Annotated in this window: 52 protein-coding genes and 4 tRNA genes (2 of these 56 running past the window's edge); 32 read left to right on the forward strand and 24 right to left on the reverse strand. The window is 59.8% G+C overall.

All coding sequences use genetic code 11. From position 1 onward, the window contains the following. Window positions 1–356: the start of a long-chain fatty acid--CoA ligase gene (locus tag HHJ18_RS08815; RefSeq protein ID WP_296914094.1), read on the reverse strand. Its footprint begins 1456 nt before the window's first position; 356 of the gene's 1812 nt are visible here — the first part of the coding sequence; the start codon lies at window positions 354–356; its stop codon lies beyond the left edge, outside the window. 373 nt (window positions 357–729) lie between these two features. Next, the gene (locus HHJ18_RS08820; protein WP_296914097.1) at window positions 730–1290 is read right to left on the reverse strand and encodes a hypothetical protein; all 561 of its coding nucleotides are present in this window, start codon (window positions 1288–1290) and stop codon (window positions 730–732) included. A gap of 649 nt (window positions 1291–1939) precedes the next feature. Between HHJ18_RS08820 and HHJ18_RS08825 the strand changes: the two genes are divergently transcribed. The 7 genes from HHJ18_RS08825 to HHJ18_RS08855 all read left to right on the forward strand — a co-directional run bounded on the left by HHJ18_RS08825 (window position 1940) and on the right by HHJ18_RS08855 (window position 8498). Beyond that, window positions 1940–3199, forward strand: a complete 1260-nt coding sequence (locus HHJ18_RS08825; protein ID WP_296914099.1) for a tyrosine-type recombinase/integrase — start codon at window positions 1940–1942, stop codon at window positions 3197–3199. A gap of 750 nt (window positions 3200–3949) precedes the next feature. After that, the gene (locus tag HHJ18_RS08830; protein WP_296914103.1) at window positions 3950–4624 is read left to right on the forward strand and encodes a recombinase family protein; all 675 of its coding nucleotides are present in this window, start codon (window positions 3950–3952) and stop codon (window positions 4622–4624) included. Between the two features lie 355 nt (window positions 4625–4979). Further along, window positions 4980–5264 (forward strand): hypothetical protein, encoded by a 285-nt coding sequence (locus HHJ18_RS08835; protein WP_296914105.1) that lies wholly within the window; start codon window positions 4980–4982, stop codon window positions 5262–5264. Between the two features lie 65 nt (window positions 5265–5329). Then, window positions 5330–5719 carry a hypothetical protein gene (locus HHJ18_RS08840; RefSeq protein ID WP_296914108.1) on the forward strand — a complete coding sequence of 130 codons (390 nt, stop codon included), beginning with the start codon at window positions 5330–5332 and terminating at the stop codon, window positions 5717–5719. Between the two features lie 1185 nt (window positions 5720–6904). Next, window positions 6905–7300, forward strand: a complete 396-nt coding sequence (locus tag HHJ18_RS08845) for a hypothetical protein (RefSeq protein ID WP_296914111.1) — start codon at window positions 6905–6907, stop codon at window positions 7298–7300. A gap of 60 nt (window positions 7301–7360) precedes the next feature. Next, on the forward strand, window positions 7361–7579 hold the full coding sequence (locus HHJ18_RS08850) for a hypothetical protein (RefSeq protein WP_296914114.1): 219 nt from the start codon (window positions 7361–7363) through the stop codon (window positions 7577–7579). A gap of 10 nt (window positions 7580–7589) precedes the next feature. Beyond that, window positions 7590–8498 carry a hypothetical protein gene (locus HHJ18_RS08855; protein ID WP_296914117.1) on the forward strand — a complete coding sequence of 303 codons (909 nt, stop codon included), beginning with the start codon at window positions 7590–7592 and terminating at the stop codon, window positions 8496–8498. Between the two features lie 57 nt (window positions 8499–8555). On the opposite strand, the gene HHJ18_RS08860 is transcribed toward HHJ18_RS08855, so the two are convergent. From HHJ18_RS08860 to pip (HHJ18_RS08910), 11 genes are all read right to left on the reverse strand, one after another. Continuing rightward, a complete protein-coding gene (locus HHJ18_RS08860) occupies window positions 8556–8783 on the reverse strand; it encodes a hypothetical protein (RefSeq protein WP_296914118.1) in 228 nt (75 codons plus the stop codon). Between the two features lie 582 nt (window positions 8784–9365). Continuing rightward, window positions 9366–9442 (reverse strand) — tRNA-Asp (locus tag HHJ18_RS08865). Window positions 9443–9541: 99 nt separating this feature from the next. Further along, window positions 9542–9617: transfer RNA gene (locus HHJ18_RS08870), tRNA-Glu, on the reverse strand. A gap of 88 nt (window positions 9618–9705) precedes the next feature. Next, a tRNA-Ala gene (locus HHJ18_RS08875) sits at window positions 9706–9781 on the reverse strand. A 60-nt stretch (window positions 9782–9841) separates the two neighbouring features. Then, window positions 9842–11245 (reverse strand): glutamate--tRNA ligase, encoded by a 1404-nt coding sequence (gltX, locus tag HHJ18_RS08880; RefSeq protein WP_296914122.1) that lies wholly within the window; start codon window positions 11243–11245, stop codon window positions 9842–9844. Next, on the reverse strand, window positions 11242–12468 hold the full coding sequence (locus HHJ18_RS08885) for an O-succinylhomoserine sulfhydrylase (protein ID WP_296914125.1): 1227 nt from the start codon (window positions 12466–12468) through the stop codon (window positions 11242–11244). The genes gltX and HHJ18_RS08885 overlap by 4 nt, the downstream gene beginning before the upstream one ends. Before the next feature lies 1 nt (window position 12469). Next, window positions 12470–13999: an amidophosphoribosyltransferase gene (gene purF, locus HHJ18_RS08890; protein WP_296914128.1), complete on the reverse strand. Its 1530-nt coding sequence runs from the start codon at window positions 13997–13999 to the stop codon at window positions 12470–12472. A gap of 91 nt (window positions 14000–14090) precedes the next feature. Further along, window positions 14091–14576: a CvpA family protein gene (locus HHJ18_RS08895; protein ID WP_296915154.1), complete on the reverse strand. Its 486-nt coding sequence runs from the start codon at window positions 14574–14576 to the stop codon at window positions 14091–14093. Between the two features lie 14 nt (window positions 14577–14590). Beyond that, the gene (locus HHJ18_RS08900) at window positions 14591–15454 is read right to left on the reverse strand and encodes an SPOR domain-containing protein (RefSeq protein WP_296914130.1); all 864 of its coding nucleotides are present in this window, start codon (window positions 15452–15454) and stop codon (window positions 14591–14593) included. 127 nt (window positions 15455–15581) lie between these two features. After that, on the reverse strand, window positions 15582–16892 hold the full coding sequence (gene folC / locus HHJ18_RS08905; protein ID WP_296914133.1) for a bifunctional tetrahydrofolate synthase/dihydrofolate synthase: 1311 nt from the start codon (window positions 16890–16892) through the stop codon (window positions 15582–15584). Between the two features lie 247 nt (window positions 16893–17139). Next, on the reverse strand, window positions 17140–18072 hold the full coding sequence (gene pip, locus HHJ18_RS08910) for a prolyl aminopeptidase (protein ID WP_296915156.1): 933 nt from the start codon (window positions 18070–18072) through the stop codon (window positions 17140–17142). A gap of 251 nt (window positions 18073–18323) precedes the next feature. On the opposite strand from pip (HHJ18_RS08910), the gene HHJ18_RS08915 reads away from it, so the two are divergent. Together HHJ18_RS08915 and HHJ18_RS08920 are read left to right on the forward strand one after the other, a co-directional pair. Then, entirely contained in the window at window positions 18324–18668 is a 345-nt protein-coding gene (locus HHJ18_RS08915) for an arsenate reductase (RefSeq protein WP_296914136.1), read from the forward strand. Between the two features lie 255 nt (window positions 18669–18923). Next, a complete protein-coding gene (locus HHJ18_RS08920; protein WP_296914138.1) occupies window positions 18924–19670 on the forward strand; it encodes a glycine zipper 2TM domain-containing protein in 747 nt (248 codons plus the stop codon). Between the two features lie 94 nt (window positions 19671–19764). Here the strand turns inward: HHJ18_RS08920 and HHJ18_RS08925 are convergent, their stop codons facing one another. Beyond that, window positions 19765–20538, reverse strand: a complete 774-nt coding sequence (locus tag HHJ18_RS08925) for an anti-sigma factor (protein WP_296914141.1) — start codon at window positions 20536–20538, stop codon at window positions 19765–19767. 229 nt (window positions 20539–20767) lie between these two features. After that, window positions 20768–21343 carry a sigma-70 family RNA polymerase sigma factor gene (locus HHJ18_RS08930; protein ID WP_296914144.1) on the reverse strand — a complete coding sequence of 192 codons (576 nt, stop codon included), beginning with the start codon at window positions 21341–21343 and terminating at the stop codon, window positions 20768–20770. 150 nt (window positions 21344–21493) lie between these two features. On the opposite strand from HHJ18_RS08930, the gene HHJ18_RS08935 reads away from it, so the two are divergent. The 3 genes from HHJ18_RS08935 to HHJ18_RS08945 all read left to right on the forward strand — a co-directional run bounded on the left by HHJ18_RS08935 (window position 21494) and on the right by HHJ18_RS08945 (window position 23854). Beyond that, the gene (locus tag HHJ18_RS08935; protein WP_296914147.1) at window positions 21494–21817 is read left to right on the forward strand and encodes a pyrimidine/purine nucleoside phosphorylase; all 324 of its coding nucleotides are present in this window, start codon (window positions 21494–21496) and stop codon (window positions 21815–21817) included. A gap of 37 nt (window positions 21818–21854) precedes the next feature. Further along, window positions 21855–23192: an argininosuccinate synthase gene (gene argG, locus HHJ18_RS08940; protein ID WP_296914151.1), complete on the forward strand. Its 1338-nt coding sequence runs from the start codon at window positions 21855–21857 to the stop codon at window positions 23190–23192. Window positions 23193–23455: 263 nt separating this feature from the next. After that, the gene (locus HHJ18_RS08945) at window positions 23456–23854 is read left to right on the forward strand and encodes a hypothetical protein (RefSeq protein ID WP_296914153.1); all 399 of its coding nucleotides are present in this window, start codon (window positions 23456–23458) and stop codon (window positions 23852–23854) included. Between the two features lie 415 nt (window positions 23855–24269). On the opposite strand, the gene cadR is transcribed toward HHJ18_RS08945, so the two are convergent. Further along, window positions 24270–24701 (reverse strand): Cd(II)/Pb(II)-responsive transcriptional regulator, encoded by a 432-nt coding sequence (gene cadR / locus HHJ18_RS08950; protein ID WP_296914155.1) that lies wholly within the window; start codon window positions 24699–24701, stop codon window positions 24270–24272. A gap of 79 nt (window positions 24702–24780) precedes the next feature. Between cadR and HHJ18_RS08955 the strand changes: the two genes are divergently transcribed. Next, window positions 24781–27051 (forward strand): heavy metal translocating P-type ATPase, encoded by a 2271-nt coding sequence (locus HHJ18_RS08955; protein ID WP_296914156.1) that lies wholly within the window; start codon window positions 24781–24783, stop codon window positions 27049–27051. A 170-nt stretch (window positions 27052–27221) separates the two neighbouring features. After that, entirely contained in the window at window positions 27222–27743 is a 522-nt protein-coding gene (gene lspA / locus HHJ18_RS08960; RefSeq protein WP_296914159.1) for a signal peptidase II, read from the forward strand. Between the two features lie 137 nt (window positions 27744–27880). Here the strand turns inward: lspA and murB are convergent, their stop codons facing one another. After that, entirely contained in the window at window positions 27881–28945 is a 1065-nt protein-coding gene (gene murB, locus HHJ18_RS08965) for a UDP-N-acetylmuramate dehydrogenase (RefSeq protein ID WP_296914162.1), read from the reverse strand. A gap of 52 nt (window positions 28946–28997) precedes the next feature. Between murB and HHJ18_RS08970 the strand changes: the two genes are divergently transcribed. Continuing rightward, window positions 28998–29483 (forward strand): YajQ family cyclic di-GMP-binding protein, encoded by a 486-nt coding sequence (locus tag HHJ18_RS08970; protein ID WP_296914165.1) that lies wholly within the window; start codon window positions 28998–29000, stop codon window positions 29481–29483. 88 nt (window positions 29484–29571) lie between these two features. After that, complete coding sequence (locus HHJ18_RS08975) at window positions 29572–30330, forward strand: TIGR02281 family clan AA aspartic protease (protein WP_296914167.1); 759 nt, start codon at window positions 29572–29574, stop codon at window positions 30328–30330. 14 nt (window positions 30331–30344) lie between these two features. Here HHJ18_RS08975 and plsY read toward each other — a convergent pair whose 3' ends face one another. From plsY to HHJ18_RS08990, 3 genes are all read right to left on the reverse strand, one after another. Next, window positions 30345–31004: a glycerol-3-phosphate 1-O-acyltransferase PlsY gene (gene plsY, locus HHJ18_RS08980; protein WP_296914169.1), complete on the reverse strand. Its 660-nt coding sequence runs from the start codon at window positions 31002–31004 to the stop codon at window positions 30345–30347. Between the two features lie 25 nt (window positions 31005–31029). Next, on the reverse strand, window positions 31030–31533 hold the full coding sequence (locus tag HHJ18_RS08985; protein WP_296914172.1) for an aminoacyl-tRNA deacylase: 504 nt from the start codon (window positions 31531–31533) through the stop codon (window positions 31030–31032). Window positions 31534–31605: 72 nt separating this feature from the next. Next, the gene (locus HHJ18_RS08990) at window positions 31606–32670 is read right to left on the reverse strand and encodes an aldo/keto reductase (RefSeq protein WP_296914175.1); all 1065 of its coding nucleotides are present in this window, start codon (window positions 32668–32670) and stop codon (window positions 31606–31608) included. Between the two features lie 235 nt (window positions 32671–32905). Between HHJ18_RS08990 and HHJ18_RS08995 the strand changes: the two genes are divergently transcribed. After that, window positions 32906–33571, forward strand: a complete 666-nt coding sequence (locus HHJ18_RS08995) for an OmpA family protein (RefSeq protein WP_296914178.1) — start codon at window positions 32906–32908, stop codon at window positions 33569–33571. Between the two features lie 55 nt (window positions 33572–33626). Here the strand turns inward: HHJ18_RS08995 and HHJ18_RS09000 are convergent, their stop codons facing one another. Further along, entirely contained in the window at window positions 33627–35387 is a 1761-nt protein-coding gene (locus HHJ18_RS09000) for an AMP-binding protein (protein ID WP_296914180.1), read from the reverse strand. A gap of 26 nt (window positions 35388–35413) precedes the next feature. Here HHJ18_RS09000 and HHJ18_RS09005 point away from each other — a divergent pair, with 26 nt between their 5' ends. From HHJ18_RS09005 to prfB, 6 genes are all read left to right on the forward strand, one after another. Then, a complete protein-coding gene (locus HHJ18_RS09005; RefSeq protein ID WP_296914182.1) occupies window positions 35414–36427 on the forward strand; it encodes an alpha/beta hydrolase in 1014 nt (337 codons plus the stop codon). Window positions 36428–36504: 77 nt separating this feature from the next. Continuing rightward, on the forward strand, window positions 36505–40008 hold the full coding sequence (locus HHJ18_RS09010; RefSeq protein WP_296914185.1) for a response regulator: 3504 nt from the start codon (window positions 36505–36507) through the stop codon (window positions 40006–40008). Window positions 40009–40064: 56 nt separating this feature from the next. Beyond that, window positions 40065–40907, forward strand: a complete 843-nt coding sequence (locus HHJ18_RS09015; RefSeq protein ID WP_296915158.1) for a CheR family methyltransferase — start codon at window positions 40065–40067, stop codon at window positions 40905–40907. Window positions 40908–40920: 13 nt separating this feature from the next. Continuing rightward, window positions 40921–41520 (forward strand): chemotaxis protein CheB, encoded by a 600-nt coding sequence (locus HHJ18_RS09020; RefSeq protein ID WP_296914187.1) that lies wholly within the window; start codon window positions 40921–40923, stop codon window positions 41518–41520. Beyond that, the gene (locus HHJ18_RS09025; RefSeq protein ID WP_296914190.1) at window positions 41514–42764 is read left to right on the forward strand and encodes a hybrid sensor histidine kinase/response regulator; all 1251 of its coding nucleotides are present in this window, start codon (window positions 41514–41516) and stop codon (window positions 42762–42764) included. The genes HHJ18_RS09020 and HHJ18_RS09025 overlap by 7 nt, the downstream gene beginning before the upstream one ends. Window positions 42765–42803: 39 nt before the next feature. Then, window positions 42804–43908, forward strand: a protein-coding gene (gene prfB / locus HHJ18_RS09030; protein ID WP_296914194.1) for a peptide chain release factor 2 whose coding sequence is annotated in 2 segments (ribosomal slippage) — window positions 42804–42884 and window positions 42886–43908 — 1104 coding nt in all. Because the reading frame shifts where the segments join, the coding sequence is not laid out codon by codon here. Window positions 43909–44212: 304 nt separating this feature from the next. Here prfB and HHJ18_RS09035 read toward each other — a convergent pair. The 3 genes from HHJ18_RS09035 to pip (HHJ18_RS09045) are packed head-to-tail and all read right to left on the reverse strand — an operon-like array spanning window position 44213 to window position 47236. Continuing rightward, window positions 44213–44842 carry a response regulator transcription factor gene (locus HHJ18_RS09035; protein ID WP_296915161.1) on the reverse strand — a complete coding sequence of 210 codons (630 nt, stop codon included), beginning with the start codon at window positions 44840–44842 and terminating at the stop codon, window positions 44213–44215. Then, window positions 44829–46226 carry an ATP-binding protein gene (locus tag HHJ18_RS09040; protein WP_296914196.1) on the reverse strand — a complete coding sequence of 466 codons (1398 nt, stop codon included), beginning with the start codon at window positions 46224–46226 and terminating at the stop codon, window positions 44829–44831. Before HHJ18_RS09040 ends, HHJ18_RS09035 begins: the two co-directional genes overlap by 14 nt. Then, window positions 46223–47236: a prolyl aminopeptidase gene (gene pip, locus HHJ18_RS09045; protein ID WP_296914199.1), complete on the reverse strand. Its 1014-nt coding sequence runs from the start codon at window positions 47234–47236 to the stop codon at window positions 46223–46225. The genes HHJ18_RS09040 and pip (HHJ18_RS09045) overlap by 4 nt, the downstream gene beginning before the upstream one ends. Window positions 47237–47411: 175 nt before the next feature. Here pip (HHJ18_RS09045) and pqqA point away from each other — a divergent pair, with 175 nt between their 5' ends. The 9 genes from pqqA to HHJ18_RS09090 form a co-directional block, all read left to right on the forward strand. Further along, entirely contained in the window at window positions 47412–47486 is a 75-nt protein-coding gene (gene pqqA / locus HHJ18_RS09050) for a pyrroloquinoline quinone precursor peptide PqqA (RefSeq protein WP_293661505.1), read from the forward strand. Between the two features lie 134 nt (window positions 47487–47620). Continuing rightward, window positions 47621–48538, forward strand: a complete 918-nt coding sequence (pqqB, locus tag HHJ18_RS09055) for a pyrroloquinoline quinone biosynthesis protein PqqB (protein WP_296914202.1) — start codon at window positions 47621–47623, stop codon at window positions 48536–48538. Further along, window positions 48535–49287: a pyrroloquinoline-quinone synthase PqqC gene (pqqC, locus tag HHJ18_RS09060; protein WP_296914204.1), complete on the forward strand. Its 753-nt coding sequence runs from the start codon at window positions 48535–48537 to the stop codon at window positions 49285–49287. Before pqqB ends, pqqC begins: the two co-directional genes overlap by 4 nt. Continuing rightward, complete coding sequence (pqqD, locus tag HHJ18_RS09065) at window positions 49280–49564, forward strand: pyrroloquinoline quinone biosynthesis peptide chaperone PqqD (RefSeq protein ID WP_296914207.1); 285 nt, start codon at window positions 49280–49282, stop codon at window positions 49562–49564. The genes pqqC and pqqD overlap by 8 nt, the downstream gene beginning before the upstream one ends. Then, window positions 49561–50754: a pyrroloquinoline quinone biosynthesis protein PqqE gene (gene pqqE, locus HHJ18_RS09070; RefSeq protein ID WP_296914210.1), complete on the forward strand. Its 1194-nt coding sequence runs from the start codon at window positions 49561–49563 to the stop codon at window positions 50752–50754. Before pqqD ends, pqqE begins: the two co-directional genes overlap by 4 nt. A gap of 398 nt (window positions 50755–51152) precedes the next feature. Then, a complete protein-coding gene (gene pepN / locus HHJ18_RS09075; protein ID WP_296914212.1) occupies window positions 51153–53867 on the forward strand; it encodes an aminopeptidase N in 2715 nt (904 codons plus the stop codon). Window positions 53868–53913: 46 nt separating this feature from the next. Continuing rightward, window positions 53914–54921 carry a class 1 fructose-bisphosphatase gene (locus HHJ18_RS09080; RefSeq protein WP_296914214.1) on the forward strand — a complete coding sequence of 336 codons (1008 nt, stop codon included), beginning with the start codon at window positions 53914–53916 and terminating at the stop codon, window positions 54919–54921. Window positions 54922–54946: 25 nt separating this feature from the next. After that, window positions 54947–55022: transfer RNA gene (locus HHJ18_RS09085), tRNA-Thr, on the forward strand. 750 nt (window positions 55023–55772) lie between these two features. Next, a protein-coding gene (locus tag HHJ18_RS09090) for an aldo/keto reductase (RefSeq protein ID WP_296914217.1) crosses the window boundary here: on the forward strand, window positions 55773–56589 show its 5' portion. The gene runs 272 nt beyond the window's last position; 817 of the gene's 1089 nt are visible here — the first part of the coding sequence; the start codon lies at window positions 55773–55775; the stop codon falls past the right edge of the window.

Consider the following 56589-nt stretch of genomic DNA (forward strand, 5'->3'; position numbering starts at 1 on the left):
GAGAAAGCCAGCAGCACCGAAGCATCACTGTCGGCCAGGATGTAGGCGATGCTGGCCGGATTGTCGATGGCATGCAGCGGCACCGGCACACAGGCCAGCGCAAGCGCGGCCTGGTCGATGCAGACCGCATCGAAGCCGTTGGGCAGCATGATCGCGATGCGGGCGCCGCGCGGCAGCGCAAGGCGCTCAAGCGCCACGCCAAAGCGCGCTACCTGCTCGCCAGCGCTGCGCCAGGAAATGCTGATCCAGCGGTTGGTCGTTGCGTCGTACTGCCGGTAGGCGTCGGCCAGCGGCGTTTGCGCAACGCGCAACGAGAACAGTTCGGCCAGCGTACGAGCGTCTGCCAAATGTGGCACGCTGCCGTCGGAGGAAGAATCTAGAGAGGCTTGAATGGTGTGTGATCCCCTGCGTTAACCGTGATCCTTCTCACCGACATTAACGGACAGACGCTCCGCAATCCACCGGCTCCGTCCCAATCTGTCCACGCTTGCCGCCACGCCTGTTTCAAAGGGCAATCTGAGTCGCGTCGCGCCACCGCCCACCTGAGCAGCCCGTGCCGGCGCCTCGTCCTGGGCATAGACTCCGCAGTCCTGCACAGACTGCTCCCTTTCGTATTTTTTGTAGCGTCACACCGCCCCGCTTTTACGTGTTACAGATTGGCATTAACGCCACCTACGTGTATCTTGGCGAGGCTATGCCCGTATCCGGGAGCGACGCTGAAGAATATGGCTAGTTCGTAATCAAAAGATTGACTGTCGCCACCTGTACCGAATCGAAGGTGGATGTTGCGATAAGGGTCACGGGAATCGGTGACCGCAACGCGAAAGCAGCGTCGGTATCCAAAATGACGGAGGACGAATTCAAGGTGGTTGCAGTAATGTTTGCGCCTGCGAAGAACACCCGCGCTCCGCCAGTTACAGCGCTGCCGCCGACTAAGAGAGTCCAAACTGCGGGCTCGCCTGCATCGAGAACAACGGACTGGCCTACACGAATAGCAAGGTCAAGCGAACCGCCTGGAGCAACAGGCGTCTGACTGACAAACTGCCCCCCCACAGTGACACCAATGTTGAAATTTCCAGGTGAGCTGGCGTCTTCGCCTCCACCGCATGCGCTCAATATCAATGCTACGGTAAGCGAAGCGACAGCCATTATGAGTCGATGCTTACCAATTCGAGGGCTAGGCTCGACGGTTTGCTTTTTAGCCGTACTCTCTAGACTTACAAACATAAATGCCTTTCGCTGTTTAAGTGCTTGACCAACGTTCAACCTCATGATTCTGATGACACCCAAGATGTGGAGATGGTCAAAATGTATTGACAAGCACGACAGCGAAGATGACTGCCCTAACCATCATTCGGGGCCTTAAATTTTTGAGCGTGCTTTTCCAACGGTCTGTACGGTAGATAACATATCGCATTCATCGAGCATCTGATGGAAATTGCGGCAGGCTACGCTAGGAATGGCGATCAACTCAGGCCTAAGCAATCCGTTTTTTAAAACGCTTCCGTGCCGTTGGTGGTGGTGCGACTTCACGGCCTGCTTTGTGCCTGGAACGTGCTGCACAAATTGGGAGTTTTATGACTTGACGCACTTGGGCTGCGACATTAGTTTTCGATTGTCGCCCCGTTAAACTCGAGGCGCTTGCGATGAGGGTGCACCATGAACAATTTCTAAAAGCCCTTGCGGAGAAACCTTGTAAATTTCTTCTTAATGCTACACCGTCTGATGCACCGAAAAGGCTTCGAGGTAGCACCGACAAACGCAAAGGGTGTAACAAGAAATGAAAAAGCCGCTATAAATCATGGACTTATAACGGCTTTTCATATGCTTGGCGGAGCGGACGGGACACTCCATTTTTTACACGATCCCCATTGGTACAGGGGAGAATAATTATTTTTAGGTGTGAAATTTAGGTGTGAAACGTGCCACAGTCGGGGGTATGAACTATCTAGTCCTGAAGTCCAAAATCTACTATGCCGCCCTGACCATACCGCCTGAAGTGCGGGACTCCATTGGTAGGGGGGTTAGGTTCTTTCAGTCTACCAAGTCCAAGAGTGAACCAGAAGCCCTCCATAGGGCCACCGTGCTGGTGGCTGGCTGGAAGGCTGAGATAGTCAAGGCCAGAGGTACAGCACCCAACCCTAAGGACACCTTCTGGGAGTCCCTGCGCCGTGACTACCTGTCCACCAATGACGAAGGGACACAGTTAGTCATTGAGGCGTTGGCAGAAAAGATGGCATCCAAGGTGGAAAACCCCAATGAAGCCAGCCACCTATTCAAGTTGGCAACTGATCAAGCGGGAGCCCTCCTAGCCCCCTTGGTGGAAGACTGGAAGGGATCACTGAGGCTCACCCAGAAGACCATAGACCAGCAGCACAGGGATGTAATCCGTATGGCAGATCACTTCTTCAGTGTTGAAGCTATCAAGCCAAAAATGGTGAAGGCATGGACTGATGAATTGATGAAAGCAGGGGCCACCTCTGCCACCTTGGAGAGGATCGGCAATGGTTGTCATTCCTTTTGGCGTTACCTCAAGAGGTCTGGCACCCTTGGAGTGGAAGCAGCAGACCCCTTTGATGGCTCCTTTACTCTTGCCAGAAGCACAGCCAAGAAGGTGACCATTGTCCGTAAGGCATTCACTGCTAAAGAACTGTGCACGGTCTATCAGAAGGCACTGTCCAAGGGTGACGAACCATTGGCACGGGTGATTGCCCTTGGAGCCTTCACAGGGGCACGGATCGAAGAGATTTGCTCCTTGAATGTGAAGCACTGCATTGATGGCGTTTTTAGGATTGTGGATTCCAAGACTGAAGCAGGGATAAGGCAAGTACCCATCCATCCTGCCCTTGTGGCCTTGGTAGACAAGATGATCGAAGGGGCAACAGATGGCTACCTTGTGCCCTCCAATGCTGCTGGACAGTACGGGGTAAGGTCTGACCCCTACTCCAAGAGGTTCGGCAGGATGAAGGAGGCAATGGGCTTCAGTGCTGGGCACGTATTCCATTCAATCCGCAAGACTGTTGCCACGCTGCTGGAGCAGGCCGAAGTGAAGGAAGGCATAGCCGCTGACATCCTGGGCCATGAGAAAAAGACCATGACCTTTGGCCTGTACTCTGATGGCTCCAGCATGGCTCAGAAGCTGGAAGCAATATCGAAGGTGAGTTATCCGGGAGCTTTGGGGACACCGGAGGGCAAGTGAAGATTTGATTTCAAGCGACTCGTTGCCAAAGAAGATACTGAAAGACGATCATCATCAAGCAACTAAATACAAGGACAACCCAGCACAGCGCCTCAGAATCCGATCTTCCAAGCCGACGAGCTATTGTGAAATAAACAGCGAAAAAGGTTATCAACGGCAGCCAGCCTAAATATGCCCATGAGAAGTAGAAAACGGCTAGCCCTGCGGCTAAAAAGTCAATAAACACAAACAGCAAGATGGCCCAACCTAAGAGCCCGGGCCTCCTACTGGCAGCAGTCATTGCCCCTGAATTGGAAAGTCTGCTACTAACTGGCCCACTGAGCGCAACGAAGGCAGCCAAGAGATGACCATAAATAACTGTTGCGGGCATATTTCATTTCAGATAGTTGTAATTTAATGTACGCGTAAAAGTACTTTTAAAAGTCAGCCATATTCGCTAGAAAAAATCCGAGCGGGGTACACGAGTAGTTCCACAGGGTTTTACCCCCTCGGGGGTCCCTCCGGCCCTACAGCGAACCATGCCACCCCCCCTACATGCGCTCAGAGAATCACACGACGACAGGCGGGATGTGAAGATGTCTGCCGGAATCCCTTGGTAGTGCCTAAGGTGATAGCCAGGAGCAGGCCCACATTAATACGGTAGGTCTGCCCCTCAAGCACCCCCCTGAAATAAACCTTCAGTCCTGCCTTGCCTGATGGGTATAATTCGGCCTAACGCTCGTTACTCCGTTTTATACCTCAAGGCCAACCATGAAGAAAATCGTCTGCTACCTTCGCGTTTCCACTGAACGTCAGGGTTCCTCCGGCCTTGGTCTTGAGGCACAGGCCAGCGCATGTACCGCTTATGCAGCAGCAGACAAGGCCACTGTACTGAAGACCTTCACCGAGGTGGAGACAGGCAAGCTGAACACCCGACCACAACTCATACAAGCCCTGCACCTTGCTAAGGTCACAGGCGCAACCCTTGTCATTGCCAAGCTGGACAGGCTGTCCCGTAACGCTGCCTTCTTGATGACCCTTCAGGATGCTGGTGTGAAGTTCGTGGCTGCTGATCTGCCACAAGCCAACAACCTGACCGTGGGCATCATGGCCTTGGTTGCACAGCAGGAAGCAGAAGCCATCAGCAAGCGCACCAAGGAAGCCCTGCAAGCAGCCAAGGCACGGGGCAAGGTGCTTGGTAACCCCAATGGGGCTGCTGCCCTCCTCAGAGCAGACAAGGGCAACACAGCAGCACTGACAGTCATCAAGGCCAAGGCAGACAACCATGCAGCCAACCTCCAGCCGGTGATTGACTCGCTGAAGGCTGAAGGAATCACCTCACTGGGGGGCATTGCCAAGGCCCTGAACGAGCGTGGAATGCTGACTCCCCGTGGTGGTATCTGGCACAAGACCAGCGTCAGTAATTTGATGAAGAGAATGGGCTGAAGGGGGCCAAAAGCAGCTAAGAATCCCCTGTTATGCCTAAAAAAGAGGCAATTAAATGATAGCAGGGTATTGAGACAGGGCGCGGCCTCCAGCAAGGTGACACCTTAGGAAGAAATACCAACCTTTTTCGGCTGATTCTGATTTCCCAAATGTGGCACGAAAAAGGTGGCACAACGTGTCCACTAAATCTGAATTACTGGCCTTAGGAGAACCTACCGACTCCCCCGACCTACACATTCCGCATTGTGAAATCATCAATGTGATCTGAATGTGATGGTCTGCGCTTTCCTTTTCTCCATGACGGTCTACACGGTGCTGTAGGCCTACCCCTTTTCTTTTCTCCATGAGACCCCCTATGAAACCTATCCCGAACAACACGGGCAAGGTCTTGACCCGGTACACCCGTGCCGCTGGATCAACGACCATGTCCCTAAACCTGAACCCCCAAGAGGCTGATGCCCTGAAGGCATTCATTGCCACCCTGCGCCTACGTGGTGACAAGATACCTTCCATGTCCCTGATCACCCGCCGTGCCGTGCTGGCCTATCTGGAACACCTCAAGTTTTCCCCTGAGACCCGAGCATCAGAGGTGGCAGTGCTGGAACGTATGGCAACCCGATTCTCTGACCGCGCCCACTAGCCATGACCACTACACCACCACCACCACCACCCGAACCACTAGAGAGAAATCTGAACATGCCATTTATGAAATTCAACTGGGCCACCCACGACACATGGTGTCACCACATGACCTTTGAAGAACGGGGACTCTTTGATGCTGTCCGTTCTGTACTCTGGACCGTAGTTGGCTGCAAGATGCCACTGGACACCATCAGGTTACGGCTCAATATCAAGGCAGGATCACGGACGGACAAGCTACTTTCCGGCCTGATAACCAAAGGTTCCTTGAGCTTTCTTGATGGAAAAGTCTTCGATTCTGTGCAAGTTAATGAATTTTCCCAGGCAGTTTCCAAAGCAAAAGTGAACACAGCCAATGGCTCCAAAGGTGGCAGACCCAAGCTATCTTCAGTGCCTCCCCAAAGGGAGAAACCAGAATCCATGGCCCCTCCTAATGATGACCTATCGGACTTCTGAAATAACCGAACGGTTATCCCGTGGCTAACGCATACGAGATGCAATATTTCTAAATAGCAAGATACGAGATTCATTAAAGGTTAGTCACCAACAGGAACGAACAAGCAAGTTCAATCTTGATGGTCTTGCTCCATGACTACCCAGTAAAGAACTAACCCTTTGTCTACCGCTTCGCGGACCACCAAGGGAACATCTTTAGAAGCTCCGCTGGAGCAAGTACCACTTGGTCAAACCAAGTAGTCAATTCTCAGCACCACCCCCTGAAGCATCTCGTTTGGTCTAACTGCTTCGCAGCGAGCTAAACGCACGCCTTCAGATACCCCCCTCCCAGACAGTCTCAGCATTGAAGTTAAACCCTTCAGCCCTGCCGTGTCTGTCTTCCCAAATAAACGATGAACATGAAAACAGTACCTACCCCCTTACCTGTCCAACTTCGCAGCTTTAACAGCCTAAACACGGGGTCAAACCTACCTGTCAGAGCCTTCACAGCCGCCGACCTTGAATCAGCCAGGCAAGCGAGAGCCGCGAAGCTTGCCAAGTGGTCCATGCTGGATTTAAAACAGAACTTCGCCGACGAAGTATTCATGCGAAACCATATATCGGCGGCTGGCCTACGCGCACCGCCACGGGCAGAACCGGCAACCACTAAGCGCCTCAGAACTACGCTTCACCTTGCAGGCGTTGATGCTGTTGCTTCCCGCGAAGCACTGGGGACCACCCTTTCTGGGTATCTCACGCTGAATCCCAACCTCCCGCTATGGGCTGCGCTTGCTTTAGTGCTGGAAGCGACGGGACGGTTCACAGATGCTGCCTTGTCTCTGAGTGACCCTGCATGACTGAATCAAACGTCTGCTTCTATGCCATGCCGGATTCACCCCACCTCACTTGGTCTGCCTGCGGGTACACGCTGCTAACCCTTACAGGACTATCTCCAGCCCTGACCACTGACCAGATTGAACGGCTGACCCTGAACGGAATTGGCTTGGTGACACGGCCAATGGGTGACAACACTTTGATGATCATTCCGGCATTCAAGCAAGAGGCTCAGAGGATGGTCATTCACTTGATCTCCACTGCCGCTAAAGAGACTACCAAAGCGTTCACAGGCATTTGGGCTACACCGGCACCACCTGATCTTTCTACAGGCTTAACACCCCCAAACAACCGCTACGAAAGGCACTCCCGATGACACCCAACGAGATCAAGCTTGGCAGTACCGAGCGCAGCGATGATCTAGGTACATATACCGCTTATCACCGGACTTGCACCTTCAGGGACTGTGGGGCCGAACTGACCAGCAGGAACCGCTCTGGGTCCAACCTGCTATGCAAACCCTGCGCCGCAGCCAAGGCACGGGGCATCTACACCGGCCAGCCGAGAAAGCCAAGGACTGCTCTGGAAAAGGCAGTACTCGCTAACCGGCGGGCTGAGCCAGATCGAACCAAGGCACACAGCCTGCTCAATGATTGCCTCGACCGCATCACCAGCACACACACCAAGCAGGCACTCCAGAGCTTCCTGCTGACGCTTGAGCTTCGGGCCTTGATGCGCCACCTTCCCAACGTACCCCAACCCCAATGAGCAGTAGCTGACTTTTCAGCCGCAGCTTCCCAAGCCAACCAACCCCCAAGAAATACTCCCATGAATATCACAAACCTCTCCCGCCTCAAGCTTGAACAGATCGCCAGTCATTGCGGTTCCACCGTGGCAGCAGTAACGGTAGGTCAGCTACTGGCTAACCCTGCTTATGACATCAACGGGGTAGCTTCTGCCCTTTCGACCACTCCAGTAAACCTTCTTCAGGCTCTGGCCCTACCCGAACCAGTGGTCTATGCACCGATGACCACGACCAACGTTTAAAGGAATCACTATGTCCGACAACTTCCAAAGCTACTCCACTTACGTGCCTCAAGGCAACGAAGAAACATTCTCCCGTGGTCCTCAGATACGTGAAGAGATGCCCATTCACCGCACCTCCAGCATTGCAGGCGTGATGACCGAGAGTTCTGAAAAGAACATTGACCGCAGCGACTCCGGCCATGACACCACCACCGGGGGCTGGCTTGCCAGCGCACGAAGCACGACAGGCCGAGCAGTCAGCCAAGCTGACATCACCCCCGACACCCTTATCAGCTTCGATGGAATGCAGGCAAAGGCTTCCTTCTGGGTCTCTGAAGGTCGCTTGAGCAAAGGGGCCGATGGTTCCTACACCGAAGGAGCAGGCCCGGTGGAAGCCCCGCAGGTTGTCCAAGGGGACATTGCACCAATCCCTGATGCTGTGATGGAAGGAGTGAACGCAGCCCTTGAACCTTTGCCGCAGTCCAGCCTTGACATGATCACAGCACATGGAATCAGTGTGGCACTGGGTCACCAGGATGATGCTTCCCTGACGCGGAGGTTTGCCCAGGTATCCGGCTTGGAACTGGCAGATAGCCATGAACGACTGACCGCTATCAAGGCTGTTTACCAGAAGCAAGCAGACCACGCCATTCAGTCACGCGCTGGCGTCAGTGCTGCTGATGCTCCTGAGTTCTGGCAGTGGTGCAGGACCAATCATCAGGGCCAATTGCAAGATGCCCTTGGCAAGCAACTTCATGCCGCCGATGTGTCGGGCTACACCGCCCTGGCTAATCGCTGGCTGTCCTCAACGGCTCCTTCACTCAACGCCTTGAAGGCTGGAGGGATTCCCGTGAGAACCAACGGGAGTGGCGTGAATGAATGCTACATCCGGGGTTCTTGGATGACGCCCAGTGCTGCTGCCCGGGCTGGCTTGGTGTGATGTAGCCAGCAATGAGAAAAGCCCCTTACGGGGCCTTCTTTCGCTATCTCTATGGTGTTACCGCAGGGATAGCCAAAGACGGGAGATGATGAAGTGACGACCAAAGCCCCAGGCTTGAGACTCCCCAGGGCCAGTCTTGATATATCCAAAGGTGAAGAAGGAATGAATAGGGCCGTAATAAAAAGTACCCCGTGCATCCTCGCTTGATGTGTTGAAGATCTCGAGATTGATTAGGCGGGCAGACGCATTGAAGATGGAAGACAGGAAGATGGAGAACTTGGTCATTGCTTGCTTGCTTTTGTTGAAGAAGTATTGATAGTTACTCAATCAAGAACAAAGAAACAGCTATTACAAAATATCCAATCAGGGCAAATTGTTATCGTTTGGAGAAGGTCTCCAAATGGCAATTAATAAAGTGAGGCTTTGAGCCATTTACAGGCAGTTGCTCTCCATCTGGAGAGTGTCAACAGGCCAAGTTTTACAGTGGGTGAATTGCAACAGCCTGCCTTCCTCAAGGGCCTACGAGTTGATCTCGATAGCCAACGGGACAAAGACGGTAGAGGCCATCCGTGAGGCAACCGCTTTTCGAACTAGTCAGAGCAGGGATGCGGGGTCTCCGCTACGTAGCGGAGAGGACAAACCCGTTACGAATCAACCACTTACGGAAAACAACCCCGGAAACCCCCCTGTGAAATCCAAGGGAGGCAGGCCGCCCACACCAAAAGCACCTACTGACATCCTTATCCAGCAAGTAACGAAAGCCTTGCTCCTTGAGCCCACTGGGAGGTGTGAAATTTAGGTGTGAAAGCAAAAAGCCAGAAAGCAAAAAGCCCTTGTAAATCAATGACTTACAAGGGCTTACATACTTGGCGGAGTGGACGGGACTCGAACCCGCGACCCCCGGCGTGACAGGCCGGTATTCTAACCAACTGAACTACCACTCCTGGTAGTGGTAACTTCGCTCTTTCGAGCCAAGCTGCCAGCCCTTGCGGACTGGCTGTTACCTACTTGCGCCTTGGACACCACAAGAGTGTGATGGATGCTGGCGACCCCACGGGGATTCGAACCCCGGTACCTACCGTGAAAGGGTAGTGTCCTAGGCCTCTAGACGATGGGGTCAAAACCTTGGAACTTGCCGAGGCGGGCTCTTGTTTTTACACCAGGCCTGCCGAAAAAAAACATTTTAGAAACTCTTCCCGACAATCGTTGGTGGAGGTAAACGGGATCGAACCGATGACCTCTTGCATGCCATGCAAGCGCTCTCCCAGCTGAGCTATACCCCCGTTACCAAAACTATTGCAAGTTTCCTTGCATTTATCGAGCCTTGAATTATAGCCCGAAAATCAGACGCTTTTAATGCATTGCAGTCGGCTGATGACGTTTTCCCTGTTCATCAATGCCAAAAACGCATCGAGTGACGGTGTTTGCTGGCGTCCGGCAACTAGCACGCGCACCGGCATGGCCAGTTGTGGCATCTTCAGACCAGTCTCGATCAGTACCTGTTTGATGACAGCGGAAATCGCCGTTTTGCTCCAGTCACAGGCCGCCAGCAATTCAGCCAGCCGGGTCACCGCCGGCACGACATCGGCCGGCACGTGCGTCTGAATGTCTTGCGCGCTGACCGGCTCTTCGCTGACCAGCAATGCCATCCACTCGGCCAACTCCACCAGAGTGCTGCAACGGTCTTTCAGCAAGGCGCAGGCCTGCGTGCGGCGCGCTGCATCGAGGCCCGCCAAGCCACGAGCGTCGAGGAATGGCAAGACCTCCCCGGCCAGTTGCTCGTCGGGCATGGCCTTCATGTGCTGGGCATTGACCCAGCGCAACTTGGCTTCATCAAACTGGGCCGCACTCTTACCGAGGTGGTCCAGATTGAACCATTGCAAAAATTGTTGGCGGCTGAAAATTTCATCGTCGCCATGACTCCAGCCCAGTCGAGCCAGGTAGTTCACCATCGCATCCGGCAAGTAGCCTTCGGCTGCGTACTGTGTGACCGCCTTGGCGCCATGGCGCTTGCTCATTTTTTCGCCCTGCTCGTTCAGCACGGTCGGCAGGTGCGCGTACACCGGCACATCGCGGTCTAGCGCATGAAAAATATGGATCTGGCGAGGCGTGTTGTTGATGTGATCATCGCCACGAATCACATGTGTGATCGCCATGTCAATGTCATCGACCACCACACAAAAATTGTAGGTCGGTGTGCCGTCGGGCCGGGCGATCACCAGGTCGTCGAGTTCATCATTGCTGATCTCGATACGGCCCTTGACCTTGTCGTCCCACACCACCGAGCCGCCTTGCGGCGTCTTGAAGCGCAGCACCGGCTGCACGCCCGCCGGTGCTGGTGGCAGCGCCTTGCCGGGCTCGGGTCGCCAGGTGCCGTCGTAGCGCGGCTTTTCCTTGGCGGCCATTTGGGCTTCACGCAGCAAATCAAGCTCGGTCATGCTCATATAGCAGGGGTAGACATGGCCGGCCGCCTGCAACTCGGCCAGAACAGTCTTGTAGCGGTCCATGCGCTGCATCTGGTAGAACGGGCCTTCGTCGTAGCCCAGGCCGAGCCAGCGCATGCTTTCGATGATCACGTCCACGGCCGCCTGGCTGGAACGCTCCAGATCAGTGTCTTCAATGCGCAAGATGAAATCGCCTCCCGTGGCGCGCGCAAACGCCCACGGATACAGCGCCGAGCGGATATTGCCGAGGTGAATAAAGCCGGTAGGCGAAGGTGCAAATCGGGTTCTGGTTTTTTGTGTCATGTCAGGCTGTCCAGACCCCGAGCGAGGTCGGCTTTCAAATCATCAATATGTTCCAGGCCCACGGCCAGGCGAATCAGGCCCTGGCCGATGCCGGCGGCCTGCCGCTGGGCTTCGCTCAGGCGCCCATGCGAGGTGGTCGAGGGATGGGTAATCGTGGTTTTGGTGTCGCCAAGGTTGGCCGTGATGCTGCAGACGCAGGTGCTGTCGATCACATGAAAAGCGTTCTTGCGGGCACCGTCGGCGTCAGCCGCTTTGAGGTCAAAAGACACGACCGCGCCACCGCAGCCCTGCCCGTTGAGGGTTTGCTGCTGCATGGCCAGCGCATGCTGGGGGTGTGATGTGAGGCCGGGGTAGTAGACGCGGGCCACAGCAGGCTGAGCTTCCAGCCAGCTTGCCAGCGCGAGCGCGTTGGCGCTTTGCGCCTGCATGCGTATGGACAGCGTCTCCAGCCCCTTAAGCACCACCCAGGCATTGAACGGCGACAGCGACATGCCGGCGCTGCGCATGATGGGCAACAGTTTTTCGTCGATGAGTTTTTTCGGCCCACAAATCGCGCCGGCAATCACGCGGCCCTGGCCGTCGAGGTATTTGGTGCCCGAGTGAATGATCAGATCGGCGCCCAGTTTGACGGGCTGCGAAAGGGCCGGCGAGCAAAAGCAGTTGTCGACTGCCAGCAGGGCACCGGCCGCATGGGCAATCCTGGCCAGCGCGCCGATGTCGCAGACCTCGGTCAGCGGGTTGGTCGGGGTTTCGGCAAACAGCAGCTTGGTCGTGGGCCTGACAGCGGCTTGCCACTGGGCCACATCGGTTTGCGAGACAAAGGTGCTCTCAACGCCAAACTTGGCAAACTCGCTGCCGATCAGCTTGATGGTGGAGCCAAACACCGACTGCGAGCAAATCACATGGTCGCCGCTTTTGAGCAGGCCCAGGCACATCAGCAAAATTGCCGCCATGCCGCTGGACGTGCCGATGCACGCTTCGGTGCCTTCCATCGCGGCCAGGCGCAGCTCCATGCTGGTCACCGTGGGGTTGGTGAACCGCGAATAGATGTAGCCCTCTTCCTCGTTGGCAAAGCGCCGTGCCGCCGTGGCGGCATCGGGCTGTACAAAACTGCTGGTCAAATAGAGCGCTTCAGAGTTTTCACCGTACTGGCTTTTCTCCACGGCCGTGCGCACGGCCAGGGTGTCCGGGTGCAAGTTATCGGGTAGCTTTCTGGTGCTCATCTCAGACCTCTTGCGGATTGGGTAACGCCAGGCGCGACACATCAACATCGCTTTCCTCGCCGATCTTTTCCGCGGTATCGGCGCGCCGCGAATTCATCGCGGCAATGGTTTCGGCCGTCACGTCACCGGTGATGTAAACGCCGTCAAAACACGAAGCGTCAAAGCCATCGAGCGCGGGATTCAACGAGCCAATGGCGCGCTTCATGCCTTCGACGTCCTGGTAGATCAGCGCATCACAGCCAATCTCCTGGCGGATTTCTTCAATGCTACGGCCATGCGCCACCAGCTCGTCAGGCGTCGGCATGTCGATGCCATACACATTCGGATAGCGCACCGGAGGCGCGGCGCTTGCCAGGTAAACCTTGCGAGCGCCGGCGTCGCGCGCCATCTGCACGATCTCACGGCTGGTGGTGCCGCGCACGATGGAATCATCGACCAGCAGCACATTGCGGCCTTTGAACTCGCTGGCAATCACGTTGAGTTTTTGACGCACCGATTTCTTGCGCACGCCCTGCCCCGGCATGATGAAGGTGCGTCCCACGTAGCGGTTCTTCACAAAGCCTTCGCGGTAAGGAATGCCTAGCAGGTGCGCCAGCTGGGTGGCGCTCGGGCGGCTCGATTCGGGAATCGGGATGATTACGTCGATTTCGTTGGGCGGTACCGTGGAGACCACGCGCTTGGCCAGCGTTTCCCCAAGATTGAGGCGCGCCTGGTAGACCGAAATTCCGTCGAGCACCGAGTCGGGTCGCGCCAGATAGACAAACTCGAAAATGCACGGCATCAGCTTGGCATTGATGGCGCATTGCTCAGCGTGCACCGTACCCTCCAGGTCCACAAACACCGCTTCGCCCGGCGCGATGTCGCGCTCGAACTGATGCGCCGTGCCTTCCAGCGCAACCGACTCGCTGGCCACCATCACCGTGCCGCCGTCTTCGTTTTTGGCGCGGCCCATGCAGAGCGGGCGAATACCAAAGGGATCACGAAAAGCCAGCAAGCCGTGGCCGGCGATGAGCGCGACCACGGCGTACGAGCCCTTGATGCGCTTGTGCACACCGCGCACGGCTGCAAACACATCGGCCGGCTTCAGCTTAAGGCCTCGCGTGGTTTTTTCCAGCTCGTGTGCCAGCACGTTGAGCAGCACTTCAGAGTCGCTGTCGGTGTTGATGTGGCGGTGGTCGGTGTTGAAAAGCTCGGCCTTCAACGCGGCCGCGTTGGTCAAATTGCCATTGTGCGAAAGCACCAGGCCAAATGGCGCGTTGACATAAAACGGCTGCGCCTCGTCTTCGCTGAAGGCATTGCCCGCCGTCGGGTAACGCACCTGGCCCAGGCCGACATTGCCCGGCAAGGCGCGCATGTTGCGGGTGCGAAAGACGTCGCGCACCATGCCCTTGGCCTTGTGCATGTAGAACTTGTGCCCTTGCTGCGTGACGATGCCGGCAGCATCCTGGCCGCGGTGCTGCAGCAGCAGCAGGCCGTCATAAATCAGCTGATTGACCGGGGCTTTGCTGACAACGCCGACTATGCCGCACATGGTGTTTCGATCATGGTGTGTTGACTCTTAAACGTAATTTCAAACGATATTCAAAGGCGATTCAAAAGCGATTCAAAGGATCTTCGAACAGTTAATTCAGATACTTGGCAAACTGCTCCGGCAGCACCGGCTTCAAGCCTCTCAGCGTGGCCTCCAGCAAGGGTGCGCCCCTGGACTCCTGCCACCAGCTGCTCGAGCGCAGCGCCGTCATGTTCATCACCACCGTAGCCGCCAGCAACAGGATCAGGCCGCGCAACACGCCAAAGGCCGCGCCCAGCGTGCGGTCTACCGGGCGCAAACCCATGGCTTCGACCAGCTTCTTGAGCAAAAAGGCCAGCAAGCCTGCCGCAAACAGCGCCGCGATAAAGACCAGCACAAAGGCCGCCGCATAACGCACCGGCTCGGCGGCCGCCTGCAGCGGCAGCAGCGTCGCAACCTGCGGCGCAAACCACTGTGCCGCATAAAACGAAACAGCCCATCCCAGCACCGACAACACCTCGTACACCAGCCCGCGCCAGGCGCCCAGAACCAGGGAGGCGACCAGCACCGCCAGGAAAATCCAGTCAAGCGCCGCCAAAATCTGCAAACTGCTTACAGGCTAAGTATGGCGGCCGGCAAATCAAGCGTTTTGATTTTGCTGGCGGCTTTTTCTGCATCGGCCTTGTTGGCAAACGGACCGACGCGAACCCGGATGCGTTTGCCGTCCTTGGTCTGCGCCACCTGCGTGTAGGTTTTCAGGCCCGCTTTTTCCAGCTTGAGGCGCGCTTCGCGGGCCTTGGCCTCATCAGAAAATGCCCCGACTTGCACCACCACGCGGCCGCTGGCTGCGTCGTCAGCGCTCTTGCTGGCTGCCGGGCGGGTTTCACCTTCCAGCAACGCCGTAGCGCGCGCACTTTCCACGTCAGCGGCAGGAGCCTTGGGCGCCGGTTTCGCTTCAACCTTGGCGAATGGTTTGGGTTCAGGCTTGGCTTCAGCTTTGGCCGCTACCTTCGGTTCCGGCTTAGATTCCGCTTTCAGGTCCGGCTTAGACTCCGGTTTTGCTTCCTTTTTAATAGCGGGTGGCGCAGACTCCACAATGGCTGGGGCTGGTTTAAAGGGCAAAATCTCTTCCTTGAGCGCAAGGCTGGCCGCGTCGGCCACCTTTTCTGTCACTTTTTCAACCGGCGCCGTCGCAGGCGTCGGCGCCGGTGCTGTGGCGGGAGCCGGTGCCGGCTGGACCAGCGGCTTGACGGCGTTTTTACCCGGAATTTCAATCGGGATATCGACGGCGACAGGGCGCGGTTGCGTGTCAAACAGCAGCGGAAAACCGACCACGCCAATCAGCACCAGCACGGCCGACCCGATCAGCCGGTGCTTGGCGCGTTTGCGCATGACCTCGACGCTTTCAGCTTGAGCAGCTGACGCGGCAGGAGGAGCAGACGATGAGCCGCCCCGACGGAAAGTGAAAAACGGCATGGTGTGGCTTGAATCCGTTAAAGGTTAACAAAAGGGTTAACGTGGGCAATCGGCCGTCTCAAGGGAGCAAAGGGGCCACGGACTCAAGAGCTTCGTCTGAAGGCTGATTTTGCGGCCCCGCTTGAGGTCAGGCAGCTAGGTGCGGAGCCAGAAGACGCGGCACGCCGTCCTTCAAAATGCCGCCCACCGTGTAGAACGAGCCGAACACAGCAATTCTATCAGCGGGGTCTGCCGCCTTGACGGCGGCCTGCAGAGCCTCCCCGGGGCTTTTGTAAGCGCTGGCCCCGGCGTCAGGACGAAGCTTCAGCGCCTGCCATCTGGCGCGCAAATCCTCTGCGCTGGCCGCGCGCGGCGTCGGCAGATCAGTGAAATACCACTGGTCAATCAGCGGGGCGATGCGCGCCAGCATGGGCGCCAGGTCTTTGTCGGCCATGGCGCCGAACACCGCGTGGGTGCAGGGGTAGTAACCCATGGCGTCGAGGTTTGCGGTCAGCGCCGCCACCGAATGCGGGTTGTGCGCCACATCGAGCACCAGCGTTGGCTGGCCGGGAATGATCTGGAAGCGCCCGGGCAGTTCGACCATGGACAAGCCGACGCGCACGGCCTGCGCCGTTACCGGCAGGCGATCCCGCAAGGCCGTCAGCGCGGCCAGCACGCCGGCGGCGTTGACCAACTGGTTGGCGCCGCGCAGGGCCGGGTAAGCCAGCCCCGCATACCTCCTGCCGCGGCCGGCCCAGCCCCACTGCTGCTTGTCGCCCGAAAAATTAAAGTCATGACCCAGGCGCCACAAGTCGGCATCCACTTCGGCGGCATGGTCCAAAATGCTTTGCGGCGGCACCGGGTCGCTCACCACCACCGGCTTGCCGGCGCGCATGATGCCGGCTTTTTCCCGGCCTATGCTTTCCCGGTTGTTGCCCAGCAACTCCATGTGGTCCAGGTCTATGCTAGTGATGACGGCGCAATCGGCGTCCAGGATGTTGACCGCATCGAGCCGGCCGCCCAGGCCGACTTCCAGGATCACCACGTCGAGCGGTGCATCGGCCAGCAACTGCAAAATGGCCAGCGTCGTGAATTCAAAGTAACTCAGCGATATTTCATCGCCATTTTGGACTCTGGCCCTTTCAACACGGGCGAAACAAGCTATTAAATCAGTAGCATTGACGATGTCGCCGCGGACCCGGCAGCGCTCTTCGAAATGCACCAGATGCGGCGAGGTGTAGACCCCTGTGCGGTAACCGGCCTGCAGCAAAACAGCTTCGAGCATGGCGCAGGTCGAGCCTTTGCCGTTGGTGCCGGCCACCGTGATGACGGGGCAGGCAAACGCCAGGCCCATGCGCTGCGCCACCGCCCGCACGCGCTCCAATCCCATGTCTATGGTTTTGGGGTGCAAGCGCTCGCAATGTGCCAGCCAGTCGTCCAGGGTTGTGAGTTGTTCCATACAGTCTGGCATTGTCGCGCAAGCTGGGTATCCCTAAGCTCACCCCCGTTGATGCTCACTGCGTGTAGTGTCCTCCACCCTTGCAGGGGGCGGTGCCTGCGGCCGACTGGCTGAGCACACCCCCGTTGACGCTCACTTCGTGTAGCGTCCTCCCCCCTTGCAGGGGGCGGTGCCTGCGGCCGGCAGAGCCGGACCAGCGGCCCCCGCTTATTAAGAGGCTAGTTCCTACCGCCCGTTGGTGTCCGCCTCAAGCGGCGAAGCGGTCGGTGGCGGCAATTAGCTGCGTCAGAATGCCGGGCTCGTTAAAGGCGTGGCCGGCATCGTCCACCAGATGAAAGTCGGCGCCGGGCCAGGCGCGGTGCAGGTCCCAGGCGGTTTTGGCCGGGCAAGCCATGTCGTAGCGGCCCTGCACGATGACGCCGGGAATAGCGGCGAGCTTGCCGGCATCGCGGATCAGCTGCCCCTCTTCGAGCCAGCCGGCGTGCACGAAATAGTGGTTTTCGATGCGCGCAAACGCCAGCGCAAAATCATCGTCGCCGTGCTTGGCGCTGGCCGCCGGGTCGGGCAGCAGCGTGATGGTCTGGCCTTCCCACAGGCTCCAGGCGCGCGCGGCGGCTAACTGCGCGGCCCGGTCTGCGCCGACCAGGCGCTTGCGGTAGGCCGCTATCAGGTCGCCGCTTTCGGCGGGCGGAATCGGCGCCAAGAAGTCTTCCCACAAATCAGGAAACAGCCAGGACGCCCCTTCCTGGTAGTACCAGAGCAGTTCGGCGCGGCGCAACGTGAAGATGCCGCGCACGATGAGCGCCGACACCCGCGCCGCATGCCTTTGCGCATAGGCCAGCGCCAGCGTGCTGCCCCAGGAGCCGCCAAACACCAGCCAGCGCTCGACACCCAGCAGGACGCGCAGCCGCTCGATGTCGGCGACAAGGTCCCAAGTGGTGTTGTTTTCCAGCGAAGCATGGGGGCGCGAACGGCCGCAGCCGCGCTGGTCAAACAGCAGCACGCAGTAGCGCGCCGGGTCAAACAGCCGCCGGTGATCGGGCGAGCAGCCTGAGCCCGGCCCGCCATGCAGGAAAACCGCAGGCCGGCCCTGCGGGTTGCCGCACAACTCCCAGTAAACCAAATGGCCATCGCCGGTGTCGAGGACGCCGGTGCGAAACGGCGCGATGGGCGGGTACAAATTCCCGGCAGAGGTGGCAACAGAGGCGGCCGAAGCAGTCATGCGAACTCCAACAAAAAAGAGGTCGCCACATCAGGTGGCGGCGGCCAGCGCCAAAGCGCCGGTTCTGCACTGGATTATTCTCCGGTTGCCTCGCCCGCTCTGGCCGGGCTGTTCCGAGAACCATCGATGCTCCTAATTTAATAGCTGCTTGCGCCCGTCTGTATTGGGCTAGAGGCCTATTTTATGAATATTCATGGCAAAATCCGGGCATGATCACTGTTTACGGCATCCCCAACTGCGACAGCGTCAAAAAGGCCCGCGCCTGGCTGAGCCAAAACGGGCAACCGTACGCGTTTCATGACTTCAAGAAATTGGGCGTTCCCGCCGACAAGCTGGCGCTGTGGGCGCAGGCCGCCGGCTGGGAAAAGCTGCTCAATCGTCAGGGCACGACCTGGCGCAAGCTGGACGCCACCGCGCAAGCCGCTGTGACTGACAGCGCCAGCGCACAAGCGCTGATGCGGGCTCAGCCCAGCGTCATCAAGCGCCCGGTGGTCGATTGGGGAACAGAAGTCACGGTCGGCTTTGATGCGGCTGCCTGGGCATGTCGGTTTTAGGGCTTTGAGGCTTTCAATGCGGGATTGAAAAATCCGGACGGACGTTGCGTTTTTGCCTCCTGACTTGGTTGTGGCCGCCGGCTTTACCTTCGATTTACTGAACTCGCGAAGCCAAAATGACTCAGATTTATTAAAATCGGCGTAGCCCGCTCAAGTTTTTTTCCAGTCTGAGTAATCAGCAGTGCGGGCAGCACGGGACGCCGCACCCGCCAACACGGCGCAGCTTCAGCGATGTGCTGAGAAGAGGTTTGAATCATGAAAAAAGCACTTGGCATTTCCACCCTCGCCGCCGCAGCCGGTCTGGCCGTTGCGCCCGCGTCGGCCCAAGACATTTTGGCGCGGGTCATTTCCAGCACACCGGTGGTGCAGCAGGTCGCCGTGCCGCGCCAGGTTTGCAACAACGAAGCCGTCATCACGCAAGCCCCCAAATCGGGTGCGGGCGCGCTGATGGGCGCTTTGGCCGGCGGTGCAGCCGGTAACGCCATCGGCAATGGCGGCGGCCGGGCGGCAGCCACCGTGATCGGCCTGGTCGGCGGCGCGATGATCGGTGACCGCATCGAGGGCCCCAACAACCAGTTGCAGAACGTGCAGCGCTGCAGCACGCAGACTTACTACGAAAACCGCCCCAGCCACTACAACGTGGTTTATGAATACCAGAGCACGCAGTACAACGTACAAATGGCCAACGACCCGGGCTCGTATGTGCGGCTGCAGGTGACGCCGGTAGGCGCCATGCAGCCTTCACCTCAGCCCTATCAGCCTTCGCAACCGCAAACCTACATGCAGCCGGCGCCGGTGCAGCAACAGCAAATTTATGAACAGCCAATGATGAGTGCGCCCGTGGGATACCCGACTTATTACGCCGCACCAGCGCAACCGGTTTACGTCCAGCCGTATTACGCGCGGCCGGCCTACTACGCGCCCTATTACCCGCCCATCGGGCTGTCGCTGAACTTCGGCTACAGCCGTGGTTTTGGCGGTGGACATGGCCGCTGGCGTTAAGCTTCACTGAGGCGAAAAAAAAAGGGCGTTGCGAACGCCCTTTTTTGTGCCTGACCGGGCCTTGGTCGGCGCCCGCACCGAAGCTCGCCGAGGGCTATGGGGGCGTCTGAATCAACGCCCCTTTGAACAGCACCGGCCCGCTGGGCCCGCTGCCCGGAGGCACGCCGCCCTTGGGTTCTAGGCTGATGGCCAGCGTGGGCAATTGCCGCAAGGCGCTGGCGGCTGCGGTCAGTCTGACCACCGGATCAGCGCTGAGCACACCCAGCGATTGCGGCGCCGCCCCGGGCGGCAAGGCCCACAGTTCCAGCGACTTGTCAGCCTGCTCGCGAAAAGCGCCTACCCGCTTGAGCGAGAGCCGGCCGTTTTTGGGGTCGAAGGTGACCAGCATCGAAGCCTCGGCCTTGTCGTCAGCCAGTACCGCGACGTATTGCACCTCGGGCGTGGCAGCCAGTTTGGCCGTCAACTCTTGCAGCTGCCCGCTCAAACGCGTGTTCAGGTTCAGGCCCGCCACCACCGCAACCGCCGCGGCCAGGGCCGCTGCACCGGTCGCGCCGCGCCACAGGCCCAGGCTGGCCCACCAGCCGCCCGCCGTGCTAGCGGTGGCATGTGCCGCCAGCATGGCTTGCGCCTGTTTTTCGGCCTTGACGAGGTTTTCAATGCGCTGCCACACCACCGGGCTGGGCGCCGCCTGCGGCTGCAGCTCAGCGACAGACGCCAGCCGGCCTTGCCAGATCAGCGCCGCGGCACGCAGCGTGGCGTTGTCGCGCGCCAGCGTTTCAAAGCGGCGCCGCGCACCGCCGCGCAGGGTACCCAGCGCATAACTTGCCGCCAGTTGTTCCATCAAGACGGGATTGTTTTGGATGTTCATGACGCGATCTCTGGGGCCGCGAACGAAGTGCCGGGCCGCCCCAAGCGAAGTTCAGCCCCCTCGGGGGGCACGGTATTACACGAAGTGAAAAGCATGGGGGTTAGACCCCGCGCCGTCCCGCTCCCGCATTCGCAAGCAGGGGCCGCGGAACCGGCTTTGCCGGGCCGCAGGCGCAGCGCCCCCTTGGGGGGCAGCGTATTACACGAAGTGAAAAGCGTGGGGGCCATATCTACGCAAACCTCGCCATACACCCACGCAGCTGTTCCAGCCCGCGACGAATCCAGGTTTTCACAGTACCCAAGGGCAGCTTGAGCTGCCCGGCCAGCTCGCTGTGGCTCAAATCGCGCAGATAGGCCAGACTCACCACCTCACGCTGTTTGTTCTCAAGCTGGTTCAGGCATTGGTGCAAGGCCCAGGCCTGCTCGCTGGCCTGCGTCGTGTCCATCGGGTTGGCGGCGTCGCCCGCCACGGTGTCAGAGATCATGTCGTCAAGTTCCTGCATCCGGTCGATACGCTCGGACGCGCGGCGGCGTAAAAAATCAAGGCCTCGGCTGCGCACCACCAGACCCATCCAGGCCATCGGCGGCGACAGCGTGGCCTTGTAGTCACACGCAATGCGCCAGATGTTCAGATAAGCTTCCTGCAGCACGTCTTCAGCCCATTCGCGCTTGCTGACCACGCGCACCGCGACGCCATAGAGCTTGGACGAGGTCAGGTCATACAACTCGCGCAGGGCCGACTCATCGGCCAGGGCCACCCGGCCAAGCAGCGCAATCAATTGACTATCCGGGTTTTCTGGCTTCATGATTTGCATTGTCTGGCATTAGCAGATACGCCGTAAGCGGCCCGATGGATTCAGCGCGGCCTTGGCGGGCCGCGCGGGTGACCTAAAATAATCGGCTGGCGCGCCCAAGCGCTGGTCGCGACCCTTTTTTTCTGTTTACAAAACCATTCCATGACTACCGAATCCATTGCCAACATCAGCGTCATCACCAAAGCCAATGTCTACTTTGACGGCAAATGCGTGAGTCACGGCATCACCCTGGCCGACGGCACGAAAAAATCAGTCGGCGTGATCCTGCCCGCCACCCTGACCTTCACAACCGGTGCGCCCGAAATCATGGAATGCGTGGCCGGCAGCTGCGAGTACAAACTGCTTGGCAGCGACGCCTGGCTCCAATCCTCGACCGGTGAGCAGTTCAGCGTACCGGGCAACTCGAGCTTCGACATTCGTGTGGCGGATGTCGCGGGCTACCACTACATCTGTCACTTCGCCTAATTTCAAGCCCATTACAAGACCACGCAGGAACCTATCGATGGCCACCATTCTTCAGCACCTTCCCGTCGGCCAGAAAGTCGGCATCGCCTTTTCTGGCGGTCTTGACACCAGCGCCGCACTGCACTGGATGAAGCTCAAGGGCGCCGTGCCCTATGCCTACACCGCCAACCTGGGCCAGCCCGACGAACCCGATTACGACGAGATTCCGCGCAAGGCGATGCAGTACGGCGCCGAAAAAGCGCGCCTGATTGATTGCCGCAGCCAGCTGGCCGCCGAGGGGCTGGCTGCGCTGCAGGCCGGCGCCTTTCACATCACGACGGCCGGCGTCACCTACTTCAACACCACACCGCTGGGGCGCGCCGTCACCGGCACCATGCTGGTGGCGTCGATGAAGGAAGATGATGTCAACATCTGGGGCGACGGCAGCACCTTCAAGGGCAACGACATCGAGCGCTTTTACCGCTACGGCCTGCTGACCAATCCTTCACTGAAAATCTACAAGCCGTGGCTGGACCAGCTGTTCATCGACGAACTGGGCGGCCGCGCGGAAATGTCGGCCTTCATGACCGAAGCCGGCTTTGGTTACAAGATGTCGGCCGAAAAAGCCTATTCAACCGATTCCAACATGCTGGGCGCCACCCATGAGGCCAAAGACCTGGAGCATCTGAGCAGCGGCATGAAGATCGTCAACCCCATCATGGGCGTGGCTTTCTGGAAGGACGAAGTCGAAGTCAAGCGCGAAGAAGTCACGGTGCGTTTTGAAGAGGGCCGGCCGGTCGCCCTCAACGGCGTGGCGTACACCGACCTGGTCGAGCTGATCCTCGAAGCCAACCGCATAGGCGGTCGCCACGGTCTGGGCATGAGCGACCAGATCGAAAACCGCATCATCGAAGCCAAAAGCCGCGGCATCTACGAGGCGCCGGGCCTGGCACTGCTGTTCATTGCCTACGAGCGTCTGGTCACCGGCATCCACAACGAAGACACCATCGAGCAGTACCGCGACAACGGCCGCAAGCTGGGCCGCCTGCTGTACCAGGGCCGCTGGTTCGATTCGCAGGCCATCATGCTGCGCGAGACCGCGCAGCGCTGGGTCGCCAGCGCCATCACTGGCGAAGTCACCGTTGAACTTCGTCGCGGCAACGACTACTCCCTCCTCAACACCGAATCTAGCAACCTGACCTACCACCCCGAGCGCCTGACCATGGAAAAAGGCGAGTCGATGTTCACGCCGCTGGACCGCATCGGCCAGCTCACCATGCGCAATCTGGACATTGTGGACACGCGGGCCAAGCTGGGGATTTATGCCAAAAGCGGCCTGCTGTCGCTGGGCACGGGCGGGGATTTGCTCAAGTTATCGGGCGACAAAGGTGAATGACAGATTTGGTCTTTAGCCCCTTGAAATCGGACGTTATAAGCTACTAAATTTATAGCAAACATTCAAGAATCCAAATTCTTTTTCTCCCACTGTGGTGGGGGAAGGCTGGGAATTCTAGTAGCCGAAACTGCTGCGGTGTTTCGCGGGCATTTTATTTAGCTGAAATGTCTTGATGCATAAAAATCCTTTTCTGAAAAGGACTTGACTGCGTTTTTGACAATTACGTTATGCCTTGCAACTCAACCGTTTGGCGGCCCGCACCCATGAACAAGATTATTCTCGCCGGGCTAACTTACTTCGCAATCGTGCTGGGTTCTGGCTTTGTGCTCGGCGTGTTCAGAGTCCTTTTTCTCGTACCACGCATAGGCGAACGCTGGGCAGAACTTGCGGAGATGCCCATCATGGCCGCTGTGATCTTCCTCGCAGCTGGCTACATCCTGCGGCGCTTTCCAGGGATACGTTCTACTGGTGGTTCCTTAGCTGCAGGGTTTCTTGCGCTTGCCTTGACAGTCTGCGCGGAGCTGGGCCTTGCGGTTGTCCTCCAAAGTCAAACGCTCGCCGAATTCCTCAATAGCCGAGACAAGGTTTCAGGCTCCGTCTACCTTGTCTTGCTCCTGGTTCTCGCCGTCATGCCACGCCTTCGTCTTCAGAGCCATGCGTAAGCCGTGGCCAAAGGCAGCAAGACCTAACACCTCGTGTGTGGACTCCTCCTCAACGGCAAGTGGCTGACCTTAAGAAGCAATCCAGATAAAAAATCTTGAAGCATTTGAACCAGACATTCTGTCCGCCTACAAAAAGGCGAACTTAAGTCCACCCCGCACCCAAAGGGCGCTTAAGTGGGCGCGGAAGAAGCGACGTGAATCCTGACAGGCTGTCGGTCAGCAGCGGCCCATTTTTTAGCAGAATAGGCCTGTAGCCCAATTAATACGGGCGCAAGCAGCTATAAAAATAGTAGCAAAAGCAGCAGTACCACCGGTCGCCAACCCTAAATCACAAGGCGTGGGCGCAACGCTTGGGCGGCGCTTTGCAACGGATGCGACAACCCGGAACCCAGCCCGGCCCGGGGCTGGCGTCAATTCAACCCAGGTGGGTATGGCGCTCTTGCCTGGGTTCGGTTTCCATCGCAGCCAGGCCGTGCAGAATTCCGCAGGCATCGACCGCCTGCGCGGTCTGGCATTTCGTGCGCAGCGCGTCCAATTGCAGTTTGAGCTGCGCCAGTTCGCGTATGCGCTCATCGACATGCGCGATGTGCTGATCAAACACGTCGTTGATGGCGCCGCAGTCTTCTGCGGGCTTATCGGCAAGGGCCAGCAGCGCGTGTATTTCGTCGTGGCTCAGATCTAGCGCACGGCAGTTGCGTATAAAGCGCAGCCGCTCGACATGCTCTGCACCATAAATACGAAAGTTTCCCGACGTGCGGGGCGGCGCGCTGAGCAGGCCCTCTTTTTCGTAGTACCGCACCGTCTCCACGGTGCATTGCGCTACCTGCGCCAATTCTCCGATTTTCATGAAGGTATCTCTAAAAACAGGTTGACTCTATAGTAGCTTCAGCTTGTTTAATCAGGAAAAGCAATTTGGAAAGCCCCTGATGACCGCTCAAAAAACGCATGATCATGACGCACACGATGTGCCTGACCACGGCAAACCTTCCGCGCGTAGCCACGGCGGCGCGGACTGCTGCGGCGCTGCGGCACCAATGCCGGCACCCATGCCGGCGTCGATCTCCACGGCGATTCCCGGCAAAGCGGTCGCAAGCAGCCGCGACGTGCAAACGCCAATCCGCATCATGCAGATGGACTGCCCGACTGAAGAAGGGCTGTTGCGCAGCAAGCTGGGCGGCATGGCCGGTGTGGTTAGCATGGAATTCAACCTGATGCAGCGCATGTTGACCGTGACACACGACCCGAAAATCATCGCGCCGATTCTGGCCGCCGTGCGCTCGCTCGGTTTCACGCCAGAGCTTGCCAGCGACGCTCAAGCGCAGGCCGAGCCCGCATCCGAGCCCGCGAAGCCTTGGTGGCCGCTAGCGCTGGCGGGCGTTGCCGCCGTTGGGTCAGAGGCCGCCAACTGGGCGGGTTTGCCCGCCTGGGTGGCCGCTTTGCTGGCAGCCGTGGCGGTTCTGTCTTGCGGCCTGACCACTTACAAAAAGGGCTGGATAGCCATCCGCAACGGCAACCTCAACATCAATGCGCTGATGAGCATTGCCGTGACCGGCGCATTTGTCCTCGGTCAATGGGCGGAAGGCGCCATGGTGATGGTGCTCTTCACCGTGGCCGAGCTGATTGAGGCCAAGTCACTTGACCGGGCGCGCAATGCCATCAAAGGCCTGATCCAGCTGGCACCGGAACGCGCCACGGTGTTGCAGAGCGACGGCACATGGAGCGATGTCGCTGCCAAGTCAGTGCAGCTCGATGCGCATGTGCGTGTCAAACCCGGTGAGCGCATTGCGCTGGACGGAAAAATCGTCAGCGGCCGCTCCAGCATCAACCAGGCACCCATCACCGGCGAAAGCCTGCCGGTCGAAAAAACCGAGGGCGACCCGGTGTTCGCCGGAACGATCAACGAGTCCGGCTCTTTTGAATACGCCGTGACCGCGGTAGCAGGCGACAGCACCCTCGCACGCATCATTCATGCGGTTGAAGCGGCGCAAGGCGCGCGGGCGCCTACCCAGCGATTCGTCGATCAATTCGCGCGGATCTACACCCCCGTGATCTTTGTCATCGCGCTGGCGATCGCCATTTTTCCGCCACTGCTAATGGGGGGGGACTGGTTTGAATGGGTCTACAAGGCGCTGGTGTTGCTGGTCATTGCCTGCCCGTGCGCGCTAGTCATCTCGACGCCCGTGACCATCGTCAGCGGCCTGGCCGCGGCCGCGCGCCAGGGCATTCTGATCAAGGGCGGCGTCTATTTGGAAGCAGGCCGCAAACTGGCCTGGCTGGCCCTCGACAAGACCGGCACCCTCACCCACGGCAAGCCCGTGCAGACGAACTTCGTTTTGCTCAAGGGCAGCAGCGAGGCCGAGGTTAGAAGCCTGGCGGCGAGTCTGGCCAGCCGCTCGGACCACCCGGTGTCACGCGCCCTGGCCGACGCGGCCAAACGCGACGCGGTGGCGCTGCGCGACGTCGAGGGCTTTGAAGCACTGCCCGGACGCGGCACCAAAGGCATCATTGATGGCAAGCCCTACTACGTAGGCAATCACCGCCTGATTCACGAGCTGGGCAAGTGTTCGGACGAGCTTGAGGCACGTTTGTCAACGCTGGAGCAACAAGGCAAGACGGTCATTCTTCTGGCTGACGAGCAAGACGTGCTGGGCCTGTTTGCCGTGGCCGACACCGTCAAGGACAGCAGCCGCCAGGCGATTGCCGAACTCCATGCCCTGGGTATCAAGACCGTCATGCTGACCGGCGACAACGCCCACACGGCCAAGGCGATTGCCCAACAGGTCGGCATTGACGAAGCGCGCGGCGATCTGCTGCCCGAGGACAAACTCAAAGCGATTGAAAGCAAGATGGGCAAGGCCGGTTCAGTCGGCATGGTCGGCGACGGCATCAACGATGCACCCGCGCTGGCACGCGCTGACATCGGTTTTGCGATGGGTGCAGCCGGCACCGGAACAGCGATTGAAACCGCCGATGTGGCCCTGATGGACGACGACCTGCGCAAGCTGCCGCGCTTTGTGCGCCTGTCTCGCCACACCCACGCGCTGCTGGTGCAAAACATCGCGCTGGCGCTGGGCATCAAGGCCGTCTTCCTGGTTCTGACGCTGATCGGTACCGGCACCATGTGGATGGCGGTCTTTGCCGATGTGGGGGCTAGCTTGCTGGTGATTGCCAATGGCTTGCGGTTGCTGCGCAAGTAGTGGGCATTCGTTGGCCAGAAGGCTTTTCCAACCATCGGGGTGGCTAGACATTCAAACTTAAATGGAGTGCAGGTAATGCGCATTTTTGATAGCTGTTCGGCCGCCATGGCGGTGGTACGCAAACAAGAGGTGACTGTGGACGCAAAACCCAGCGTCAAGGACCCCTGCAAATGACGCCGGTGACTTCAACCCGTGCAGCGCGCTGGCGCTGGCTGACGCTTGCCGCTGTTTTGTGGGCGATCGACCAGGCCATTAAATTGGGCGTGACCCAGACCATGCAGCTGTACGACAGCCTGCCCATCGTGACCGGTTTCAACTGGGTTTATGTGCTGAATCCGGGCGCCGCCTTTTCGTTTTTGGCCGATGCAGGTGGTTGGCAACGCTACTTCTTCACGGCTATCGCCTTCGCAGTCAGCGCCGTCCTGGGCGTGTTGCTGTGGCGCGGTGTTGCGTCGAAGTTTGAAGCGCTGGCTTATTCGCTGCTTATCGCCGGCGCATTGGGCAACGCTTGCGACCGGCTGCGCATCGGCGCTGTGGTGGACTACCTCGATTTGTACTGGCGCAACTGGCACTGGCCAGCCTTTAACTTCGCCGACATCTGCGTCAGCACAGCGGCCCTGCTGCTGATCATGAGCGCGTTGCGACAAGGCACTTCGAAACCGGCCACTGAAGAGCAACAAGGTGCCAGCTAAGGCCATGACCACCAGCCCGCGCCAGTAGAAAATACGCGAATACGCGAATACCTTTACGAGTCAAATCAGGCCCTAGCCCAATAGACATGAGCGTAAACAGCTATGTTAATGATAGCAAAAGGAGCTGGGTGAAGGCCTCAAACCACCACTGGTTCGGGCTCCAGCCGCAGGCCAAAGCGCTCATAGACGCTGGTCTGGATCGCCTTGGCCAGCGTCATCACTTCACCGCCGGTCACCGGATGGCCGGCACCGCCGCGATTGACGAGCACCAGCGCCTGTTTCTCATAGACGCCGGCGTTGCCGATGGACTTGCCGCGCCAGCCGCAGGCATCGATCAGCCAGCCCGCAGCGAGCTTGACCGAGCCGTCGGCCAGCTGGTAGTGAACAATCTTGGGCTCGCGCTGGATGATGTCGGCGCATTGTTCGGGCGAAACGGTCGGGTTCTTGAAGAAGCTGCCGGCATTGCCGATGAGCTTGGGATCGGGCAGCTTGGCCTTGCGGATCTCGCAGATCCACTCATAAATTTGTAGCGCATCAGGCACGTCAATACTGGACTGCAGACGCTTTTTCTCGATATCCGCATAGCCCAGCACAGGTTTCCAAGCTTTCGGCAGTGCAAACCGCACCTTGGTAATCAGCGCCTTGCCCGCCAGACCGAAACCTGAATGACCGGCTGCGTCGGGTTTGCTCGTGTGTTTGAACACTGAATCGCGGTAGCCAAACGCACACTGCGCTGCATTGAGCGTGAAGCTCCGGCCGGTCGTCAAGTCCACGGCATCGAGCGAGTCAAAACGGTCTTGCAGCTCTACCCCGTAGGCGCCTATGTTTTGCACGGGCGACGCACCGACGGTGCCCGGAATCAGCGCCAGGTTTTCCAGGCCGGGGTAGCCGTTTTGCAGGGTCCAGGTAACCAGATCGTGCCAGTTTTCACCCGCGCCGGCTTCGACAATCCAGGCCTTGGCGTTCTCGCTGACAAGCCGCCTGCCCGTGATCTCGACCTTGAGCACCAAGGCTTTGACATCGCCGGTCAGCACGATGTTGCTGCCCCCGCCGAGGACAAATTTGGCGGCAGCGCGCAGCGCCGGGTTTTGCAGCACGGCGGCAATATCGGCCTGGCTGCCCACCCGCACCAAGGTGAGCGCCTTGGCGACGATGCCAAAGGTGTTGGAGGTCTGGAGGGGAACGTTTTTCTCGACTAACATGAAGGGATTGTCTCACCCCGTCAACCAATTACTCCTAGCAAAGACCTGCACCATGCCCTCCTTTGATACTGTTCTTGAAACCGATCTGGTCAAGGTCAAAAACGCCGTTGAAAACACCTCCAAGGAAATCGGAACCCGATTTGACTTCAAGGGCACGCCGGCTGCGATTGAACTGAAAGACAAGGAAATCTCGCTGATTGGTAACAGCGACTTCCAGATCGATCAGATGAGCGACATCTTGCGCAGCAAACTGACCAAGGCCGGCGTTGACATTCGCTTTCTGGACGTCGGCAAGATCGAAAAAATAGGCGGCGATAAGGTCAAGCAGGTGTCCAAGGTGCGCGACGGCATCGAAGCCGAACAGGCCAAAAAAATCCAGCAGCTCATCAAGGGCAGCAAGATCAAGGTGCAAGCCTCGATTCAGGAGGGTAAGGTCCGCATCACAGGCGCCAAGCGCGACGACCTGCAAGCTGCGCAGGCCTTGATCCGCGCCGAAATCAGCGATTTTCCGCTGAGTTTTGACAACCAGCGGGATTGAATGAGGCCCCCACGCTTGTCGCTTCGCGTACAGCGCTGCCCCCCAAGGGAGTGCTGCGCCTGCGGCCCGGCTAAGCCGGTTCCGCGGTATGAATAAGCCCCCACGCTTGTCGCTTCGCGTACTGCGCTGCCCCCCAAGGGGGCGCTGCGCCTGCGGCCCGGCAAAGCCGGTTCCGCCGCCCCTGCTGGCATTGAATTGCCTTGGCCTTTTCACCTCCCTCTTGCTGGCGGTGCTGGCATGGCTTCCGGCTGGCGCGCAGGCAGAAAGTGTCGCGCTGGCCGGCATGCTGGGCAGCAAGGCGCTGCTGATCGTTGACGGCAGTGCGCCGAAAACCGTGGCGGCTGGCGAGACCCATCAGGGCGTCAAGGTCATTTCCACCTCGGGCGATCAGGCCGTCATTGAACAGGCGGGCAAACGCCATACGCTGCGGATTGGCGACGCCCCGGTCAGCGTCAGCGGCAGCAGTGGCGGCGCACGCGGAACGCGTATCGTGCTGACCGAAAGCGGCGGTGGCCATTTCATGACGGCCGGGCAGATCAACGGCCGCGCCGTGCAGTTCATGGTCGATACCGGAGCGACCAGCATTGCCATGAGCACGCTGGACGCCGAGCGCGCCGGCATCAACTACAAAAACGGCCAGCCGGTGCGCATGTCAACTGCCAACGGCGACGCCACCGGCTTTCGCATCCGGCTCAATTCGGTGCGGGTGGGCGATGTCGAGGTGTTTGACGTGGATGCCGTGGTGACACCCCAGCCCATGCCTTTTTTGCTGCTGGGCAACAGTTTTTTAACGCGCTTTCAGATGAAGCGTGAGAACAACCTAATGACGCTGGACAAACGTTATTAAAACCCCCGAGGGCGTTATTTCCCCGCTTTTTTCGGCTGTTTACCCAGCGGCTTGGCGGCCCCCAGCTTCGACTCGGTTCCCTTTAGCAGCTTACTGATGTTTTCGCGGTGGCGGTACAACAGCAGCGCGCTGATGGCAAACAGCACCATCAAAATGCCTTTATCGACATACCAGGCGGCCCGGTCACCGAACAGGTAATACAGCGGCGCAAACACGGCAGCGGCCAACGATGCCAGCGATGAGTAGCGCGAAAAATACGCCACGATCAGCCAGGTCGCCAGCGTTGCGAGCCCCAGCACCCAGCTGATGCCAAGCAAGACGCCGGCCGCCGTGGCGACACCCTTGCCGCCCTTGAAATGGAAAAACACCGGGTACAAATGCCCCAGGAAAGCCGCCAGGCCGACCAGCGCCACCGTGCCGTCGCCCAGACCGTAGGCGCTGCCATACCACTTGACCAGCACCACCAGCAGCCAGCCTTTCAGGCAATCGAGCAGCAACGTCGCCACCGCCGCCCCCTTGTTGCCCGAGCGCAGTACGTTGGTGGCGCCGGGATTTTTACTGCCGAAGCTGCGCGGGTCTTTCAGGCCCACGACCTTGCTGACAATGACCGCAAATGACAGCGAGCCGACCAGGTAGGCCAGCAGCGTCGCGCCGATTGAGTAGGTGTAGTTCATGGCTCACTCCCGTTATCTTCTGTTGTTATTCGATCAAAGCGCATTGCACCGATTTTGCACCCAGCAGCGTGACGCAGACCTGCGGATCAATGCCGACCAGAAAGCCGCGCCGCCCGCCGTTAATAGCGATTTTGGGCAAGCCCAAGATGCTTTCCTCGATGTACACCGGCATGGCCTTGCGCGTGCCGAAGGGCGAGGTGCCGCCGACCAGGTAACCACTGTGGCGATTCGCCACTTCGGGCTTGCAGGGTTCCACCGATTTGGCGCCGATCTGGCGCGCCAGGTTTTTGGTCGACACCTTGCGGTTGCCGTGCATCAGCACCAGCAAGGGTTTGGCATCCTGGTCCTGCATGACCAGTGTCTTGACTACCGAGAAAGGGTCTAGCCCCAGCACGGCGGCACTGTGCTGCGCGCCGCCATGCTCCAGGTACTCATAAGGATGCTCGGTAAAGGCCACCTTATTGGCCCTGAGCAGCTGCGTGGCCGGGGTCTCGCCGACGTGGCCTTGTTTGTGGTCTTTTTTAGCCATGGTCCACCGTTTTATCCTGCACTGGAAACACGCGCGTCAAAGTTCAAAGTCACCCCGGACGACTGGCACTTTTTACTGCGCAGGGTCCCTGGCCTCCCAGCGAATCTTGTCAATCTCGGCCAGCACCTCGGCTGACAAGGCGATGCCCAAAGCATCCAGATCTTCGTCGAGCTGCGCCACCGAGGTCACGCCGATGATGGTGCTGGCCACCTGCCATTTGGTGCTGCAAAAAGCCAGCGCCAGCTGCGTGGGCGTCAGGCCATGGTCGCGCGCCAGGGCGTTGTAGCGGCGTGCTGCGGCCAGCGCCTCGGGGCGACCCCAGCGCTGCTTGCGCACCGATTCAAACTTGCCGATGCGCGCATCTCGCGGCGCAGCCGGGCCTTCGGTGCCGGACTGGTCGTATTTTCCGGTCAGCAGACCAAAACCCAGCGGTGAATAGGCCAGCAGCGCGACTCCCAGGCGGTGCAGGGTTTCGTCCAAGCCATTTTCGACGCTGCGGTTGATCAGGCAGTAGGGGTTTTGCACCGTGGCGACGCGCGGCAGGCCGTATTGCTCGGCCAGCCGCACAAACTCATGAACGCCATACGGGGTTTCGTTGGACAGGCCAATCGCGCGCACCTTGCCCGCTTTGACCAGAGCCGCCATCGCTTCAAGCTGCTGGTGGATGGATGACACCGCTAGGTCCTTGGTCGGATCGAAATACACCTCGCCAAACGCCGGCACATGACGCACCGGCCAGTGGATCTGGTAGAGGTCGATCACATCGGTCTGCAGGCGCTTCAGGCTGTCGTTGCAGGCGACTGCAATGTCAGCCGCGGTGAGATCAGCGCTGCCTTGGCGAATCCACGGCATGCCGCGCGCCGGCCCGGCTACTTTGGTGGCCAGCACCAGCTGGCGGCGCGCCGAGGGGGTTTTGGTGAACCAGTTGCCCAGGATACTTTCGGTGGCTCCAAAGGTTTCAGCCCGCGCCGGCACCGAATACATTTCCGCCGTGTCCAAAAAATTGACACCGCGTTCCAGCGAGCGGTCCAGGATGGCATGCGCCGCGGTCTCATTGACCTGTTCGCCAAACGTCATGGTGCCCAGGCAAATCGGGGTGACATGCAGATCGCTGGAGCCGAGTTGAACTTTATTCATAAAAAATCAGCTTTAAAAATAAAAGGTTGTGCGCCATCGGTGCAATGCCCGCCGCTGCGCGGGCAACCCGTAACAAAAATGACAACGCGCCAGTTTATAGGCTTGCAAGCCTGTGCGCTGGATCCAATTTGCGCGCTTGTCTTACAACTGCTAACGGGTTGGTCAACTAGCATATGACCAGAGGCGTTTAAGACGCTCCCACGTGACATTCAACTTTTCCCCGAGGACTCATTCCATGAAAAAATTAGCCATCACAACGCTGACCTGTGCGGCACTGGCCATCGCCAGCCTGACCGGCTGCGCCAACATGAACGAAACCCAGCAGGGCACGGCCAAGGGCGCAGGCATTGGTGCGGTCGCCGGCGCGCTATTGGGCGCGGCCACGGGCGGCTCCAGAGGCGCGGCTCAGGGTGCTGCGCTGGGCGGTGCCGTCGGTGCCGGCGGCGGCTACCTCTGGTCCAAGAAAATGCAGGACCAGAAAGTCGCGATGGAAAGAGCCACCGCAGGCACCGGCGTGGCAGTCAGCCAGACGGCCGACAACCGCCTGAAGCTGGACATCCCCAGCGATGTGTCGTTTGACGTGGGTCGTTCGGCCATCAAGTCCAACTTTGCACCGGTGCTGACCCATTTTGCGACCAGCCTGAACCAGAACCCTGTGACGACGGTCACTATCATTGGCCACACCGACAACACCGGTTCCGACGCCATCAACAACCCGCTGTCGGTAGACCGTGCCAATGCTGCCCGCGACTACCTGGTCAGCCGCGGCGTTGCCCGCAACCGCATCCTCACCGACGGCCGCGGTGCACGCGAGCCGGTGGCTGACAACAGCAGCACGCAAGGCCGGGACCAGAACCGCCGCGTCGAGATTTACGTTGCCGAGCAGATCGCCGCACGCTAAACCGGCGCCGCATCATGAAAAAAGCACCTTCGGGTGCTTTTTTCATGATCAGAACTCAAACGCTTCTAAAACGCTCCTCTTCCTGCATCCGCAGCACGCGCCGCTGCACCTTGCCGGTGGTGGTCATCGGCAGCGCATCTATGAATTCGATCTCCTTGGGGTACTCGTAGGGCGCCAACATGGTTTTCACATGGCGCTGCAGTTCAGCCACCAATTCTGCATCAAATTTGGCTGTAGCCAAGGAAGAGCGGGCGCGAGCAGCTATCAATTCAGGAGCAAGCACGACGTAGGCCTTGACCACGGCGCCGCGCTCCCGGTCAGGTTTGGGCACCACCGCCACGTTGGCCACCGCCGGGTGCTTGACCAGACAGTTTTCGATTTCGCCGGGGCCGATGCGGTAACCGGCGGCCTTGAACACATCGTCGGCGCGGCCCTCGTACCAGAGATAGCCGTCAGCATCGCGCCGCGCCAGATCGCCGGTGCGGCACCAGTCTCCAGCAAACTTGGCTTGGGTGGCGGCGTCGTTCTTCCAGTAGCCCAGAAAGAAAATCGGGTCCGCAGCGCCATGGCTGTCGAAACGGTTCACCGCCACATCGCCCGGCACTCCAACGGCGCATTCATGGCCGTCGTCATCAATCACCGCCACGCGGTGACCGGGGTAGCCCTTGCCCATGCTGCCCGGCTTGGCTGGCCAAAACCTGGCGCAATTGCCCACGACATAGTTGATTTCAGTCTGGCCAAACATTTCGTTGAGCGTCACGCCGAGTTGTTGCTGGCAGTAGGCAAATACCGCATCGCCGACAGCTTCGCCGGCGCTCATCAGGCCTTGCAGGCGCAGCGCGAACCACTCGCGCGGCTGCGGAAAGGCCTTCATCATGGCCTTGAGCGCGGTGGGAAACAGGAAGGTGTGCGTCACGCCCTGCTGCTGCATCAGGCTGAAGGCCAGTTCGGGGCTGAAACGGCCATTGAAAGCCACGATAGGCCGGCCAAAATACAGCGTGGGCAGCAGCGCATCCATCAGCCCACCGGTCCAGGCCCAATCGGCCGGACTCCAGAAAATCGCGCTTGACGCAGCGTTGCGCTGGCCGTCAAAGCCAAACCAGTTCTGGCTGCAGACAAAGCCAGGCAGGTTGCCCAGCAGCGCACGGTGCGGCAGTAGCGCGCCTTTGGGCGGGCCGGTGGTGCCGCTGGTATAGATCAGCACCGCCGCTTCGTCGGCCTTGGTCTTCACGGCGGTAAAGGTTGGCTGCCACGCCGGTGCGGCTGCCGTGAAGTTGACATCGCCCTGCCCTGTGGCTGCTCCGACGGCAACAATGCTGCGCAGCGCCGGGCATTGCTGCCTGACGCCCTGCACGCTGGCAATCGAGCTTTCATCGCAAAGGGCGACCACCGCCTCGCTGTCCTGCAGCCGAAACGCCAACGCCTCCGGGCCGAACAGCATGGACAGCGGCATGGCCACCGCACCCATTTGAAATACCGCGATGTAGGCCACGGCCGTTTCAAAGCGCTGCGGCATGACGATGGCCACACGATCGCCGCGCGCCACGCCCAGCCCGGCCAGCAGGTGGCTCAGCGCGTCCGCTGCGCGCTGCAGCTCTGAATAAGTATGCAATAGGGTTCTAGCCCCCGTCTGATGGACGCGGATAGCTATTCTTTTTGTAGCGTCTCGCCGCCCCAGGTCGGCCCGGGCCCAGCGGCTGCAGCAGACCTCGGCAATGTTCAAGTGCTCGTCGACCTGCCAGCGAAAGCCGTGGTGCAGGGCCGCATAGTGGTCGGGCGGGTCGATTTTTCTGTCGCTGTCTTGACTGTGCTGCAACGCCGTCCTCCTTATGATTGATGCCAATGTACAAAGAAAAGCGTTCTGCCCGCAGCGAGTTTGTCCCTATACGCGGGCTCAGCTACCACGTTCGGATTTGGGATAGCCGTGACACCAGGGCCACGGCCGCCAGCGCCGGGCCGCCCCAAGCAAAGCCAGCCCCCTTGGGGGGCAGCGTATTACACGAAGTGAAAAGCGTGGGGGCACCTTTGTTTCTGCTGCACGGCTGGATGGATGTGGCCGCTTCCTACCAGTTCATGGTGGATGCCTTTTCCGACGCGTTTGCAGCGGGCCGCAACATCATTGCGCCCGACTGGCGCGGCTTTGGCCAAACCAGATCAAGCCCAAGCCAGTCAGGAGGCCAGGCCGACAACTACTGGCCTGCCGATTACCTGGCCGACCTCGACTTTTTGCTGGACCACTATGCACCCGGCCAGGCGGTGGACCTGGTCGGCCACAGCATGGGCGGCAATGTTGCCATGCTGTATGCGGGGGTGCGCCCAGAGCGCGTTCGCAAGCTGGTCAATCTGGAAGGGTTTGGCCTGCCAGTCAGCAAGCCCAGCCAAGCCCCTGGCCGCTATGCCCAGTGGATGGACGAGTTGAAAAGCCTGCAGCGCGGCGAGCTGGACCTGAAGACCTACAACGATGTGGGCGGCGTCGCTCGGCGGCTGATGCGGACCAATCCCCGCCTGAGCGTCGACAAGGCCAATTGGCTGGCCTGTCATTGGGCCCGACCTGACGCCGAAGGCAAATGGAAAATTCTTGGGGAGCCGGCGCACAAGGTCACGAGCGCACAGCTTTACCGGCTTGACGAAGTAATAGAAATTTACCGCTGCATCAGCGCCCCCATGCTGGCCGTGGAGGCCTCCAGCGACTCCATGCAAAGCTGGTGGCAAGGCAAGTACACGTTGGACGAGTACCACGAAAGGCTTAAACAAATTCCGCATGCGCAGGTTGCCGTCATCCAGGACGCAGGCCACATGCTGCACCATGACCAACCTGGGCAACTGGCTCAATTGATCGCCGATTTCTTAAGCTAAGTTCGGTAGCGCACATTAAAGAGTGGGGAGCCAGGAGGACAATCAGTCCTTTTTGCGCGCTCGGCGCGGAAACAACCATGACCGTGCCCGCCTCTGTCCATCAGGAAAACTTCCGCCGCATCCTGACCCGCAACATCAGCCTGCCAGTTGGCGTCGGTTTGCTGAGTGCTGCGGTTTTTCTCGCCCTCATCTTCTACCTCTTGTCGGCCTTGGGCTGGGTCGAGCGGACAGAGCGTGCGATTGGCGCCGCCAATCAGATCGCCAGGCTGGACGCCGACATGGAAACCAGCATGTATGGCTTCCTGATCACGGGCGATGAATTATTCCTGAAGCCCTATGAAATTGCCAAGCCGCGCATCGCTGCCGAAACCGCCACACTGACCCAGTTGGTCCTGGACAACCAGCCGCAAGTCGAACGTCTGGGGCGCATTGGCGCCTTGCAGATCCAGTGGAATGCATTTGCGCAAAATACCATTGACCTTCGCCGCAAGGACATCGCCTACCTGGACTTGATTCGCTCAGCGCAGGGACGAAGCCTGACGGAGGAGATCCGGCGCGAGTTCTCTGCATTTATCACGGCCGAAGAGCGGCTGCTGCAGGTGCGCAATGAAGAGGCCAGAAGCATCACGTTTTGGGGAACGGCGGCCTACTTGCTGTTCAGCCTGGGTTTGAGCGGCCTGCTGGCCTGGGTCGGACGCCACGAACTGGTGCGCCTGTCGGCCAGTTACGGCGAGGCCGAGCAAAAGCAGGCGGCCACGGCGCTGTTGCTCGATCAGCAGCTCTGGCTGCGCACCGGACAACGACAACTGGCCGAGCACACGATAGGACAGCCCGTGGTGGAGTCGCTCGGGCGCAGCGTGCTTGAATTCGTGGCGCGCTATCTGGATGTGGCGGTGGCCGCCTTGTATGTGCGCGAAGACACGGGCAACTTGCGGCGTGTCGCAGCCTATGGTTTCACCAAAGATAACGAGGCCGCCGCGCAATCGTTTTACAGCGCCGAAGGCCTGGTAGGCCAGGCCGCGCTGGAAAACCGGGTGCTGCAGCTTGATGACATGCCCGACAACTACCTGAAAGTCACCTCGGGCCTGGGACAGGGCTCACCGCGCCATGTGCTGGTGGTGCCGGTGCACAACGACGGCCAGGTCAACGGCGTGGTCGAGCTGGGGTTTTTGCGGGCGCTCGGGCCCCGCGATCTTGAGTTCGTCAACATGATCTCCAACAACATTGGCAACTCCATTCACGCGGCGCTGCACCGCCGTCGCCTGCAGGACGTGCTGGAGCAAAGCCAGCGGCTCAATGAAGACCTGCAATCGCAACAGGAAGAATTGCGCAGCGTCAACGACGAGCTGGAAGAAAAATCGCGGGTACTCAAGGAATACCAGGTGAACCTTGAAAACCAGCAGGCAGAGCTGGAGCAAACCAATATGCGGCTGTCCGAGCTGGCCATGTCGCTGGACCAGAAAAACGGGGCGCTCAACCACGCGCAGATCCAGCTGGAAGAACGCGCCGATGAATTGAGCCGTACCAGCCGCTACAAGTCCGAGTTTCTGGCCAACATGTCGCACGAGCTGCGCACGCCGCTCAACAGCTCGCTGATTCTTGCCAAGCTGCTGTCCGACAACCAGAAGGGCAACCTCGACGCCGAGCAGATCAAGTTTGCGCAGTCGATTTATTCGGCAGGCAATGACCTTCTCAACCTGATCAATGACATCCTCGACATTTCCAAGGTCGAAGCGGGCAAACTCGAACTCTCGCCCGAAAGCATTGCGGTTGGCAAGCTGGTCGGCGCGCTTAGAAGCACCTTTGAACCGCTGGCTGCCGACAAGAAACTGGCTTTTGAGGTGGTGGTGGAGCCGGGCACGCCGGCCACGCTGGTGACGGATCGCCAGCGCGTCGAGCAAATCCTGAAAAACCTGCTGTCCAACGCGATCAAGTTCACCGCAACCGGCAAGGTCAGCCTGACCGTGTCGCAGCAAGCGGGCGGCGCCATTGCTTTTGCCGTGCAGGACTCGGGCATAGGCATTCGTCAGGACCAGCAGCAGATTATTTTTGATGCGTTTCGCCAGGCCGATGGCACGACCAGCCGGCGCTACGGCGGCACCGGCCTGGGCCTGTCGATCTCGCGCGACCTCACCAGCTTGCTGAGCGGCTCGATCACGGTGAAAAGCGCTGAGGGCCAGGGCAGCACCTTCACTCTGCTGCTGCCCTGCAACTGGACGCCATCGCCAGCGTTCGCCGCCCAGGCAAGCGCCGAACCTTCAGCGCGCATCCAGGAGCCTGCGCCGCGCGCGCAGCAAGCAGCAGCCTGGCCAGTCGCTGGCGCGCCGGCAGCGGCGCCGCTGCCCGTCAAAGTAGCCTTCCCCAGCTTTGCCGACGACCGGCACCAGCCCAACAGCGACCGCCTCGTGCTCGTCATCGAAGACGACGTTTCATTCGCGCAAATTTTGTATGAGCTGGCCCACGAGCTGAACTTCAGCTGCCTGGTCGCCCACAGCGCAGAAGACGGTTTTGCCCTGGCCAGCCAATTTGTACCGGCCGCCATCTTGCTGGACATGGGCTTGCCCGACCGCCCAGGGCTGTCGGTGCTGCAGCGGCTCAAGGACAGTCCACAGACCCGCCATATCCCGGTGCATGTGGTGTCAGCTTATGACCGCAGCGAGACCGCGCTGCAGATGGGCGCGATCGGTTACGCCGTCAAGCCGACCACGCGCGAGCAGCTCAAGGCCGTTTTCAAGAAGCTGGAAGACAAGCTGACGCAAAAGGTCAAGCGCGTGCTGCTGGTCGAAGACGATGACTTGCAGCGCGAAAGCGTGGCGCGGTTGATTGGCGATGACGACGTGGAAATCATGGCGGTCGCCACCGGCACCGAAGCGCTGGCGCTGCTGGGCAGCACGATTTTTGACTGCATGATCATCGACCTCAAGCTTCCGGATATCCAGGGCTATGAACTGCTTCAGCGCATGTCAGCGCAGGACCTCGGCTCCTTTCCGCCCGTCATTGTCTACACCGGGCGCAACCTGACGCGCCAGGAAGAGGCAGACCTGCAGAAGTATTCCCGCTCCATCATCATCAAGGGCGCGCGTTCGCCCGAGCGCCTGCTCGATGAAGTCACGCTGTTTCTGCACAAAGTCGAATCGGAATTGTCGGTAGAGCGGCAAACCATGCTGAAAACCGCGCGCAGCCGCGACGGGGTGTTTGAAGGCCGCAAGATTCTTCTGGTCGATGACGATGTGCGAAACATCTTTGCCCTGACCAGCGCGCTGGAGCAAAAAGGCCTGCGCGTCGAGATCGGCCGCAATGGCTTTGAGGCCCTCAGCAAGCTCGATGAAGTGGCCGACATCGACCTGGTGCTGATGGACGTCATGATGCCGGGCATGGATGGTCTGGAAGCCACGCGCCGCATCCGCAAGGACCCGCGCTTCCAGAAGCTTCCCATCATCGCCGTCACGGCTAAGGCCATGAAGGATGACCAGGAGCAATGCATGAAGGCCGGCACCAACGACTATTTGGCCAAACCCATCGATCTTGATCGGCTGTTTTCACTGCTGCGCGTGTGGATGCCCAACATGGAGCGCATCTAGGCATGCAGAAAAGCGCGCGCCTCGTCGAGTCATATCAGGCCGCGCCAACCTCAGGCATGGAGGCCGCGGCCGGCGATGGCGACAACGGTTGCCACGCCGATAGCGAAATGCATCAGCTGATGGAGGCGATTTACCTTCAGTACAGCTACGATTTTCGGGACTACTCGGGCGCCTCGCAAAAGCGCCGGGTCGGCCAGGCGCTGGCACATCTGGCCTGCCCAACGATCCCGGCGCTGCAGGCTGGCGTGCTGCGCGACCCCGGCATGTTCGCGCAGTTGCTGCAGTACCTGACGATTCCAGTCAGCGAAATGTTTCGTGACCCGACATTTTTCCTGGCCTTGCGCCAGCAGGTGATACCGCGGCTGCATACCTATCCTTCTGTCAAGGTGTGGATTGCCGGCTGCAGCACTGGCGAAGAGGCTTATTCGCTGGCCATCGTGTTGAAAGAAGAAGGCTTGCTGGAACGCACGCAGATTTATGCGACCGACATCAATCCGCATTCGCTGGACAAAGCCAGGCAAGGTATTTTCCCTTTGGGCAGCATCAAGGGCCACACCGCCAATTACCAGAAGTCGGGCGGCAAGCAGGCCTTTTCCGACTACTACTGCGCCGCTTACAACGCCGCGATTCTTGACAAGTCACTACGCGAAAACATCACCTTTGCCGACCACAGCCTGGCGACCGACAGCGTATTTTCCGAGACCCAGATGGTGCTGTGCCGCAACGTGCTGATCTACTTCAACCAGAAGCTGCAGGACCGCGCATTGGGCCTGTTTCATGAATCCTTGAGCCACCGTGGCCTGCTGGGCCTGGGGCGCAAGGAGAGCATTGACTTTTCAGACTACGCCACACGCTTTGAGGCTGTGATCAAGCCTGAGCGGATTTTCCGCAAGCTTTAGGCCATCGCCTTCCATGAGCAGCATGCAGCACGCACCACAACAGACCATCGAAGCGGTGGTGATAGGCGCATCCGCCGGCGGCGTGTCGGCCTTGCTGACCTTGTTGTCTGACTTGCCGGCGAGCTTTCGCCTGCCAATAGTGGCGCTTTTGCATCTACCCGACGACCGCGACAGCGAACTGGCCGATATCTTCCAACATCGGCTGGCTATCGCGGTGCGTGAGGCGGCAGACAAGGAAATCATTGCGCCGGCAACGCTTTATTTCGCCGGATCAGGCTATCACTTGTCGGTGGAAATGGACCGCTCTTTTTCATTGAGCTGCGAAGCACCGGTGCATTACTCGCGCCCATCGATTGACGTGCTGATGGAATCCGCCGCGGACGCTTATGGCGCAGGCCTGGCCGGTATTTTGCTTACGGGCGCCAACTTCGACGGGGCAGCGGGGCTGGCCAAAATAAGGCAGCGCGGCGGGCTCACCGTCGTGCAGGATCCGGGCGAGGCCCAGGTTCCCACCATGCCCGAAGCGGCCATCCGCAAGCGGCAACCCAACCTGATTCTTACGCTGGACGGCATTCGCCGCCTGCTCCTCCAACTGGACGGAACTTCATGCTGAACAACAACAACAACGACCCGGCAAAAATCCTGATCGTGGACGATCTGCCGGAGAACCTGCTCGCGCTTGACGCGCTGATTCGCCAGGAAGACCGGATTATTTTCCAGGCTTCTTGCGGCGTCGATGCGCTGGCGCTACTGCTAGAGCATGATTTTGCGCTGGCCATATTGGACGTGCAGATGCCGGGCATGAACGGCTTCGAGCTGGCCGAGCTGATGCGCGGCACCGAAAAAACACACCACATTCCCATCGTTTTTGTCAGCGCTGCCGGCAAGGAGTCGAACTACGCCTTCAAGGGCTATGAATCGGGCGCGGTGGACTTTTTGTACAAGCCACTCGATATCCACGCCGTCAAGAGCAAGGTCCATGTGTTCGTCGAGCTGTACTGCCAGCGCCGCGAGGCGCGCCGGCAACTTCAGGCTTTGGAACAGAGCCGGCAGGCGCAGGAGGCGCTGGTGCAGCAACTGCAAACCGCCCAGGGCGAGCTGCAAGGTGCCATCCGCATGCGCGATGACTTCATGTCGGTGGTGGCGCATGAGCTGTGCACACCGCTCAACACGCTGTTTCTTGATTCGCAGGTGCGCAAGCTTCAGCTTGACCGGGGCAATAGCGCCATTTTCGACGCGACCTACCTGCAAAAAATGGTGGCACGCGACCAGCGGCAAATCCAGAGCATGGTGAATTTGATCAACGACATGCAGGACGTCGCGCGCATTCGCAGCAACCGCCTGTCGATTCGCCCGCACCCGGTGGAACTGTCCACGCTGCTGGCCCGTGTGGTCGACAACCTGTCGCACCAGGCGGCGGCTGCGGGCAGCACCATCACGCTGCATGCCGAGCAGCCTATCACCGGCCATTGGGACGAATTCAGGATCGAGCAGGTGGTCATCAACCTGCTGACCAACACGCTGCGCTACGGCAACGGCAAACCGGTTGACGTCAGCCTGACGACAACGGCCGAGGGCGCCAGCATAGCGGTGCGCGACCAGGGCAAGGGCATCTCCGCGCAAGACCAGCAACGTATTTTTGAACAGTTCGAGCGCGTCGCCGGAAATGATCACGCGGGCGGCCTTGGATTGGGTCTGTTCATCACCCGGCAGTTGGTCGAAGCTCATGGCGGCAGCATCAGCGTGCAAAGCCAGTTAGGCGAAGGTTCCGTGTTCACGGTCACGCTGCCGCTGGCGGCTGCTGCCGAAACGGCGCTTGGGCGCAGCGCGCCAGAGCATGAGAAAATAGTTGGTTAAACCCCAAGCTCAATCCCCAGCTCAAGACAGGACTCTCTCATGGACGCAGAACACATCAACCTCATTGGCAACCAGCTGGCAGACCTCAGCAACCGGGTCAATGAGCTTCGGGGGTATCTTTGACTACCCTGCCAAAGAACGCAAGTTAAGCGAAGTCAACGCCGCGCTCGAAGACCCCAAGGTCTGGGACATCCCCAAGCGCGCACAGGAACTCGGCCGCGAAAAGAAATCGCTTGAAGACGTGGTGCTGGTGATCGACCGGCTGACCGGTGAGCTCGCCGACAACACCGAGCTGTTCGAAATGTCCAAGAGCGATGGCGACGAGGCCGGCATGCAGGCGATTGAAGCGGAGGCCGCCAAGGTGGTTGCCGAGGTCGAGAAAATGGAATTTCGCCGGATGTTCAACAACCCGGCCGACCCGCTGAACGCCTTTCTGGACATCCAGGCCGGCGCCGGCGGCACCGAAGCCTGCGACTGGGCCAGCATGTTGCTGCGCCAGTACCTCAAGTACGCCGAGCGCAAGGGCTTCAAGACCCAGGTTGAAGACGAATCACCGGGCGACACCGCCGGCATCAAGGGCGCCACCATCAAGATCGAAGGTGAATACGCCTTTGGCCTGCTGCGTACCGAAACCGGCGTGCACCGGCTGGTGCGCAAGTCGCCATTCGACTCGTCGGGCGGGCGCCACACCTCATTCGCCTCGGTGTTTGTCTACCCGGAGATTGACGATTCGATCGAGATCGACATCAACCCGTCGGACGTTCGGGTCGATACCTATCGGGCGTCCGGCGCCGGCGGCCAGCACATCAACAAGACCGACTCGGCGGTGCGCCTGACGCACTTGCCGACCGGCATTGTGGTGCAGTGTCAGGACGGTAGATCGCAGCACGGCAACCGCGACGTGGCGTGGAAGCGCCTGCGCTCGCGTCTGTACGACTTCGAAATGCGCAAGCGCCAGGCCGAGCAGCAAAAGCTCGAAGACAGCAAGACCGACGTGGGCTGGGGCCACCAGATCCGAAGCTACGTGCTCGACCAGAGCCGCATCAAGGATTTGCGCACCAACTACGAGACCTCGGCGACGCAAAAAGTGCTGGATGGGGATTTGGACCCGTTCATTGAGGCTTCGCTTAAGCAAGGGGTTTAGAGTTTCGGGTTTGGATGCGGGACGAACAGCGCTGCGCGAGTAGCGCTATTGCACATGGTCAGTGTGCGTTTTGCGCTTTTTCCCCTATTAAATTAGCCTCTAGCCCAATGACTACGGGCGTTAATAGCTATTTATTTGATAGCGCGGTTACCTTTTCTTAGTCCGCTGGCCGGGAGTCGCCCGGCCCCGGAACTCAAACCAACATCAAAACCTGGGTCAGTATCCGCTATCAATTCAATAGCTTCTTACACTCGTACCTATTGGGCTAGCGGCATAAAACATCATCAAAAGGGGCTTGGCCACACTAACTGGCAGCCACATCAATCAAGCCATGCCGAACCGCCAACAAGGCCATTTCCGCCTGATTGACCAGCCCCAGCTTCTGCTTGATGTTGTAGAGATGCGTACCGACGGTAGAGGCCGAGAGCGCGAGCGTCTCCGAGATTTGCGCCACTGACTGCCCGTGCGCCAGTTGCACAAACACCTCAAACTCGCGCGCGGAAAGTTTTTCCATCGGCCCCTGCGTGCCCGTGAGGTTCTGCACCGCCATGCGCTGCGCGATCTGCGCGTCCAGGTAGCGTTGCCCTTTGGCGATCAGGCGGATGGCGTCTATCAGCACTTCGGGTGCGCTGCGCTTGGACAGGTAGCCGAGCGCGCCGGCCTGCAGCGCCCGCTTCGGGTGGCTGGTGTCTTCATGGGCCGACAGGGCCAGAATGCGCGCGCGGGAATTTTTAGCCAGCAGGCGCTTGATGGCCTCGATGCCGCCCATTCCCGCCATGGCAATGTCCATCACCACGACGTCGGGTGCCACGGCCTCATACATCTGGCAGGCCGCCTCGCCGCTGTCGGCCTCGGCCACCACCTCAATGTCATCGCAGGCTTGCAGCAGCAACCTGAAGCCGGTACGCACCACCGCATGATCATCCACCAGCATGACTTTCATTGGAACCCCCTTTTTCCTGTTGACGGTTCACGTCGCGGTTCACCGGCAGGCGCACGCGGATATGAATTCCCGCGGGCTCGACCTGTTTCAGCTCAAAACTGCCGCCCAGCGCCTGCGCACGTTCGCGCATGCCGGGTACGCCAAAGTGGTCAGTCGCCTGCAGATCCTCCAGCCGGCCGCGTCCGTTGTCCACCACGTCCAGTTGCAGGCTGGTCGCTGTGGCCACCACGGTGACATCAATACGGCTGGCCTGCGCATGGCGCAAGGCGTTGTTGACGGCCTCCTGCATGATGCGATAAACCGCCGTGGCGAGCGCGCCCTCCAGCCCGTCCAGCTCGCCGCTGGTGCTGAGCTTCAGGCCCATATCAGGGTGGTACACCCGCCAGTCGCCCAGCAGGTCCTGCAGCGCATCGGGCAGGCCAAAGCGGTCAAGTGCCAGCGGACGCAGCTGGGAGATCAACCGGTGCACGCCGTCGTAGATCTGATCAGCGCAATCCATCACCAGCCGCGCCGAGCGCTCAATCAGCGCATCGTTCCCCGCCACCCGGCGCGCAATGGCCAGGCCCGCGCTCTTGATGGCGGTGACCTGCTGGCCCAGTTCATCATGTAGTTCGCGTGCGATGGCGCCGCGCTCCTGCTCGATGCGCGCCTGAATGATCTGCGTGAACTCGCGGTTCTGGGCCAGGGCCTGGGTTGCTTCAAGCGCCTGTCGCCTGGCCAGTGCCGCATCTTGCACCGATTGGGCCATGCGATTGAAAGCGTGGCTGATCTGCCGCCCTTCATGCCCCGACAAGGCGGGCAGGCGCGTGTCGTAAGCGCCCTGCTCCATGCGCCGCAGGCCATGCACCACCAGCCGCAAAGGCCTGGTGGCCCGTCCTAACAGCGCGTACACCAGCCCATTGCCCAGCACAAATCCTGCAAAAACCATCCACAGCAACGGGCGCAAATTGTCCCAGCCGTCGAGCGTGGCACGCGACGGGTCAGCCTGCAGCACGATGCGCCCGATGGGCAGGGTGATGTCTTTCGGTGTCAGCGGCGAGGACACCAGGCGGGCATACCACTGCGGCGCCTCGCGACCGACCTTGTAGGTAGACGGCGGCGAACGGTAAATCAGCTCCCCCTGCCCGCCATACAAAGTGATTTCGTTGGCGCGCACGCGCCCCACGCGGGTCAGGTAGTCGGTCATGCCGACCAGGCCGCTGGCGTCATAAACCCAGTTCACCCGGGACAGCAACTGCGACGCGACGACGTTGGCGCCCATCACTTCCTCGTAGACACTGCGCCGCGTGTCGTCAATCTGCAGCCCGACCAGCACCGACGCAAAAACAAGCATCAACGCCGTGACGATCAGGTTGATCTGCAGCCGCAGGCTCATGGCGCACCCGCAGCGGAAAAATCCTCTGCCCAGCTGGCAAAGTTGCCGTGGCTGGCAAAGTGTGAAACCGCCTGTAGCAGCGCCCGCGCCATGGCCGCCTCGAAGGGGCTGTGACCGCAACCGTCCAGCCACTGCAGACGGCTGTTCGGCAAATTCATGTGCAGCGCCCAGGCGGCTTCGGGGCGGCAAATCCAGTCCTGACGGCCATGCAGAATCGCTGTCGGCACCAAGGCCAGCGCTGGCGCCCGCGCCAACAGGGGGGCATTATTCCAGAAGCAGCCATTCGTCAGGTAGTGGCTTTGCAGCCGGTACTTGTCCAGAAGCGCCGCCGCGTCTTCAGCAGACGGCGGCTCAGGCCGGGGCGATGCGCTGAGGTGTTGCGAAACGGACGATTCCCAGGCTTCCCAGGCCATGGCCCGCGACAGGGCAACTTGCGGCTGGTCGCCATGCAGGCCGGCATGCAGCCAAGCCAGCAAATCACCGCGTGCCAGCGGCGGCGCCTGCCGGGCCAGCGCCTCCCAGGCGTCGGGCAAGAGTTGGCTAGCCTGCTGAAAAAACCAGTCAAGGTCGGATGCCCGCCCCAGAAACACGCCGCGCAGCACCAGGCCCAGGCAAGCCGACGGGTGCGCGGACGCATAAGCCAGCGCCAGCCCTGCGCCCCAAGAACCGGCGGCCACCAGCCAGCGCGCTATGCCCAGGTGCTGACGCAGCTGCTCGATATCGGCCACTAAATGGTCGCTGGTGTTGGCCTGCAGCGCGCCCCGGGGCTCACTGCGGCCGCAGCCGCGCTGGTCAAACAAGGTCAGCCGGCAACGGGTCAGATCAAATAATTCGCGGTGTCGGGGCGAGCAAGCGCCTCCAGGACCGCCGTGCAAATACACCACGGGTAAACCCGAAGGTTCGCCGCATTGTTCAAAGTAAAGGCGGTGACCGTCCCCCACGTTCAGCCAACCGCTCACCGGCGGTTCCAGCGGGTGGCGTGGCAGATCAGGTAAAGCATTGGCGTCCATGAACCCATGCTAGCCATATTCCGCCATTTCGCGACCTCATGAAAACCATGAGGTCTAAATCCATACTTTTGCGATGCGGCGCACAGCCCAAGCTCGCATACTTACTATCGTACCGACAGTCGTTCTGAAGGTACACAAACTGCCTTTTTCGGATTTAACACCTAGGAGAAATCGTATGAAATGGGAAAAACCAGCTGCCAGCGACATGCGTTTTGGCTTTGAAATCACGATGTATATCGCCAATCGTTAATCACTATTCGTTCGTTAGTCAGTGCGCTCAGCCCGCCGGCCAAGCCGGTGGGCTGACGCACATCTAGCTTCGCATTTTTTAAACCCGCCACCCTTCACGAGACGCCGCACCAGGCCGACACGAGGAACTTCCAGTTGAAAGCCCATGTTTTAGGTTCTGCGGCAGGTGGCGGGTTTCCGCAGTGGAACTGCAATTGCCCAAATTGCGACGCCTGCCGCAAAGGCCGCAAAGGCCTGAGGTCGCGTACCCAGTCGTCCATCACGGTCAGCGCTGATCTTGAGAATTGGCTGCTGTTCAACGCCTCGCCCGACATCCTTCAGCAGATTCGCAGCTTTCCCGCATTGCAGCCGGCACGCGCGTTGCGCGACACAGCCATCCGCGCAGTCTTGCTGATGGACGCCCAGATAGACCACACCACCGGCCTGTACATGCTGCGCGAGCACCGCCAGCCGCTGGAGCTGTGGTGCCACGCCCTGGTGCGTGAAGACCTGACGAGCGGCAACCCGCTGTTTAAGGTGCTGGCCCATTACTGCGGCATCAACTGGCAAGCGTTGTCGCTTGACCAGGCCGGATTCGGAATAGCCAGCGTGCCGGGCCTGCATTTCACCGCCCTGCCGCTGCTTAGCAACGCGCCGCCTTATTCACCGCACCGCGACCAGCCGCAGCCCGGCGACAACATCGGCGTCACCATCACCGATACGGCGACCGGAAAACGGCTGTTTTATGCGCCCGGCCTGGGCCAGATGGAGCCGCCGGTGTGGGCCGCGATGCAGGCCGCAGACTGCGTGCTGGTCGATGGCACGCTGTGGACCGAGGACGAAATGATTCGCCTCGGCGCCTCCAAAAAGACCTCGCGCGCCATGGGCCACCTGCCGCAAAGCGGGCCTGGCGGCATGCTGGAGTGGCTTGAAGAGCTGCCGCGCAGCACACGCAAAGTGCTGATTCACATCAACAACACCAACCCCATTCTTGATGAAGACAGTGCGCAGCGGCAGGAGCTGACGCGGCGCGGCATCGAGGTGGCGTATGACGGCATGGAACTGGACTTATGAACCATGCACCCGAGCCCTGGAGCGCCCAGGAGTTTGAAGCCCGGCTGCGCGGCAAAAGCACCAGCTACCACATCCACCATCCGTTTCACGTGATGATGGCCGAGGGCAAACTCACGCGCGCGCAGTTGCAGGGCTGGGTGGCCAACCGCTTTTATTACCAGATTTCGATTCCGCTCAAGGACGCGGCGATTTTGTCGAACTGCGACAACCGCGAAATCCGCCGCGAATGGATTTTGCGCATTCTGGACCATGACGGCTGCAGCTTGGGCGGCATTCAGGATGCGGGCGGGATTGAGGCATGGATAGGCCTGGGAGAGGCGGTGGGCCTGTCGCGCGACGACGTGACCTCGCTGCGCTACGTGGTGCCAGCGGCGCGCTTTGCGGTCGACGCATACATCAACTTTGCGCGCCGCCAGCCCTGGCAGGAAGCCGTGGCCTCCAGCCTGACCGAGCTGTTTGCGCCGCACATTCACCAGCAGCGCATCGACACCTGGCCGACCCAGTACCCGTGGGTAGATGCCGAGGGCCTGCGTTACTTCAAGCAGCGCCTGACCCAGGCTAAGCGCGACGTGGCGCACGGCCTGCATTTCACGCTGGCGCATTTCAGCCAGAGCCGCGCCCTGCAGGAGCGTGCGCTGGAGATTTTGCAGTTCAAGCTAGACGTGCTGTGGGCGCTGGCCGATGCCATCATGCTGAGCCAGTGCGAGATGGCGATCACAGGGCCAAAACTGGTCACACCACATGACTGAGCTGCACACTGCCATCACTATCGGTGACCGGCCCCGCGTCGTGGCGCATTACCGCCTGCAGTGGGAAGAAGTGCAAAAGGCCTGGGTGTTGCTGTACCCCGAGGGCATGGTCAAGCTCAACGGCAGTGCCGGCGAAATCATGCACCGGCTGGACGGTGAAAAGACCGTGCAAGCGGTGATTGACGAGTTGGAAAACCAGTTCGAAGCCAGCGGGCTGACGGCCGACGTGCTGGATTTTTTGGCAATTGCCCAGCGCCAGGGATGGATCAAACCATGAATGCCTCTGTGACCACTACCGGCCCCGCAGCCCCACCCGGCCCACCGCTGTGGCTGCTCGCCGAATTGACTTACCGCTGCCCGCTGCACTGCGTTTTTTGCTACAACCCGGTGAACTTTGCCCAGACGACGTCCGAGCTGTCCACCGACGACTGGGTGCGTGTGCTGCGCGAAGCGCGTGCGGCGGGCAGCGTGCAGTGCGGCTTCTCGGGCGGCGAGCCGATGGTGCGCGACGACTTGGAATTGCTGGTAGCGGAGGCACACCGCCTGGGCTTTTACACCAATTTGTTAACTTCGGGCGTGGGCTTGACCGAAACCCGCGCAGCAGCGCTTAAATCAGCCGGGCTGGACCACATCCAGCTGTCATTTCAGGACTCCACCAGGGAGTTGAACGACTTTCTTTCCAATACCAAAACCTTCGAGCTGAAACGCCGCACGGCGCAAATGATCAAGGCCAACGGCTGGCCTATGGTGCTCAACTGTGTGATGCACCGGCTCAACATCGACTACATCGAGCAGATCATTGAGCTGGCGGTGGAGCTCGGTGCCGAATACCTGGAACTGGCCAACACCCAGTACTACTCGTGGGCCGAACTCAATCGCGATGGGCTGCTGCCTTCGCGCGAGCAACTCGAACGCGCCGAGCGCGTGACCAATGCCTGCCGCCAAAAACTGGGCGACAAGCTGCGCATCTTTTTTGTCGTGCCCGACTACTATGAAAACCGCCCCAAGAAATGCATGAACGGCTGGGGTAATATTTTCTTGACCGTCACCCCTGACGGCACGGCCCTGCCCTGCCACACGGCCAAAATGATCAAGCAGCTGGACTTTCCCAACGTGCGTGACATGAGCGTGCAGGACATCTGGTACGCCTCGCCGGGTTTCAATCACTTTCGGGGTGACGCCTGGATGAAAGAGCCCTGCCGCAGCTGCCCCGAGAAAGAGAAAGACCTGGGCGGCTGCCGTTGCCAGGCCTTGATGTTGACCGGCGACGCTGCCAACGCCGACCCGGTCTGCGACAAATCATCATTTCATCACCGTGTACAAGAGGCTGTCGCCTACGCCCAGGTCCCCGATGCCCAGCGGACCGTGGTCAAGCCCCTGGTGTTTCGCGATCCGAAGAATTCGCTTCAGTTCAGCGGCGCTGTCGAAGCGCTGGCACCGTCAAAAATCGCTGCCCCGGCCGCCTAAGGCCGAAAAAAAGAGCCGCAGGTAAAATCATCGCTTGATTTCCTCGCGCGGCACTGGGCCTAGCCTGCCGCCGGACCGGACGCGTGGCGCCATCGCACCCGAACCCGCCATAACCCCAGCCAACGGCCTGGTTTCGACCACCAGGCCGGCTGAGGCGCATGCGGCCGTAGTGAAAGGCGGCGAGCACGATGGACTGGGCGGCCTCGAAAACCCAGTCATGCTATATTTTTGAGAGCGGCTAGCGCAATGAATACGGGCGAAAACGCCGTATTTGTTTTTCAAGATGCACCATAGGGCATTGAAGCAGCATGGCGCGTAATGGCTAGCCGCAACTGCGACAGCGTGGCCGCGCGCAACGACACCGTACTTATGAACACAAATTTTTTGGAGCATTTGCAATGAAAGAAGGCCAGACCACCCTGGTGCGGCGCGAAGATTACGTCGCACCCAGTCATTTCATCGACGCCGTTGAGCTGACGTTTGATCTCGACCCCATCAAAACCCGTGTGTTGAATCGCATGCGTGTGCGGCGCAATACCGACCTGCCGGCGCAAGCGTTGCGGCTGGACGGCGAGGAGCTCAATTTAGCCCGCGTGCTGGTCAATGGCCAGGGCACTTCGTTCAAGCTGGAAGGCAATCAGCTGGTGCTGGACAACCTGCCCGACGAGTTTGAGCTGGAAATTTTCACCACCACCTGCCCGGCTAAAAACACCAAGCTGATGGGCCTGTATGTCAGCAACAACTCGTTTTTCACGCAGTGCGAGGCCGAAGGCTTCCGGCGCATTACCTACTTTCTGGACCGGCCGGATGTGATGGCCAGCTACAGCGTGACGCTGCGCGCCGACAAGGCCCACTACCCGGTGCTGCTGTCCAACGGTAACTTGGTGGCGCAAGGCCCGCTGGAGGCTGGCCCGAACGGCGCGCGGCATTTTGCCAAATGGGTGGACCCGCACAAAAAACCCAGTTACCTGTTCGCGCTGGTGGCTGGCCAGCTGGTCTCCCGAGAGCAGCGCATCACCTCGCGCGCCGGCCAGGACCATGTGCTGCAGGTGTATGTGCGCCCCGGCGACCTCGACAAGACCGAGCACGCGATGAACTCGTTGATGCACTCGGTGGCCTGGGACGAAGCCCGCTTCGGCCTGCCCCTTGATCTGGAGCGCTTCATGATTGTGGCCACCAGTGACTTCAACATGGGCGCCATGGAGAACAAGGGCCTGAACATCTTCAACACGAAGTACGTGCTGGCCAACCAGACCACGGCCACCGACACCGACTTTTCCAACATCGAAAGCGTGGTCGGCCACGAGTACTTTCACAACTGGACCGGTAACCGCGTGACCTGCCGCGACTGGTTCCAGCTCAGCCTGAAGGAAGGCCTGACGGTATTCCGTGACCAGGAGTTTTCACAAGACTTGTGCGGCGAGGCATCGGCCCGCGCCGTCAAGCGCATTGAAGACGTGCGCGTGCTGCGCACCGCCCAGTTCCCAGAAGACGCCGGCCCGATGGCCCATCCAGTGCGGCCCGACAGCTACATCGAGATCAGCAACTTCTACACCGTCACGATTTATGAAAAAGGTGCGGAAGTCGTGCGCATGATGCAGACGCTGGTGGCAAGCCACAACGACCCGATGGGCCGCGACGGCTTTGCCAGGGGCATGACGCTGTACTTTGAACGCCACGATGGCCACGCCGTCACCTGCGACGATTTTGCGCAAGCCATTGCCGATGCAAATCCGATGTCTGATCTGGCGCGCCTGCTGCCGCAGTTCAAGCGCTGGTATAGCCAGGCCGGCACACCACGGGTGCAGGCCCGGGGCATGTACGACGCCGCTGCCCGCAGCTACACCCTCACACTGGCGCAAAGCTGCGCGCCCTCTCCGGGACAAGTCGCCAAAGAGCCGTTTGTCATTCCAGTTAGCTTGGGCCTGCTGGGGGCCGACGGCAAAGACTTGCCGCTGCAACTCGCCGCCGAAGCCGACGCGTTGAAAGGCACCCGCACCGTGGTGCTGACGCAGGCCAGCGAAACGCTGACCTTTGTCAACCTCGACGCCGAGCCCGTCCCGTCCATCCTGCGCGGCTTCACGGCCCCCGTGCTGCTGGCGTTTGACTACACCGATGCGCAGTTGCTGCATCTGCTAGCGCACGACAGCGACCCGTTTAACCGCTGGGAAGCCGGGCAGCGCCTGGCCGTCAACTTCGCTATCAAATTCATAGCGAGTAGTGCTGACGTGTCGGGGGCCGCCGTGCTGGATGACGCCTATGTCAGCGCCATGCGCCAGGTGCTGGGCCACCCGACGCTGGACGCCGCCTTCAAGGAACTGGTGCTGACGCTGCCCTCTGAAATCTATCTGGCTGAACAGCTGGACGTGGTCGACCCCCAGCGCATTCACGCGGTTCGCGAAGCCATGCGCCAGCAACTGGCCAGCGCGCTCAGCGCCGACTGGGAGGCTGTGTACCAAGCCAACCATGACACCGGCGCCTACACGCCCGACGCCGTGTCGTCGGGCCGGCGCGCCCTCGCGGCCATGGCGCTGACGCATCTGTGCCTGGCGGCGCAAGCCAGTGGCGACCCGGTCTGGCCCGGCAAAACCCTGCAGCGCTTCAAGGACGCGGGCAACATGACGGATCGCGCCAATGCGTTGTCCGCCCTGGTGTCCAGCGGCCACGCGCTGGCCGCCCAGGCGCTTCTGCGCTTTCATGCCATGTTTAAGGACGAGGCACTGGTCATCGACAAATGGTTTAGCCTGCAGGCCGGCGCACCCGACCGCGGCGGCAATATCCTGCCGATGGTCAGGCAACTCATGAAGCACCGCGACTTCAGCCTGCGCAACCCGAATCGCGCGCGCAGCGTCATCAGCACCTTTTGCCAGGGCAACCCGGCAGCGTTTCACCGGGCGGACGGCGCAGGCTACGCGTTCTGGAGCGATAGCGTGATAGAGCTCGATGCCATCAACCCGCAGGTTGCGGCGCGTTTGGCGCGATCGCTGGACCGCTGGAGCAAGCTGGCCGAACCCTACCGTAGCGCCGCGCGTGAAGCCATCGCCCGGGTTGCCGCCAAGGCCGACCTGAGCAAAGACACGCTCGAAGTCGTGACGCGCGCGTTGGCCGCCTGAATGCGCGTTAATTTATCTGTTCACACCTTGAAAGGAGCCTAAAGTTATGGCGAAGAAGATATCCCTCACCCGCTATCTGGTTGAACAGCAACGCATAGCCGGCCACATCCCGCCCGAACTGCGCCTGCTGCTGGAAGTCGTGGCCCGCGCTTGCAAAAGCATCAGCCACGCCGTCAACAAAGGCGCGCTGGGCGAGGCCATGGGAAGCGCAGGCAGCGAAAACGTGCAGGGTGAAATCCAGAAAAAGCTCGACATCATCGCCAACGAGGTGCTGATTGAGGCCAACGAATGGGGCGGCCACCTGGCGGCCATGGCGTCAGAAGAAATGGACAGCATTCACCTGGTGCCCAACCGCTATCCTCAGGGTGAATACCTGCTGCTGTTCGATCCGCTGGACGGCTCCAGCAACATCGATGTGAACGTCAGTATTGGCACCATCTTCAGCGTACTCAAGAAGCCCGATGGCGCGGAGGGTGTGGAAGAAAAAGACTTTTTGCAGCCAGGCAGCAAGCAAGTTGCCGCCGGCTACTGCGTCTATGGCCCGCAGGCTACCTTGGTGCTGACGGTGGGCGACGGCGTCGCCATGTTCACGCTGGACCGCGAACAGGGCTCCTTTGTATTGACCGAGGAAAACCTGCAAATCCCCGAGGACACCCAGGAATTTGCCATCAATATGAGCAACATGCGCCACTGGGACACGCCCGTCAAACGCTATATCGACGAGTGCCTTCAGGGCAAAGACGGCCCGCGGGGCAAGGACTTCAACATGCGCTGGGTCGCCTCCATGGTGGCCGACGTGCACCGCATCCTGACCCGCGGCGGCGTGTTTTTGTACCCCTGGGACAAGCGCGAGCCCGAAAAGGCCGGCAAGCTGCGCCTGATGTACGAAGCCAACCCCATGAGCTGGCTGATCGAGCAGGCGGGCGGGGCAGCCACCAACGGCCGGCAACGCATTCTGGACATCCAGCCCGGCAAGCTGCACGAGCGCGTCAGCGTGATACTGGGCTCCAAAAATGAAGTCGAAAGGGCCACCTCCTACCACGGCAAGCCCTGAACGCCAGCTATAATCAAAAGCTTATGCCGGTGTAGCTCAGTTGGTAGAGCAGCTCATTCGTAATGAGAAGGTCGGGTGTTCGATTCATCTCTCCGGCACCAGTACAGATAGGGGTTCATTGCTATTAATTTAGTAGTGAACTTTTTTTCTTTGGCAGGCCCGCAGGCGATCTGTAGGCAACTTGCTCAACTGCAGCCCTAACACCAGACGAAAGAAAACCCGCACGCGGCGGGCTTGCATTGACAGCGTTTGCTTTCTAAGGCCGGTTCGACTTCTCGCTACTAAGACGCGATACAGCGAAATTCGACTTCTTCAGCAGCAATCTGACCAAAACCGCCGGGGGCTTCTTTCGTGCCTATCGGCTGCGTTGGTTTTCCTTTGCTTTTACAAAAAATCTAAGGCTTGCTGAAATGCTTTGGCCTTCTAAGCTCCCCCAGATGACCACCCCATAGTGCCATCACTTGCCACCCTATACGTTTCCGGTCCTGAGGGCACCACATCGGTTGAACCAGCGCAGCCCGCAATAAATCCAAAAGCCGATAAAGAACACGCAGTCTGCACCCACAGCTGCAAACTAATTTTAGTTGTGTCCATCGCATCCTCCTTTTTTTTGGCTTCCATTTTGTTACGGCCATAAAGGGCAGTCGCCAGCGCAGACACGGCGGCAATCACCCCCACGGGAACCCATCGCCGGGGCAGGGGTGGGCGATCAGTGGCCCTGACAATTCCCATTACGGCCCATCGGAAAGCCGTGGATCCTTCTGCAGCACCGGCCAACGCCGCTTATGCTGGCAGGCAACCCTGGGCAAAACCGCCCGGCCTCATCAACACCCTCACTGGAGTCTATTCACATGCGCCTTAATCCACTTGGCCGCACCGGCCTTTTTGTTTCCGAGCTTTGCCTCGGCACCATGACTTTTGGCGGCGCTGAAGGCATGTGGCGCCAGATCGGCGCCTTGCAGCAGAGCGAGGCTGAAAAGCTGATCGGCCAAGCGCTGGACGCTGGTATTAACTTCATTGATACGGCAGACGTTTACGCGGAAGGCGTGTCGGAGCAGATCACCGGCCAGGCGCTGAAAAACCTGAAGATTCCGCGCGAGAACGTGGTGGTGGCGAGCAAGGTGTTTGGCGGCATGGGCGATGGCCCGAATGCGCGCGGCCTGTCGCGCAACCACATTCTGGACGGCGTCAAGGCCAGCTTAAAGCGGTTGCAGCTAGACCACATCGACCTATACCAGGTGCACGGCTTTGACCCCGCCACGCCCATCGAAGAAACCATGCGTGCGCTGGATCAGCTGGTGCGGCACGGCCATGTGCGTTATGTCGGCGTCTCCAACTGGGCGGCTTGGCAGATCGTTAAGGCGCTGGGCATTGCCGAGCGCCTTGGACTTTCACGCTTTGAGTCGCTGCAGGCCTACTACAGCGTGGCCGGGCGCGACCTGGAGCGAGAGCTGATCCCGATGCTGCGCAGCGAAGGTCTTGGGCTGATGGTGTGGAGCCCGCTTGCCGGTGGTTTCCTGAGCGGAAAATACCCCAGAGAGCAGGAAGGCCAGCCGACCATCCCCCAGCAGCCGCAGGCCGAGGGAGGCGGCAGGCGCATGGCCTTTGATTTCCCGCCTGTGGACAAAGAAAAAGCATGGACCTGCATCGACGTGATGCGCCCGATTG

Source organism: Polaromonas sp. (assembly GCF_012927455.1).
Lineage (GTDB): Bacteria > Pseudomonadota > Gammaproteobacteria > Burkholderiales > Burkholderiaceae_C > Polaromonas.

Bases quoted from the DNA above. Each gene is read 5' to 3' on its own strand.
- HHJ18_RS08825 (WP_296914099.1), top strand. From the start codon at position 1,940: ATGAACTATCTAGTCCTGAAGTCCAAAATCTACTATGCCGCCCTGACC.
- HHJ18_RS08830 (WP_296914103.1), top strand. From the start codon at position 3,950: ATGAAGAAAATCGTCTGCTACCTTCGCGTTTCCACTGAACGTCAGGGT.
- HHJ18_RS08835 (WP_296914105.1), top strand. From the start codon at position 4,980: ATGAAACCTATCCCGAACAACACGGGCAAGGTCTTGACCCGGTACACC.
- HHJ18_RS08840 (WP_296914108.1), top strand. From the start codon at position 5,330: ATGAAATTCAACTGGGCCACCCACGACACATGGTGTCACCACATGACC.
- HHJ18_RS08845 (WP_296914111.1), top strand. From the start codon at position 6,905: ATGACACCCAACGAGATCAAGCTTGGCAGTACCGAGCGCAGCGATGAT.
- HHJ18_RS08850 (WP_296914114.1), top strand. From the start codon at position 7,361: ATGAATATCACAAACCTCTCCCGCCTCAAGCTTGAACAGATCGCCAGT.
- HHJ18_RS08855 (WP_296914117.1), top strand. From the start codon at position 7,590: ATGTCCGACAACTTCCAAAGCTACTCCACTTACGTGCCTCAAGGCAAC.
- HHJ18_RS08860 (WP_296914118.1), bottom strand. From the start codon at position 8,783: ATGACCAAGTTCTCCATCTTCCTGTCTTCCATCTTCAATGCGTCTGCC.
- gltX (WP_296914122.1), bottom strand. From the start codon at position 11,245: ATGACACAAAAAACCAGAACCCGATTTGCACCTTCGCCTACCGGCTTT.
- HHJ18_RS08885 (WP_296914125.1), bottom strand. From the start codon at position 12,468: ATGAGCACCAGAAAGCTACCCGATAACTTGCACCCGGACACCCTGGCC.
- purF (WP_296914128.1), bottom strand. From the start codon at position 13,999: ATGTGCGGCATAGTCGGCGTTGTCAGCAAAGCCCCGGTCAATCAGCTG.
- HHJ18_RS08900 (WP_296914130.1), bottom strand. From the start codon at position 15,454: ATGCCGTTTTTCACTTTCCGTCGGGGCGGCTCATCGTCTGCTCCTCCT.
- folC (WP_296914133.1), bottom strand. From the start codon at position 16,892: ATGGAACAACTCACAACCCTGGACGACTGGCTGGCACATTGCGAGCGC.
- HHJ18_RS08915 (WP_296914136.1), top strand. From the start codon at position 18,324: ATGATCACTGTTTACGGCATCCCCAACTGCGACAGCGTCAAAAAGGCC.
- HHJ18_RS08920 (WP_296914138.1), top strand. From the start codon at position 18,924: ATGAAAAAAGCACTTGGCATTTCCACCCTCGCCGCCGCAGCCGGTCTG.
- HHJ18_RS08925 (WP_296914141.1), bottom strand. From the start codon at position 20,538: ATGAACATCCAAAACAATCCCGTCTTGATGGAACAACTGGCGGCAAGT.
- HHJ18_RS08930 (WP_296914144.1), bottom strand. From the start codon at position 21,343: ATGAAGCCAGAAAACCCGGATAGTCAATTGATTGCGCTGCTTGGCCGG.
- HHJ18_RS08935 (WP_296914147.1), top strand. From the start codon at position 21,494: ATGACTACCGAATCCATTGCCAACATCAGCGTCATCACCAAAGCCAAT.
- argG (WP_296914151.1), top strand. From the start codon at position 21,855: ATGGCCACCATTCTTCAGCACCTTCCCGTCGGCCAGAAAGTCGGCATC.
- HHJ18_RS08945 (WP_296914153.1), top strand. From the start codon at position 23,456: ATGAACAAGATTATTCTCGCCGGGCTAACTTACTTCGCAATCGTGCTG.
- cadR (WP_296914155.1), bottom strand. From the start codon at position 24,701: ATGAAAATCGGAGAATTGGCGCAGGTAGCGCAATGCACCGTGGAGACG.
- HHJ18_RS08955 (WP_296914156.1), top strand. From the start codon at position 24,781: ATGACCGCTCAAAAAACGCATGATCATGACGCACACGATGTGCCTGAC.
- lspA (WP_296914159.1), top strand. From the start codon at position 27,222: ATGACGCCGGTGACTTCAACCCGTGCAGCGCGCTGGCGCTGGCTGACG.
- murB (WP_296914162.1), bottom strand. From the start codon at position 28,945: ATGTTAGTCGAGAAAAACGTTCCCCTCCAGACCTCCAACACCTTTGGC.
- HHJ18_RS08970 (WP_296914165.1), top strand. From the start codon at position 28,998: ATGCCCTCCTTTGATACTGTTCTTGAAACCGATCTGGTCAAGGTCAAA.
- HHJ18_RS08975 (WP_296914167.1), top strand. From the start codon at position 29,572: ATGAATAAGCCCCCACGCTTGTCGCTTCGCGTACTGCGCTGCCCCCCA.
- plsY (WP_296914169.1), bottom strand. From the start codon at position 31,004: ATGAACTACACCTACTCAATCGGCGCGACGCTGCTGGCCTACCTGGTC.
- HHJ18_RS08985 (WP_296914172.1), bottom strand. From the start codon at position 31,533: ATGGCTAAAAAAGACCACAAACAAGGCCACGTCGGCGAGACCCCGGCC.
- HHJ18_RS08990 (WP_296914175.1), bottom strand. From the start codon at position 32,670: ATGAATAAAGTTCAACTCGGCTCCAGCGATCTGCATGTCACCCCGATT.
- HHJ18_RS08995 (WP_296914178.1), top strand. From the start codon at position 32,906: ATGAAAAAATTAGCCATCACAACGCTGACCTGTGCGGCACTGGCCATC.
- HHJ18_RS09005 (WP_296914182.1), top strand. From the start codon at position 35,414: ATGTACAAAGAAAAGCGTTCTGCCCGCAGCGAGTTTGTCCCTATACGC.
- HHJ18_RS09010 (WP_296914185.1), top strand. From the start codon at position 36,505: ATGACCGTGCCCGCCTCTGTCCATCAGGAAAACTTCCGCCGCATCCTG.
- HHJ18_RS09015 (WP_296915158.1), top strand. From the start codon at position 40,065: ATGGAGGCCGCGGCCGGCGATGGCGACAACGGTTGCCACGCCGATAGC.
- HHJ18_RS09020 (WP_296914187.1), top strand. From the start codon at position 40,921: ATGAGCAGCATGCAGCACGCACCACAACAGACCATCGAAGCGGTGGTG.
- HHJ18_RS09025 (WP_296914190.1), top strand. From the start codon at position 41,514: ATGCTGAACAACAACAACAACGACCCGGCAAAAATCCTGATCGTGGAC.
- HHJ18_RS09035 (WP_296915161.1), bottom strand. From the start codon at position 44,842: ATGCTGGTGGATGATCATGCGGTGGTGCGTACCGGCTTCAGGTTGCTG.
- HHJ18_RS09040 (WP_296914196.1), bottom strand. From the start codon at position 46,226: ATGAGCCTGCGGCTGCAGATCAACCTGATCGTCACGGCGTTGATGCTT.
- pip (WP_296914199.1), bottom strand. From the start codon at position 47,236: ATGGACGCCAATGCTTTACCTGATCTGCCACGCCACCCGCTGGAACCG.
- pqqC (WP_296914204.1), top strand. From the start codon at position 48,535: ATGAACCATGCACCCGAGCCCTGGAGCGCCCAGGAGTTTGAAGCCCGG.
- pqqD (WP_296914207.1), top strand. From the start codon at position 49,280: ATGACTGAGCTGCACACTGCCATCACTATCGGTGACCGGCCCCGCGTC.
- pqqE (WP_296914210.1), top strand. From the start codon at position 49,561: ATGAATGCCTCTGTGACCACTACCGGCCCCGCAGCCCCACCCGGCCCA.
- pepN (WP_296914212.1), top strand. From the start codon at position 51,153: ATGAAAGAAGGCCAGACCACCCTGGTGCGGCGCGAAGATTACGTCGCA.
- HHJ18_RS09080 (WP_296914214.1), top strand. From the start codon at position 53,914: ATGGCGAAGAAGATATCCCTCACCCGCTATCTGGTTGAACAGCAACGC.